This window comes from Pantoea sp. PNA 14-12 (genome assembly GCF_004364735.1).
GTDB lineage: Bacteria > Pseudomonadota > Gammaproteobacteria > Enterobacterales > Enterobacteriaceae > Pantoea > Pantoea stewartii.
Genome location: NZ_SOAJ01000009.1, coordinates 1 through 51,041, shown reverse-complemented (window position 1 = coordinate 51,041; position 51,041 = coordinate 1). Strand labels below are relative to the sequence as shown.

Here is a 51,041-nt window from a genome sequence, read left to right as displayed (position 1 = left end):
AGGCCGTTGATGTTAGAGCTGAAGCGGTTAGCGATAGCTTCGCCGGCTGCATCGTCTTTTGCGCTGTTGATACGCAGGCCAGAAGACAGGCGCTCAATTGCAGTACCCAGAGAAGACTGTGACTTGCTCAGGTTGTTCTGGGTAACCAGCGACAGGGTGTTAGTGTTAATCACTGCCATGATGTTTTTCCTTTAAAAAATTGAGCCATATTAGGCGTCTGAATTCGGCTAGCTTACCGACAACCTGATTATCGTCAGCCCTCGTTCAACCTTTAGAAAAAAAATTCAGTAATTTTTCGCCAGCCAAATCCGGGAAGACAATTAAAGAAAGGGGTTTTATTCAGCCATCAATTTTTTCAGAAACAGGCTAATCTTTTGCCACTCGCTGCCGATACCCATTTCACTTAACGTAAACTCGTAAAGGATTAAAGCATGGCAAGTGTAAGTTCACTCGGTGCTGGTACGAACCTCGACCTGAATACTCTCTACAGCAGCCTGGAATCCGCTGAGCAGACTAAACTGACGCCTATTACTAAGCAGCAGGCGTCCTATAACGCTCAGCTTACCGCCTGGGGCGTGGTGAAAACCGGCCTGTCAAAATTGCAGACCGCGGCGGCGGCATTGCAAAATGCCTCGACAATTGCGGCTACGAAAGTCACCAGCACGAATACCGCTTTCACTGCCACGCTGGCGAGCAAAGCCTCCGCCGGTAACTATTCTATTGAGGTTACTCAACTCGCCTCTTCGCAATCGCTGCTGTCAAAATCAGCCAGCAGTAAAGATACCGATTTAGGTGATCAGAGCCTGGCATCTCGCACGATTACGATTTCCCAGTCTGGGCAGAAATCGCCGCTCACGGTAACACTGAGCAAAGATCAAACCAGCCTGTCTGATATTCGCGATGCGATTAATAAACAGCAAGGCAGCGTAAACGCCAGTATTATTAAAGCAGACGATAATACCTATTATCTGTCTCTGACTGCACGCGACAGTGGCACAGCGAATGCGATGACGGTCAGTACGGACGACGGCACGCTGTCCCAGTATATTAATTACAGTTCGGGTGGCAGCAGCAACGCGATGACCGAACAGGTTGCCGCTAAAGATGCGCAGTTAAAAATTAACGGCGTGTCCATCACCCGCAGCAGCAATACCGTCACGGACGCGCCTGAAGGTGTCACGCTCAACCTGACGAAAACCACCGCTGCAAATACACCGGAAACGCTGACCGTCGCCACAGACAATCAGCCAATGACGGCGGCAATCCAGGCTTACGTGGATGCCTACAACTCCCTGCAAACCACTATCGGTAACCAGACGAAATACACGGCGGTGAAAGCGGGTGAGTCGCAAAGTTCCGGTAACGGCGATCTGTTGGGTGATAATACCTTACGTAACATCCAGACCAGCCTGCGCAGTCAACTGTCCAGCGCACAAGCCAGCGGAAACCTGACCAGTCTGTCACAACTGGGGATCACGCAGGACGTTAACGGCAAGCTGACTGTGGACAGCACCAAACTGGACAAAGCCCTGACCAATCAACCGACAGATGTCCTGAACTTTCTGACGGGTGACGGTAAAACAACCGGGTTTGCCACACAGGCAAATAACAAACTGACGCAGATACTGGCCAGTGACGGACAGGTACAAAATGCCACTAACGGCATTAATACCTCACTGAAAAAACTGTCCGATCAGTACGACGAAGTAAACAGCCAGATTGCGGCGACCATGGCGCGTTACAAAACACAGTTTACCAGTCTGTCTACCCTGGTCAGCTCCATGACCCAGACCGGTAACTATTTGACCCAGCAGTTCGCCAAACTATAACAGGAGTGGTAAGCATGTACGCTAAGTCCGGTATTCAGGCCTATGCGCAGGTAGGTGTGGAAAGCGCCGTATTAAGCGCCAGCCCACATCAGCTGGTCGTGCTGCTTTTTGATGGCGCCCTGAGCGCCATGAAAAAAGCTGCCATTTTAATTGAGCAAGGCGATATTCCCGGTAAAGGTAACGCCTTATCTAAGGCCATTAATATCATTACTAACGGGCTGCGCGCAGGCCTGAACCATGAGGTTGGCGGTGAAATTTCAGCTAATCTCGACGATCTGTATGAATATATGACCCGTCGTCTGTTACAGGCTAACCTGAACAACGACCTTGAGGCCATTACGGAAGTCGAAGGCTTGCTCAATAATATTGCGGATGCGTGGAAACAGATTGGCCCTAATTACCAGCCACAGCAGGATACCTTTTAATGAGTCATCCACTCGAGCTGCTAAAAGGATATCAACACTTACTCACGCTCAGTAATGCCATGCTGGAAAATGCCCGGCAGGGACAATGGGATGAGTTGCTTAGTTGCGAATCAACTTACGTTAGTAGCGTCGAGCGTGTTGCGCGTGATAACGATGCCAGTGCGCTGTCCGCATTACAGCGGGCACAAATTCGCCCGGTACTTGAGCAAATTCTGAAGAATGAAACCACGCTGAAGACGTTGCTGGGTGAACGTATGAGCGAACTGCGCTCGCTGGTCACGACCTCAACGCAGCAACACAACATTGTCTCTTCTTACGGCAAGATGGCGGGTAATATTCTTTACCCAAAAGACCAGTAAAGGCCGACTTATGCGGGTAAACACTCTTTTTTTAGTTTACCCGCGTAATTTCTTCACTCTTATCCCATACTTCCAGTTCCCTCTCCTCTGACTGGACGTTTGTCATGCACAACCCAACCCTTTTGCAGTTTTTCCACTGGTATTATCCCGATGGCAGCACGCTGTGGCCGGAAGTCGCAGAAAAAGCGGCCCTGCTTAATGACATCGGCATCAACATGGTCTGGCTGCCCCCTTGCTATAAAGGCGAGTCCGGTGGTTATTCGGTGGGTTATGACAGCTACGATCTCTTCGATTTAGGCGAGTTTGAGCAAAAAGGCAGCGTCGCCACCAAATATGGTGATAAGCAGCAGTTGCTGGCTGCCGTCAATGCGCTGCGCAGCCACAACATTGGCGTGCTGCTGGATGTGGTTCTCAACCATAAAATGGGCGCGGACGAGAAAGAACAGGTGAGCGTAAATCGCGTTAACCCGGATAATCGTGATGAAATTTATCCCGAGGTCGTGGAATGCGAAGCCTGGACAAAGTTTACGTTTCCGGCGCGGGCAGGCGAATACTCGACATTCATCTGGGATCATAAGTGTTTTAGCGGGGTCGACCATATTGAAAATCCCGATGAAAACGGCGTGTTCAAAATTATCAACGATTACACCGCTGAAGGCTGGAACGACCAGGTGGATAACGAGTTAGGTAACTTTGATTATCTGATGGGCGCCAATGTTGATTTCCGCAATAAGGCGGTGAGCGAAGAACTCAAATACTGGGCGCGCTGGGTCATGGAGCAGGTCCCCTGCACCGGCTTTCGTCTGGACGCGGTAAAACATATCCCGGCCTGGTTTTACAAAGACTGGATCGAACATATTCAGGACGTCGCTAACGAACCGCTGTTTATTGTGGCGGAATACTGGTCCTTTGAAACCGAAAAGTTGCAGGAATATATCAATCAGGTGGAAGGCAAAACGCTGCTGTTTGACGCCCCACTGCATATGAATTTTCATCAGGCGTCTAAAGCCGGCAGCGATTATGACCTGAGCAAAATTTTTGATAACTCGTTGGTATTAGCCGACCCGTGGCATGCCGTGACTATCGTGGCCAACCACGACACACAGCCGCTGCAGTCTCTGGAAGCGCCCGTTGAAGCCTGGTTTAAGCCGCTGGCTTATGCGCTGATTCTGTTGCGCGAGCAAGGCGTTCCGACCATTTTTTATCCGGACCTGTTCGGTGCCCACTATGAGGATGAAGGCGGAGACGGTGAAATGCATCAGGTCGATATGCCGGTCATTCCTGAACTCGAAGGGCTGATTCGTGCCCGTCAGCAATTTGGCTGGGGCGCGCAAACCGATTACTTCGACCATCCTAACTGCGTCGCGTTCAGCCGCAGCGGAACCGCTGAAAAGCCGGGCTGTATTGTGATTATGTCGAATGGCGAAGCGGGGGAAAAACAGATTTCAATGGGAGAAGGATATGCCGGGAAAGTATGGTATGACTATCTGGGACATCAATCCGATACCGTTACGACGGACGACGCCGGCAGCGCCGTGTTTCGCTGTAATGCAGGCAGCGTGAGTGTCTGGGTTGTTGAGGCGTAAAACCACAGGTCCGCTGCTTTTTCTGGCGCGGTAACAGCCTGCGCATCAGCGCAAAGCGGTCCTTAAGACCGCTTTGCGTCATTTATTTGTTCAGAACCGGACGCATAATCTCGGGTTCGATATTCTGAATCACATCCACACCGGGATGTTGGGCCGCTTCCTGTAAAGCTTTCTGGCATTCCACCGTGGGTCGATCGACCTTACGCAACGTAAGCCCGTCGTAATCCAGCTCACCGCCATCCAGATCCAGTGTCATAATGCGTAACTGACGCGTGACATTGACATAATCGCCATTCAGCTGCGTCAATTTGCCTGGCTTCGCAATGACCCGTTGCCACTGCCGGCAATCCAGCGTACTGCCGTCCGCGTTGATAATCAGACTCCCAATCGCCTTATCGCTAATCAGGTTACTCTGCGGCCCAACCGTCTGCCAGTTGCCTTGTAAAGTTGCCGGGGCCGGCGTTTGCACCGCACTTTGATAACTGTTTATTTGTGCGCAGCCACTCAGCGCCAGTGTGGCAATCAGCATCCAGTTTTTCATCTTTGATCCCTAAATCCGGTTAATGGCGGCTACGTTATAATTTTTACTGCCAGATGTGCAAGATATCTGAGGGATGAAATCAACGTAAAGCGCGCTTTTCCTGAATTCATCACGCACCGGGGGATGTTTATTCCCTTCCCTGCCCGCTTTTATCGCTGTGAATGAACCTGTCCTCTCCGGCCTGACAAGGGAGGCACAACAGGCTACACTGTCGCCCTGCATTACATCTCAGAGATTTGTCATGAAAACTCCAGAAGCTTATTATGCCCAGGCACGCCAAATGTTCTTCACTGCCCACGCCGATTTTCAGGCCGCACTCGATGAACTGACCGAACAGGATGCCCGTGCCGCCAATATGTCCCTGCGTGAATTGCGCGAGTGGCACGCCGAACGCATTTATGCCGCCTTTTTACGCCAGAAAAATCTTGATGGTATGATTTTTTCGATTCAACTGGCAGAGCCGGATAAAGCCGTCGCCGCCGAAGCCATCGAAGCCTATCTCCGATCGCATGCCGAATCTCTGGGAATGAGTTGGGAAGAATTTTGTATTAAGAACGAGCTCTAGCTATACCTCAGCTGTGCGGACAGGAAGAATAACGGCGATGGCGTTGCGCAGCGTCGTGACAACAAACGGTTAATGCCCCTGATACGGCCTCGCTGGCGGCAGAAAACCCCGCTGCCGCCAGCGTTAGCCATCACTCTTCTTGTTCGAGCTTTCCCCTCACCTCAACATACTTAGCCACGGCCAGTAATCGGTTGAGGTGCGTGAGCAACAGATCAATATCAGACTGCATGAACTCTGATGAGGAACGCGATGCCGTGACAATGGCATCCTGCACCGTCTCAGAAATCGTTAACGCATTATCTTGTTTCGCCTGGACTAATAAAGCGGCAACCAGCAATGACTGCGCTTCGACCTGAGCAGTCAGTTCCTTTGCATCGACATCCATTTTTGCCAGTTTAAGCAGAATATCAATAACCAATTGTCGCATTGCACTTCTCCCGGTGAGTGAGCGCATATATCGTTAAGAGCGCCCTCAGAGTAAACCAGATAAAAATGCTTTTCTACGCGGGACCTAAAAAACGGATTCATGCAAACATCAGCTTGATACTGTTTTTATTTACAGTAAAATGGCAACGCGATTTTGCCCTGAAGGGATGGTTATTATGTTTGTAGAGTTAATTTACGATAAGCGTAATGTCGCGGGCCTGCCAGGGGCGCGCGACATGATATTGGCAGAGCTTGAAAAGCGTGTGCATCGTGTTTTTCCTGACATCGAGGTCAAGGTGAAACCGATGGAACGTAACGCGATAGAAACCGACCTCAGCAAGAATGATAAAGCCACTGTCGCGCGTCTGGTGGAAGAAATGTTTGATGAAGCCGAGTTTTGGCTGGTGGCGGATTAATCCGTTAATCGCCACCTCTCAGTTAGCGGGAGATACCTTAACTCTCCTGCTCACTGTGGTTGATTTCAATTTCAATATCCTGAATGGCTTTCTCCAGATCTTCCAGCAACGTTCCCTGCTTATTCAGTAATGCGTCAATACGGGCCGCATTCCCTTCATCCTTGTATTCACCGGCATCAAAGGCTAACCAATGGGCGGAAAGCGTCTCAGTATTCGTTTGCGCATAGTGGCGCATTTCTTTCAACTGGGATGCCACGTCACGCAGATAATCGGTTTTGCTTTTGGTTTCGATTGAATCACTCATGCTGTGTTTCCTTTTGGTTGTTTTTCCAATGAAAATATCGTCTGGAGATTTAAAGGTAGGACAATATAGCGGTTTTGCATTAGGAATAATCGGAAGTCACTTTTACAGGACATGGCTTCTCGCCGTGGTCAGGCGGAAAACGGCAGTGTCATACCCCGTCCTTACGTGATGATAAATATACTGACGGGTCTCCGCTCACAGCTTTGTTGTGCTGGTCTAGACTTAGAGGACGACAAAGAGGAGCAAACGATGCACAACCAAAGTAATGATAAACGTAAACATGAAGGCGATGTCAGCAAAGGATTACCCGAAGCCGCACCTAATGCGGGAAATGCCTACGAGGAAGATGATCATCCCGCAAACGATGCACCGAAAGATCACGGTGAAGTGCCCAGAAAAAATGATGACAGTCAGGATGATAAAAAGGATCCTTTCAAAGCATCATGACATCTCACCGTCTGCCCACTTAACCGGGGCAGACGGTGATCTGCCCCATGCTTTGAAGCCGGTGCAGCCATTATTTTAAGGCCAGCAGGATGAGAAGCCATGCCTCCCTGCTCGTTAACCCAGCTGGCCTGGCATGTGGGCTGCTCGCCTGGCAACGGTCAGGGACGGGCGGGCAACAGGCTTTGGCCCTTTATTCACACGGATCGCAGGCGCAGAAAACCGCCGGATACGGGAGCGGGCCCCCTCTGCACGTGATCAGGCTTGCTGATTTAAATAATCGACCAGCATCTCAAGATTGATCCGGTGAGGGCCGTCTGGATAAAAAACATCCTGCGCCGGTCGATGGGCATCGAATAACGGTTGCAGATTCACATCCCGATCCAGCAACTGAATCGTCCCCTCAGTCAGTTTGTAAGAAATCACTGTGCAGGAACCTTCCGGGATTTTATCTATAAAATCTGACTTCCGGTTTTCCGAATAGACTTCATATTTAATCTGCTCACCACTTTTTGAGTTCGTGAGAAGTGTTTGAATTAAGTATCTCATGTTGTTATATCCGTGAGCAGAATGAATGCTGACATTAATATCAGGCGACAGATTTAAACAGTTAAATATTTTAATTAGATTAGAAGAGGAATATTTCCGTTTGATGTGTAACCGGGGATGCAAGCCGCGTGGTGCCTGTTACGCTGCTGTCGCAACCCGCGTCGCCGTTAAGGTAAACAGGTTTTGCTGGCTTACGAATACATACCAGATTACATCTTTTGCTTTCAGTATTTCATTTTTTACTTCCCACCTTCAGGGATATTTTTAGTTATTAAGCTAACTAATTTTGCTTTTAAAAGTCGTAGAAAAATTACAACATTAGAAATGATATTTTTTGACGCAGGAACCGTGCTGAAAATACTTTAGCGGATGGCGTCATGCAGCCGTAACCGGCACAGCGAAAATGTCATAGTGAACGCCTGCACGGAAGCGAAGGATAAAGATGCAGGATATATTTTCTTTCGGCAAGAAAAGGAGAATAAACACCGACAGGTAGATGTCTGAAGTAAAGGGATGATGAGGCAGGTTGTGGTGCGATAATCGCGTCTCAGACGCTGCCCTGACAGGCCCAACTCGGCTACCGCGCGCGGCTGGCATGGCCTGAACGCATCAGGAAAGGTTATCAGGTGTACGATTGCATCGTTGAACACGTATAAAGCAACAAGAAGGCGCTTTTGGTAAAGCCACATTCTGTGTCGCTCTTGTCCCAACTCAACGTCGCCAGGCATATACCTGATAATAAAGACCCGTTTTCCCGACTACACCTGCATGTTCATGATGTCGGTATAGGCCGAAACCAGCTTGTTCCTGACCTGAATCCCCATCTGCATGGAGATAGACGATTTTTGCAGATCGACCATCACATCGTTTAAAGCGACACCGGGTTTCCCCATTTCGAACGCCTGCGCCTGGCTACGGGCGGTGGTCTGGGTTTCGCTGATTTTGTCCAGAGCGGCCTTCATGGTCGCGCCAAAATCGATATGGCTGTTGACCTCATCGCTTTTGTTATTGGCCTGAAGCGAGGTCATCTGTAACTGCTGTAAAACACCGTCGATTGCCTGAATTGACATGGTTGCTACCTCATTAAAAAAGATGAAGATTTTTGACGTGGGGAGAAGTTAACACATTGTCAATAAGACAAAGCCGCTAAATGACGCTAAAAACCGTGGCTTATTCACCCATCGAATTTTGCGTTTCATCAAATAATGCCAGGCATTGAAGTAGAAATTTTATTTAAGCAGGTCAGGGAGTCTGTTTTGCCATCACAACTAACCCGGTCAATTACGTCAGGCAGGAATCGGTCATGAATGCGAGTGCAGCCGCCACACAAAATGAAGAAACGAAAGGCTTTGGTGACCTTCTCGCTCGCCTGCGTGCCAATCCACGTATTCCGTTAATCGTCGCAGCCGCAGCCGCTATCGCTGTGGTTTTTGCGTTGGTGCTCTGGGCCAAAACACCGAACTACAGCGTATTGTTCAGCAACCTGTCCAATGAGGACGGGGGTGCCATTGTCACGCAGTTGACGCAAATGAATGTCCCTTATCGTTTCGCGGATAACGGCGGTGCATTAATGGTGCCGGAAGATAAGGTGCATGAGCTGCGCCTGCGTCTGGCTGAACAGGGCCTGCCTAAAGGTGGCAACGTCGGTTTTGAACTGCTGGATAAAGAAAAGTTCGGTATCAGCCAGTTCAGCGAGCAGGTGAACTACCAGCGCGCACTGGAAGGCGAGCTGGCACGTACTATCGAATCTCTGGGGCCGGTGAAAACGGCGCGCGTCCATCTGGCGATGCCTAAACCAACCCTGTTCGTACGTGAGCAAAAAGCGCCATCCGCGTCTGTGACGTTAACTCTGCAGCCAGGCCGTGCGCTGGATGAAGGTCAGATTCAGGCCATCACGCACATGGTTTCCAGCAGCGTGGCCGGTTTACCGCCGGGGAACGTGACCGTGGTCGATCAGAGCGGTCATCTGTTAACCCGTTCTGACGCAGTAGGCCGTGATCTGAACGATGCACAGCTGAAATATGCCGCCGAAGTCGAAGCGCGTTACCAGCAACGTATCGAAGCGATCCTTAACCCGATTCTGGGCCAGGGCAATGTCCATGCACAGGTAACGGCACAGATTAACTTCGATACCAGTGAACAGACGGATGAGAAGTACCAGCCAAACGGCGATCCGAAAAACGCGTCTATTCGCTCTCAGCAGACCAGCACCAGCGAGCAGACGGGCAGCCCTTATCCGGGCGGCGTACCGGGCGCACTGTCTAACCAGCCTGCGCCAGCCAATACGGCCCCGATCAATACGGCCAATAACAATGCGGCCAATGGCCAGAATGCCAATGGTCAGAACAATGCGGCCAATGGTCAACGGACCAGCACAGCCTCTACCAGCAGTGTACCGACCAACTCGCGCCGTGATGATACGGTGAACTATGAGCTGGATCGTACCATTCGTCATACCAAGATGAATGTGGGTGACGTGCAGCGCCTGTCTGTTGCCGTGGTGGTGAACTATCGCGAAGACGATAAAGGCAAAGCGATTGCGCTGAATGAGCAGCAGCTGAAGCAGATTGAAGACCTGACGCGCGAAGCCATGGGCTATTCACAGACACGTGGCGACACTGTCAACGTGGTGAACTCGCAGTTTAATACCACCGAGCCTGTATCAACTGAACTGCCCTTCTGGCAACAGCAGTCGTTCTTTGATCAGCTGATTAATGCAGGTAAATGGCTGTTGGTTGCGCTGGTGGCGTTCATCCTGTATCGCAAAATGGTGCGTCCGCATGTTCTGCGTAAGAAAGCCGCAGAGCAGGCCGCTGCAGAAGCTCAGGCTGCCCGTGCTGCTCAGCAGAACGATCAGGAAGCATACAGCGTCCAGCTCAGCAAAGATGAACTTGAGCAGGAACGTAAATCTAATAACCGCATGAGCGCTGAAGTCATGAGCCAGCGTATCCGCGACATGTCTGAAAACGATCCGCGCGTTGTTGCGCTGGTGATTCGCGAATGGATGAGTAACGAACTATGAGTCTGACCGGTACTGAAAAAAGCGCCATTCTGATGATGACCATTGGTGAAGAACGCGCGGCGGAAGTCTTTAAGCACCTGAACCAGCGTGAGGTTCAGCATCTGAGTGCCGCGATGGCCAGCATGCGTCAGGTCTCGCATAAGCAACTGACCGAAGTGCTGCGTGAGTTTGAAGGCGATGCCGAGCAGTTCGCGGCACTGAGCCTCAACTCGAACGATTACCTGCGCTCCGTGCTGACCCGGGCGTTGGGTGAAGAGCGTGCGTCAAGCCTGCTGGAAGATATCCTTGAAACCCGCGATACCACCAGTGGTATGGAAACGCTCAACTTCATGGAACCGCAGGCCGCAGCCGATCTGATTCGCGACGAGCATCCACAGATCATCGCGACTATCCTGGTCCACCTGAAACGGGGTCAGGCTGCCGATATTCTGGCCTTGTTTGATGAGCGCCTGCGTCATGACGTCATGCTGCGTATTGCTACCTTCGGTGGTGTGCAGCCGGCAGCGCTGGCAGAACTGACCGAAGTCCTGAACAGCCTGCTCGACGGTACCAACCTCAAGCGTGCGAAGATGGGCGGCGTGAGAACGGCGGCCGAAATTATCAACCTGATGAAAACGCAGCAGGAAGAAGCGGTTATCGAAGCGGTACGCGACTTCGATGGCGAACTGGCACAGAAAATTATCGACGAGATGTTCCTGTTCGAAAACCTGGTGGAAGTGGACGACCGCAGTATCCAGCGTCTGTTGCAGGAAGTGGAATCCGAGCAGTTGCTGATCGCCCTGAAAGGTGCCGAGCAGCCGCTGCGCGAGAAGTTCCTCAAAAACATGTCAGCCCGTGCGGCCGATATCCTGCGCGACGATCTGGCCAACCGTGGTCCGGTACGTATGTCTGCAGTAGAGAACGAACAGAAAGCGATCCTGCTGGTGGTGCGTCGTCTGGCAGAATCCGGCGAGATGGTAATCGGTGGCGGCGAGGAAACCTATGTCTGATGCATTTTCCGCCCGCCCCTGGCAACTGTGGCAGCCTGTAGAACTGGGGCGTCCTGAAGAGCCCGCGACGATTCAGGCTGAACCCGAAATCGAATTCTTCGAATCAGAAGAAGACGAACAGCAACAGCAGTTTGAGCAGATGCAGCAGCAGTTGCGTAAAGAAGCCCACGGTCAAGGCTACAGCGAAGGCCATCAGCAGGGGTTTAATGAAGGTCAGAAAGCCGGCTATGACGCGGGCTTTCAGCAAGGCCTTGCTGATGCGCAGCAACAGCAGGCTCCCTTACAGGCGCGAATGCAGCAGCTGGTGACGGAATTTCAAAATACGCTGGAATCGCTGGACAGCGTCATTGCTGCCCGCCTGATGCAGCTGGCTCTGGAAGCCGCGCGTTCGGTGATTGGTCAGGCCACCACGGTGGATGGCAGTGCGTTGCTGCGCCAGATTCAGGGCTTACTGCAGCAGGAGCCCATGTTTAGCGGTAAGCCGCAGCTTCGGGTGCATCCTGATGACCTGCTGAGGATTGAACAAACACTGGGGCCAACGCTTGATCTGCACGGCTGGCGTTTACTGGCTGACAATACGCTGCACCCCGGCGGCTGCAAGCTCAGTGCCGAAGACGGCGATCTTGACGCGAGCGTGGCAACCCGCTGGCAGGAACTGTGCCGTCTTGCCGCACCTGGAGAGTTTTAATGACCACTCGTCTGAACCGCTGGCTGGGCTCGCTTGATGCCTTCGAAAGTCGTATTGCGCAGGTGCAACCTGTTCGTCGCTATGGACGGCTGACGCGTGCCACCGGCCTGGTTCTCGAAGCTACCGGCCTGCAGTTGCCGCTCGGTTCGACCTGTGTGATTGAACGTAATGACGGTAAAACGATTAGCGAAATTGAAAGCGAAGTCGTGGGCTTCAACGGTCAGAAACTGTTGATGATGCCGCTGGAAGAAGTGGACGGCATTCTGCCCGGCGCGCGCGTTTATGCCCGTACCACCGGCGATAACCCTCATTCAGGTAAACAGCTGCTGCTGGGGCCACAGCTGCTAGGCCGGGTGCTTGATGGCAGCGGTCGCCCACTGGATGGCTTGCCTTCCCCGGAAACGGGCTACCGTGCTCCATTGAACACACCGCCGTTTAACCCTTTACAGCGCACCCCTATTACCGATGTGCTGGACACCGGCGTTCGGGCGATTAACGCCCTGCTCACCGTTGGCCGGGGACAACGTATGGGCTTGTTCGCCGGATCAGGCGTGGGTAAAAGTGTGCTGCTCGGCATGATGGCGCGCTATACCCAGGCCGATGTGATCGTGGTGGGCTTAATCGGTGAACGTGGCCGTGAAGTTAAAGACTTTATTGAAAACATCTTAGGTGCTGAAGGCCGCGCCCGTTCGGTCGTCATCGCCGCGCCGGCAGATGTCTCACCGCTACTGCGCCTGCAGGGTGCCGCTTACGCCACGCGCATTGCGGAGGATTTCCGCGATCGCGGTAAACATGTTTTATTAATCATGGATTCGCTGACACGTTATGCCATGGCGCAACGTGAAATCGCGCTGGCGATTGGTGAGCCGCCGGCCACCAAAGGTTATCCACCTTCCGTATTTGCCAAACTGCCCGCCCTGGTTGAACGCGCGGGTAACGGCATCGATGGCGGCGGCTCGATCACGGCGTTTTATACCGTGCTGACCGAAGGCGACGATCAGCAGGACCCGATTGCTGACTCTGCGCGTGCCATCCTTGACGGCCACATTGTGCTGTCACGTCGTCTGGCCGAAGCCGGCCATTATCCGGCGATTGATATTGAAGCCTCAATCAGTCGTGCCATGACGTCACTGATTGATGAAAACCATTATGCACGCGTGCGCCAGTTCAAACAGTTGCTCTCGAGTTTCCAGCGCAACCGGGATCTGGTCAGCGTCGGTGCCTATGCCGCCGGTAGCGATCCGATGCTGGACAAAGCCATTCAGCTTTATCCGCAGATGGAAGCCTTCCTGCAACAAGGCATTTTTGAGCGCAGTGAGTACGACGATGCCTGCCTGCATTTACATGCATTGTTCGGTTAATTCGCGCGTTTGATATGAGGACATCGTAATGAAAACAGTCAATGCCATTGACACTTTGCGTGACCTGGCGGAACAGGATCTTGAACGCGCCGCCGTGCTGTTAGGCGATATGCGGCGTGGCCAGCAGGCTGCAAACGAGCAGCTCAGTATGTTGCTTGACTATCAGGATGAATACCGCAACAAGCTGAACAGCGACATGTCCAGCGGTATTGCCAGCAACCGCTGGACGAACTATCACCAGTTCATTCAGACGCTGGAAAAAGCCATTGAGCAACACCGCAGTCAGTTGCAGCAATGGAATCAACGACTTGAACAGGCACTGGTTAACTGGCGTGAAAAACAACAACGCCTCAATGCCTATCAGACGCTGATTACCCGGGCAGAAGAAAATGCATTACGACAAGAAAACCGTCTCGACCAGAAACGGATGGATGAATTTGCCCAACGGGCTGCACTGAGGAAAGGCGAATGATTACGCTGCCAAACATTGCGTTGACAACGAAAACAACCGGCACCGCTGAAACATCGGGGACTACCGATCTGCTGAGCGGTGGCGAGGCGCTACCGAAGGACTTTATCACTACGCTGGGAAATCAGTTGCTTTCCCTGGCGAAACTGCACAGTAAAACCACGGTTGCAGCAGAAAAAAATAGCGTCGCTGATGACGACAGCAAGGTTGCCACGTCGTTGAATGCATTGATCTCTTCGCTGGAAAACCCGACTGCACTTAGTGCGCTGTTTAAACCGGAAAATATTAAAGCCGGTACAAAATCAGCCGATGATAAGGGTGACGCGAAAGAGGCCGCGCTGAACAGCAGCGATATGCAAAATATTCAGGCGCTGTTTGCCATGTTACCGGCAACCGGCTTGCAACAGGCCGTGAAAGACAGCACGACGACGCGTGACGTGGATATGCAACGCGATGCCGGACCGCGTTCGGCCTTATCGGCACTGACGCAGGCGGTGACCACGGCACTGAGCGGTGATGACAAAGACGCGAAAAACAGCAAGGTGCAGGATGGCGGTCGCCTGGCCAGTAACGTTGACCAGGCCAGCCGTGGAGTAACGCCCGCAGCCACGACGCAAACCGCATCGACACCGGCACAGTTGACGACAGACGCCAGTTTTCAGCAGATACTGAGCAGCGTCAACAAGCAGGATGAGCGTCCGATAAACGCTGCAGCCAGCGATAATCAGACGATGATTGCCGCGCCGATAACCAGCGCCAGCAGCGTTATGCAACCCTTCACGGCCTCTGCGTCGATGAACACGCCGTCTACGCCGATGCTGAATGCCCACCTGGGTAGCAATGAATGGCAGCAGGCCCTGAGTCAACAAATTGTGATGTTCAGTCGTAACGGCCAGCAGAATGCGGAGTTACGCCTGCATCCAGAAGATCTCGGTGCGATCCAGATCAGCCTGAAACTGAATAACGATCAGGCACAGTTAAATATGGTTTCAGGTCACAGCCATGTCAGGGCTGCACTGGAAGCCGCGCTTCCTCAGCTGCGCACTGCGCTGGCTGAAAATGGTATTAACCTGGGTGAGAGTCAGGTCAGCAGTGACAGTTTCGCGCAAGGGCAAAGCTTCCAGCATCAGCAAGAGGCGCGTCGCGACGGACAGCACGGCAGCTTCTCTCTGACCCAGGACAGTGATAACGACATCACGCCGATTGCCGTACCGCAGGCTCTTCAGGCCCGGTTAAACGGTAAGGGCGCCGTCGACACCTTTGCCTGACAGCGACAAACGCTGAAGGTAAGCGTAAAACCCGTGTCTTTTCTTGCCATTGTTTGACTTAAGACACGCGATAATCTGTTCAGGTGAGCCGAGAGGCTCGCCCATAATTCACAGGAAGTAACTGCTAAAATGTCTGATAACGCGAAAGCTAAAGGTCGCAAACGTAAAATCCTGATTCCAGTGTTGCTGATCGTAACGCTGGCCGCTTGCAGCGTGGCAGGCTATGCAGTCTGGCGAATAATGAATAAACATGAGGGCGATAAGCCGGAGGCCGCGAAAGTTGAACCGCCTCCCGCCCCGGTCTTTTTTGCACTTGATACATTTACGGTTAACCTGGTCAATCCCGACAACGATCCAGACCGTGTACTGTACGTAGGGTTTACTCTGCGTCTGCCGGATGAAGAAACGCGTCGTCGGATGAGTGACTATCTGCCTGAGGTTCGCAGTCGTCTGTTACTGCTGCTTTCTCGCCAGAGCGCTGCTGCGCTGGCGACAGAGCAAGGAAAGCAAGCGCTTGTTGAGCAAATCAAACAGGCGCTGGCACCACCGCTGGTGAAAGGTCAACCTCCGCAGGTCGTAGACGACGTACTGTTTACCGCCTTCATTTTGAGGTGAATCAATGGGCGACAGCATTCTCTCCCAGGCTGAAATTGACGCGCTATTAAACGGCGACAGTGGCAGCGCGGAAGAAGAAAAGAAACAAAACGGGCCAGAGGGCGATATTCGCCCTTATGATCCCAATACCCAGCGCCGCGTGGTGCGCGAGCGTTTACAGGCGCTGGAAATTATTAACGAGCGTTTTGCCCGTCATTTCCGTATGGCGCTGTTTAACCTGCTGCGCCGTAGCCCGGATATCAGCGTGGGCGCGATCAAGATTCAGCCATACCATGAGTTTGCCCGCAACCTGCCGGTGCCAACGAACCTGAACCTGATCCACCTGAAACCGCTGCGCGGCACGGCTCTGGTCGTGTTTTCACCGAGCCTTGTGTTTATTGCCGTTGATAACCTTTTTGGCGGAGATGGGCGTTTTCCGACTAAAGTAGAAGGACGTGAGTTCACGCATACCGAGCAACGCGTCATTCGTCGTATGCTGAAACTGGCGCTTGATGGCTACAGCGATGCGTGGAAAGCGATTTATCCTCTGGATGTCGAGTACGTCCGTTCGGAAATGCAGGTGAAGTTCACCAACATCACCACATCGCCTAACGATATCGTCGTCAACACGCCGTTCCAGGTCGAGATTGGCAACCTTGTCGGTGAGTTCAACATCTGTATTCCGTTTTCGATGATTGAACCTTTGCGTGAAATGCTGGTGAATCCGCCGCTGGAAAACTCGCGGTCAGAAGATACACACTGGCGGGACAATCTGGTGAAGCAGGTTCAGCATTCTGAACTGGAACTGATTGCCCATTTTGCTGAAACGTCGTTGCGTCTGTCACGCGTGTTGCAGCTGAAACCCGGCGATGTCCTGCCGATTGAAAAACCCGAGCGCATTATTGCCCACGTGGACGGTGTGCCTGTTTTAACCAGCCAGTACGGTACACTTAACGGTCAGTATGCGCTGCGTGTAGAACATTTGATTAACCCGATTTTGAATTCGCTTAACGAGGAACAGCCCCATGACTGACAGCAAGAAACCGTCCGATGACACCATCTCTGCGGACGATCTGTGGGCTGAAGCAATGAATGAGCAGGTGGGCTCTGGTGCCAGCACCTCACAGAGTGATGACGTTTTCAAATCGTTTGAAAGCAGCAACACTTCAGGCTCATTGCAGGATATTGACCTGATTATGGATATCCCGGTAAAACTGACTGTGGAACTGGGCCGCACCAAGATGACCATCAAAGAACTGCTGCGTCTGACACAGGGTTCTGTGGTCTCACTGGATGGTCTCGCAGGCGAGCCGCTGGATATCCTGATTAACGGTTACCTGATTGCGCAGGGTGAAGTCGTGGTCGTTAACGACAAATATGGTGTGCGTATCACCGACATCATTACGCCTTCAGAACGTATGCGCCGTCTGAGCCGTTAATATGAATAACCAGAATCATACTGTCCAACCGGCTACACCGCAGACGCCCGCCATCTCAGTGGGCTCTGTACTGACTCAGGTAAGTGGTGTTCTGGTTGTTATTATCCTGTTGATTCTGGCATGCGCCTGGCTGGCCCGTCGTATGGGCTTTGCGCCGAAAAAAGTCGGCAGCCGTGAGCTGACGCTCACGGCCAGTGTCCAGGTCGGTCAGCGCGAGCGCGTCGTCATCGTTGATACGCCAGATGCCCGTCTGGTACTGGGCGTAACGGCACAGCAAATTACCCACCTGCATACGTTGCCACCGGGTTCACCCGATGTAGACACCGCGGAAAAGGCAGCACCGCAGGATTTTCGTCAGTTATTACAGAATCTGGTTAAACGTCCCGGAAAAAACCCATGATGCGTCGACTGCTCCCTCTTCTGCCGCTGCTGTTGCTGGCACCGGTTGCTCACGCCCAGTTACCAGGCCTGGTAAGCCAGCCATTAGCCAATGGTGGCCAGAGCTGGTCACTTCCGGTACAAACGCTGGTATTTATTACCTCATTGACGTTTCTGCCGGCCATTCTGTTAATGATGACCAGCTTCACCCGCATCATTATTGTTTTTGGTCTGCTGCGTAATGCGCTGGGCACGCCCTCTGCGCCGCCCAATCAGGTATTACTTGGCCTGACGCTCTTTTTAACTTTTTTTATTATGGCACCTACCTTTGATAAAATTTATCAGGATGCCTATCTGCCTTTCAGTCAGGATAAAATCAGTATGGATGTGGCCATTGATAAAGGCGCACAACCCCTGCGTGAATTTATGCTGCGTCAAACGCGTGAAGCTGACTTAGCGCTATTTGCCCGTCTGGCAAATACACCTCCCATTGTCGGGCCGGAAGCCGTGCCGATGCGTATTTTATTACCTGCTTATGTGACCAGTGAATTAAAGACCGCCTTCCAGATTGGATTTACCGTCTTTATTCCTTTTTTAATTATTGACCTTGTCGTGGCCAGCGTATTAATGGCGCTGGGTATGATGATGGTGCCGCCGGCAACCATCGCCCTGCCCTTTAAATTAATGTTATTTGTTCTGGTGGATGGCTGGCAGTTGCTGGTTGGATCGCTGGCACAAAGTTTCTATTCCTGATCTTGTGAGTGGCACAGGAGATATTCATGACACCTGAATCGGTAATGGTAATGGGCCAGGAGGCGATGCGCGTCGCGTTGCTGCTGGCCGCTCCGATGCTGCTGGCCGCCCTGGTCAGCGGTTTACTGGTGAGCTTGCTACAGGCAGCGACCCAGATTAATGAACAAACGCTGTCTTTCATTCCTAAGATTATTGCGGTGGCGGCCACGGGCGTCGTTGCCGGTCCCTGGATGTTAAACGTCTTGCTGGATTATATCCGCACCGTTTTTTCTAACCTGCCCTATATCATCGGCTGATGATTACGCTCGACAGCAGCCAGCTTGTTCACTGGATAAGCCAGTTTTTCTGGCCGATGGTGCGCATTCTGGCGCTGATTGCGACAGCGCCGGTATTGAGTGAGCGCGCCATCAGCAAACGGGTGAAAATCGGCCTGGCGGCCATGATCACCTGGTTGCTGGTCCCGCTGTTACCGCCGGTGAACGTCACCCTGTTTTCGCCGGCCGGTTTCATGCTGCTGATTCAGCAAATGCTGATTGGTATCGCCATTGGTTTTACGATGCAGTTTGCCTTTGCAGCTGTCCGGGCGGCCGGTGAACTGATTGGTTTGCAGATGGGTCTGTCATTTGCGACGTTTTTTGATCCCGCCAGTCGGCTTAATATGCCGGTCCTTGCGCGTTTTCTCGACATGCTGGCTATGTTACTGTTTTTATCCTTCAACGGTCATTTGTGGCTTATCTCACTGTTGGCGGACAGTTTTCATACACTTCCTGTAGGTGGAACACCACTTGAAGCTAATGCTTTTATGGCGCTGGCAAAATCAGGCGGCATGATTTTCCTTAATGGCATGATGTTAGCGTTACCCTTGATCGTTCTGCTACTCACGCTAAACATGGTCCTGGGTTTGTTAAACCGTCTTTCACCACAGTTATCAATCTTCGCGATCGGCTTCCCGATTACCTTATCAGTCGGCATTTTGACGATCAGCCTGCTGATGCCCCTTCTCGCCCCGTTCTGTGAGCACCTGTTCGGCGAAATATTTGATCTTCTGGCCCAGTTCCTCACCGAACTGTCCCCCTCCTGAACATTAAGTATCTAACTATTTTTCCTTTTTCATACTTAAGAAATTCACAACTATCCGGGCATTTTTCAAACCATATTTTCCAGAAATCAACTAAGGATATTCTGATAAATGTGCGATAAGTCTTAAAATAATTCTTATTAAACCGCGCATCGCGTATTTTAGTCGGGCGGTACACAGAGTCATCGACAGGGTTGTTTTGGTGATAAAATCGGCAATGCATTGAAATTAAACAAGAAAAAATATTGTGTGATTTTTCTTGTCAGAAAATGTTTTTTCCGGCATTGTCAACTCACTCTTCAGCCTTACACTTTCGTGAAACAAATGTTTTTAAGACTTGTCCTATCAGAAAACTCTGGGTTTTCAGCGATAGTGACATTGCTCCCAAAAACGGTGTTTCGCTCCGGTACGACTTTACATCAATACCCGATGTGGATTCGACGCCAGGTGTGGGGCCAGAGTAAGAAAAAATTTTGCAGAACGGGTCAAGGAAGAAGACTTTTACGGGCGTTTGCCCGTTGCCACGCTGCATCAGCAGAATAAAAAAAAGCGCTTTGGAAATCTTCTCGTACCGCAACGCGTAATTCATCGTTGATTTAAACGGATAACAAATTGGTGAGGGTCGCTAACATGCCAACGATTATTATGGATTCCTGCAACTACACACGCCTGGGATTATCGGACTATATGTCTTCTAAAGGAGTGAAGAAGAAAAATATTACTTCTGTCTCCGATATTGAGCAATTACAGCAAAGATGTGAGCAGTTGAAACCAGGTGTTGTGTTTATTAATGAAGACTGTTTCATTCACGAAACCGACTCAAGCGAGCGCATTCGCAGCATTATTAATCAGCATCCCGAAACACTGTTTTTTATTTTTATGGCCATCAGCAATATTCATTTTGAAGAATATCTGTATGTCCGAAAAAATTTAATTATTACGTCGAAAGCCATTAAACCTTCAACGCTGGATTCTCTCCTTAGCACGTATTTGCAAAAGAAACTTAACATGTCTCCGCGTATTTCCTCAGGGCTGGACGTTCACCCTCTGACGTTGAGCCAGACTGAGTCAAATATGCTGAAAATGTGGATGTCGGGTCATGATACCATTCAGATATCCGACAAAATGCAAATTAAAGCGAAGACGGTCTCTTCCCATAAAGGAAACATTAAGCGGAAAATTAAAACGCACAACAAGCAGGTTATTTACCATGTCGTGCGCTTAACCGATAACGTGACCTCTGGTATTTACGTCAACGTAAGATAGTTTGCCGCCTCACAGAACTGGCCCAAAAGGCCGGTTTTTTTTAGTGATTAGCGATCAAGATCTCAATTTTCAGCATAAACCTTTTCCTGCTCCTGCCGATGTTTTTTTCATCAGGCCCCCTTAAGAGAGCAAGGAAATGAACACAACGCTGATTAATGAAGGACATCACAACGTCAGTTTTTGGCAAAATCTCAGACTGGTCCCGCTGTTTAGTTTGATTTTCGGCGGGATATTATTTTTGTTCGCACTCTGTATAGGCATTTCCAGCTACTTCCTCATCCTGAGTAATCAGTCGTTGAAAGATGCGACTGAGGAAATTCAGGTTCGCAACGGTCTGATCGACAGCTCCTCAAACCTCCGCTCTGCCCGACTGAATATCATCCAGGCCGGTGCGGCCGCGCGTATTGGTGAGATGGATGATTTCAATGCCAACCTTGCCGCAACGGATGAGCGTATTAAGCAGGCTGAAAATGGCCTCAACGTCTACCTGAACCGCAAGAATAAAACCCCCGAAGACGTCAGGCTGGACGAAGAGCTCACTACTCGCTTCAAAGAGTATGTTCAAAAAGGCCTGAAGCCGATGATTGATGCCGGTAAACAGGGCAGTTTCGAAAGCATCATTGCCCAGGAAACCGACACCACGCGTAAACTGGATAACGCTTATAACGCTGTGCTGGTCAAGGCGATCAAACTTCGGGATATCCGTTCTGATTTCATTAACGCCAAGGCTGCCGAACAGTCACGTATTGGTTTTATTTCCATGGGTGGTGCGTTTGTGGCTGCGCTGGTGCTGGTGCTGCTGACCTTTGTTTTTCTCCGTCGGGTCGTGATCACGCCTTTACGCAAATCGGTTGCCCATATCGAGCGTATCGCTCAGGGTGACTTAACCGCCCCTTCAGTACCGCACGGTCGTAACGAAATCGGCTTACTGCTGGATAATCTGCAGCGCATGCAGGAATCGTTAGTCAAAACGGTCGGTACGGTGCGTGAAGGCGCTATCGCCATTTATCAAGGCTCCAGTGAAATTTCAGCCGGTAACACCGACCTCTCCTCGCGGACGGAGCAGCAAGCCGCCGCCCTTGAGCAGACCGCAGCCAGCATGGAGCAGTTAACGGCGACGGTGAAACAGAACGCCGATAACGCGCACCATGCCAGCCAACTGGCAGCCGATGCATCAGATAAAGCACGCAACGGTGGCGACATGGTCAGTGGTGTAGTAAAAACCATGAACGATATTTCTGGCAGCTCGAAGAAAATTGCTGAGATCACCAATGTGATTAACAGCATCGCTTTCCAGACCAATATTCTGGCGCTGAACGCCGCCGTCGAAGCGGCGCGCGCAGGGGAGCAAGGACGTGGCTTTGCGGTTGTTGCGAGTGAAGTCCGTAGTCTGGCACAACGCAGCGCCCAGGCCGCGAAGGAAATTGAATCCCTGATTGCCGAGTCTGTAAAGTTAGTCAGCAGTGGCTCGCATCAGGTTGGCGAGGCCGGCAGTACGATGGGTGAAATTGTCGAAGCGGTGCGTCGCGTGACCGATATCATGTCTGAGATTGCTGCCGCCTCGGATGAACAAAGCCGCGGTATTCAGCAGGTGAGCCAGGCGGTAACGGAAATGGATAACGTGACCCAGCAGAACGCCTCGCTGGTTGAAGAAGCCTCAGCGGCGGCGGCATCACTGGAAGATCAGGCGGGTAAACTGACGAAAGCGGTTTCCGCATTTCGCTTAGTCGACACACCGGTCGCGAAAACTCCCGATGTTAAAGACGTGGCACCGAAAGCGAGCTCACCCGTGCTACGTCCGGTAGCCACTACCTCCGGTCATGAAAACTGGGAAACGTTCTGACCAAAGCGCACGCCCCTGTCCTGTGACATTTGTGACAGGACAGATAAAAGTAAACGCCCGCGACATCCTCAGACATCGCGGGCGTTTTCATCAGACTGACCGATAATCAGGCGGGAACCCAGGGTTCTACAAAAACGCCGTCCCGGTGATTATTCTCGTTAAAAAACCAGATCCCCTGCGGGTAATCGTCCAGCGCCACCAAAAACATCGTCCCTTCGTTAAAAGGTTCTACCGCCAGGATCGTACCGATTCGCCGGGGTCCACCGTCGGTTTTAACGCTTACGCGATCGTCTACCTTCATCTGTTACTCTCCAGAAACGTTCCTGATAACAGTGTAATGGAAGCGTAGGACGAATGCAGGCATTAACGGCGGGCAATCACCCACACGGCATGGACTATGCCGGGAATGTAGCCGCACAAGGTCAGTAAAATGTTCAGCCAGAACGCGCCGCCAAAACCGACCTGCAGGAAAACGCCCAGTGGTGGAAGTAAAATAGCGATAAGAATTCGAAGTAAGTCCATAACCATTCCTTTAGGTACTGAGAAAAACCGTTTTGCTTACCAATATAGCCGTTTTCTGAAGGGTTACAGGAAAAGTCAGGTAAATCTGAGTCAGGGTTTTTTTCGTTTTCCTGACACTTCACAGCCGGACGTTTAACACGAGAATCGTTACACTTCATTGCGTTGCTTTCCTACCCCAGGAAAACAACACACCCAAAGTAACAAGGATTATTTTGCCCGCGCAGCGCGGGCTTTTTTTTACCCTTCCCTGCTGTCAGCCCGCCGTTCTATACTCAGTATTCACGTTGCTCTTTGGAGGCAGACTATGACGCATTTTCTCGCTTCAGATGAAAACCAAAGTGATCGGGACAGTGAAATGGATGCGCTTCTTCATGCCATCCAGCGTGACACGGCAGGACAGGTACAGGACTATTTTTCGCCTCAGGTTGCGCAGGCTGAAAAAAATGCTGGCGGGCCGACAGCCCCGTGCCGTGAACCTGCGGAGCAGTGTGAGATGGACATTCACGATTGCCGCTACAGTGAGATCAATCGCTAGCGGGATCGCTCGCCGGGCGGAATAGCAGGCAAAAAAATACCCGGCACAGGCCAGGCAAGTATTCAAATCGTTACACCAGGAAAGACATACTGCTTTCTCAGAGTAGCTGTTCCGGTAATGAAAACAAGCTTCTGCGATGCACGTTTCGCTCATCTTATTCTGCTCCAGCCCTCCTCCTGCCTACGCAAGCCGCAGCGTGCGCGCCATGCGTCGTGCACATTCTGACCGCTCCCGCTTTTTGTCATATCGGGTTTTAAGAATCCTCCTGGTTCTGTCTGCATGAGTACGGAACCTCGGGCCTTTTCAGGACTCAACTACACTAAACAGATGCCGTGGCTAACGTGAGCCGTGTGGAGGAGACCTGGATGCCCAACCTGAATGAATCGCTGATGATCGTGACCGACCTCGATGGATCGCTGCTTGACCACCACGACTACAACTGGGATGCCGCCACAGCATGGCTGGAGACCTTCAGCCAGCATCAGGTTCCTGTGGTGATTTGCTCCAGCAAGACGGCGGCGGAAATTCTGCCGCTGCAACGAAAAATCGGGATTAGCGGTACGCCGTTTATCGCCGAAAACGGCGCGGTTCTCTACTTCCACGAGGACAAACCCGTTCGTATCCCTGACGATAAGCTGAACTACGTCGCCATCTGTCGGATTCTTAGCGCGATGAAACAGCAGTTCCGCTTTAGCGGCTTTCAGGATTTTAGCGACAGCGACGTGTCGGCAATGACAGGTTTACCGGAAGCCGAGGCCGCGCTCGCCCGCCAGCGCGATGCCTCCGAAGTTATCGTCTGGCGCGATACCGACGAGGCGTTAGACCGTTTTCGCCATGCGCTGGCTGACTACCATTTGACGCTTACCCAGGGCGGCCGCTTCTGGCACGTGATGCCGGCCCGAAGCGGAAAAGGCCATGCCCTGCATAAATTACTGTCGCATTACAGCCATCAGGATTTGATCACGATTGGACTGGGTGATGGCCCTAACGATGCACCTATGCTCGATGCGGTCGATTATGCCATCGTGATTAAAGGCTTCAGCAAAAACCCTGTCACGTTAACGCGTAATGATGGGCAGGTTTATCATACAACGCATCACGGCCCTGAAGGCTGGCGCGAAGGTCTGGACCATTTTTTAATGCAGCCATGAACGGCTGTGGTTCCTCGGGCAACCCCATAAGGATGATGCAATGAGTGATTTCTTTCAGAATGGCGTAATTACTAACTTTCATAATCTCACGCACCGCAGCGTCGAATCGCTGGAAAAAGAGATGGTGCGTTTTGCGCGTAAACGCAAAATGGGGTTAATTCTGCCCTCCCTGTTTTCTGAGCTGGAAGGACCGGCACTGAGCAAAATCGTCGATGAACTGGCGAAAGTGCCGTATCTGAATGAAATTGTCATCGGCCTTGACCGGGCCGATCGCGATCAGTTCCTCCATGCCCGCGAGTTCTTTTCTCGCCTGCCGCAGCGCCATCGGATCTTATGGAATGATGGTCCCCGCCTGAAGGCGATCGACGCGGAACTGGACAAAGAAGGTTTGTCGCCGACGAATCCGGGCAAAGGGCGTAACGTCTGGTTCTGCACCGGCTATACGCTGGCCTCCGACCGCACCAGCTGTGTCGCGCTACACGATTGCGATATTGTTACCTATGAGCGCGGTATGCTGGCACGTCTGCTTTATCCGCTGGCGAATCCCGCGTTTCAGTATGAGTTTTGTAAAGGATTTTATGCGCGTGTCGCCGACGGCAAACTCAATGGTCGCGTGGGCCGTTTATTAGTCGGGCCGCTGCTGCGTTCCCTGCAAAAAGTGTATGGTCACTCGGAGTACCTTGATTACCTCTCCAGTTTCCGTTACCCGCTTTCCGGCGAGTTCGCCATGCGTACTCATGTCCTTAACGGGATTAAAATTCCGGGTGACTGGGGCCTGGAGATTGGCGTGCTCTCCGAGATCTATCGCAATTACACCACACGCCAGTCGTGCCAGGTTGAGATTGCGGATAATTATGACCACAAGCATCAGCCGCTGGCAGAGGATGACGGAACAGGCGGCCTGAAGCGCATGAGCAACGATATTGTTCAGTCGCTTTTACGTAAACTTGCCACCATGGGCGTGCCGCTCACCAGCGACTCCTTCCGCGTGCTGAAAGCCACCTACTATCGCAACGCGTTAGATATGATGGAAATCTACAATCATGAGGCCGCCATGAACGGACTGAAATTCGATCAGCACGTGGAAGAGGCTGCGGTCGAGATGTTTACCCAGGCTATCCTGGATGCGGGTCAGTCCTTTATAGAACGCCCAAATGACAAGCCGTTTATCCCAAGCTGGAGTCGGGTTCAGTCTGCCTTCCCGGATATTCTGCAACGAATTTACAAGGCGGTAGAAGAGGATAATGACGGTAACGTCTAGCGTGCCATAGGTGGAAGACAGGCTATTACGTGACGTGATGCCTGGAAGGAAGACAGACGGGCCAGGTGTACAACACCGGCCCGGTCATTTGCAATCAGGACGTTAACTGCGGTTGTGACTCACGGGTGTGGCTGAGCTCGTCTGTCCGAAACGCCTCGCTTCTGACCGCATAACCATCATACCAGCGACACTCTACCATGCCACTGGCATGACCGGTCACCACCATCGTTTGCCCGCCGTCCTTATGCTGCACTTCATCACTGATTGCAAAAACCATGTTGCGCCCTCTTTATCCATTGACATTAATTCTTAATATTTATTTATAGCATGGTAAAAAAGTTGCTGCTGTTAAGGCGCGCAGAAAAAGGGCAAATTCAGAATAAAGTAGAAGGTTATCCTGGAAAGGAATAAAGCGGATAAGAGGCTATCCGCTTCAGAGGGAGGATGAATCAGATTTTGCAGCCTTCGCAATCCGCTTCGTCACTCAGGTCGTCAGGCACTTCGGCCGCCTTTTTTTCTGCCTTGGCTTCGGCCTGCTCTAACTGAGCATCTATATCGAATTCAAACATATCGTCGCTCATTGTTTTCTCCCCAGAACGCGTAAAAGAAGGCGCTGTTATACCGATTACCCACGCAGTTTGGCAATAAGGTTAACCACTAAAAGCACGATCGACCCAATGATAAAACCAATCACCAGGTTAGCGCCGTTACTCAGCAGCCCTGATACCAGACCGCTAAACGGAGCGATAGCATTTTCAATAAAGTGGTGCAAAGGCGTTATCCCGTGAACAATGATGCCCCCTCCCACCAGGAACATGGCCAGCGTGCCCACCACGGTTAATATTTTCATCAGCCAGGGTGCCGCGGCCAGCAGCACGGCACCAACTGACTGGGCCACCCGTGACGATTTTTGCTTTAACCAGAATCCCAGATCATCGATTTTCACGATGCCCGCCACAATACCGTAAACGCCAATCGTGACCAGAATGGCAATGCCCGCCAGGATCAGAACCTGATTCAGCAGCGGTGCTTCCGAAACGATGCCCAGCGTAATCGCGACGATTTCGGCGGACAAAATGAAATCGGTGCGCACAGCCCCTTTAACCTTTTTCTTTTCAAATTCACGCGGGTCCTGCTTTGCCAGGTTATCCAGACGCTGCTGACGGGCCTCTGGTGAATTTTGCTGCTTGTCGTATTGCAGGCTGTGCAGCACTTTCTCGACACCTTCATAACAAAGGTAAGCGCCGCCAATCATCAACAGCGGCGTGATTAACCACGGCGCAAATGCCGAGATAATCAGCGCCAGCGGCACCAAAATCAGCTTGTTCAGAAACGAGCCTTTGGCCACGCCCCACACGACCGGCAGTTCGCGATTGGCTTTTACGCCACTGACCTGTTGCGCATTCAGTGACAGATCGTCACCCAGAACGCCCGCCGTCTTCTTTGCCGCGACTTTGCCCATTACAGAGATATCATCCAGCAGCGTGGCGATATCATCCAGCAACGTTAATAAACTGGTTCCTGCCAAAATATGTCCCTTATTCGGTCATCGACAACGACTTACATCGCAAACAGTGGAGGCCTCATCCTCGACGAAGCCCAACGGCATACGACGCGTGCGTTGTGACTATTCCGGTTCGTTATGTTGACAACATGGGCATCGTTCGATTTCCGTTACCGTCATCTCTGCGATGCCCTCACAATCCCATTCGACGCGCACCGCTTGCCCAGCCAGTCCTTCGCTATGCAGGTATTTACTGACCGGGCTTTCCGTCATGCCGGTAATTTCTTCCGTGGCCACCAGCGTTTCGCCCACATAAATTCTGGCGGTGGCTTTGGTATTCACCATGCGCTCATCACGAATCTGGTAGAGACGTTTAACCGTCAGTTTTATGCTGCTCATCTCGGTCTCCCGGTCACGGAAAAGCGTCTATCTAACATGTTATGTTACTGATGAGCAAGGCCCAATCATTCCTGCTCACGATAATGATGAATGCCCTGATGATCGATTTCAGCACTGTCATTCATCACCAGTAACCACTCTTCCAGTCGTTCAAGCAACGCGTCGTCGTCGAGACGGAGTTTGCCACGCAGTGCACATTCCCAGATGATGAGAACCTTCCAGCCGCTCTCACGTAACTGCCGTACATAGCGATGGTCTCGTTCGACGTTGCTGTTAATCTTGCCTGTCCAGAACTCGGTGCGCGTGGCGGGTATCTTAAACAAATAGCAGTGATGACGATGCCAGAAGCAGCCGTGCACAAAGATAATGGCCTGATGAGCGGTCAGGACAAAATCAGGCCGCCCTGGCAGGTTTTTGTCCTGAACCCGGTAAGTGAATCCGCGATCTTTAAGCAACAGTGCGATGCGTTGCTCAATCGCAGTGTCCTGCTGGCGAATGGCGCGCATGTTTTTGCTGCGCGTTTCGCTGGAGTGAACGTCGGCCATAGCATCTCCTTAAAGGCTACTCATTCAACTTTAGTCGCCGTCCTGAAAAGCGAAAGCCACCTGGACAAAAGCGGCCATTTTTTTGCCGCTTCCGGACGGTAATCAGACGTCCGGTGCTACCTGTCCTGACTTTCCCACTCGCGTGTTTTGCAGCATACCGCCGCCGCGTCAGGCGGATTTCCTCATCGGGCAAGGAGTGATAGCATAGGCGCTTCACTGTTAAGGATATTTGCATGCACGCCGTCGCAACCGCTGAACCTCTTCTTTCTGCAGCTCTGCATTCCGATGAACTGAATCTGTTACACCAGGTCCTGTCGATCTATTCCGTCAGGGATATCGTTGCCCGACTGCATCAGGCCGGCTTTGCGCACTGGTCACCGACGCTCATCAACCGTATTCGTCAGGGTAAAAGCACGCTGCCCGCACTGAGCACTGCGGAGCGGGATCTGTTCGAACGCTTATTGCCGTCTCGTCCTGCGCATTATGATGCACCTGCGTTTCGTTTTGTTGACCTGTTTGCCGGCATCGGGGGGATTCGTCGCGGATTTGAGCGCATTGGTGGAAAATGTGTCTTTACCAGTGAGTGGAATAAAGAGGCGATTCGCACGTACCGGGCCAACCATTACAGCGATCCGCTTGAGCACCACTTCAATACCGATATCCGCCAGGTCACGCAGCCTGCCGGGCTATACGATGAAGCAGCGATCTACTCCTCCATTGATGCAGCCATCCCCGATCATCAGGTGCTGCTGGCAGGCTTTCCTTGTCAGCCCTTTTCGCTGGCTGGCGTCAGTAAGAAGAATGCATTGGGTCGGGCGCATGGGTTCGAATGCCAGGCGCAGGGTACGCTGTTTTTTGATGTAGCACGCATTCTTGCCGCCAAAAAACCGCCCTTCTTCGTGCTGGAGAACGTGAAGAACCTTAAAAGCCATGACAAAGGCCGGACCTTTACCATCATCATGGATACGCTGGATGAGCTGGGCTATGCCGTCGCGGATGCCGATGCCAGTGCACCGGATCCGAAAGTGATTGATGCCCGCCATTTCTTGCCTCAACACCGCGAGCGTATTGTGCTGGTGGGCATTCGACGGGACATTGCCGGCTGCGAGAATTTTACCCTGCGCGACATCAAACGCTTTTTCCCTGCCCAGGTGCCCAGCCTGCAAAGTTTGCTGGAAGCCGCACCTGATGATAAGTACATCCTGTCGCCGGTGCTGTGGCGTTATCTGTATCAGTATGCCAAAAAGCATAAAGCGCTGGGGAATGGCTTTGGCTTTGGTCTGAACGATCCGCGCAATCTGCAGTGCTGCGTGCGCACCCTGTCTGCCCGCTACTATAAAGATGGCTCTGAGATTTTGATCGATCGCGGCTGGGACGCGGATAAAGGCGAGCGTGATTTCCTTGATGCCACCAATATGGCGCATCGTCCCCGTCGTCTTACGCCCCGTGAATGCGCACGCATCATGGGCTTCGATGATGCCGGCAGTGAGCCTTTTCGCATTCCGGTCTCCGACACGCAAGCGTATAAACAGTTTGGTAATTCCGTTGTCGTCCCCGTTTTTGCCGCCGTGGCGCAGCTTCTCCTGCCCTACATTCACGATTTACAGCATAAAACACGCTAAAAGTTGCGCTTAGGCGCAACCTTTCTCCTCTTTTCCCGCTGCCAGGCGATATTGTCACAACCTCGTCATACAAGCCCAGAATACTGCTGCTTTTTCACTTGATGGGTAGAATGATGTCACCTCTCACGTTGTTATCCCTGCGCAGTCTGAAGCGTCGCTATCGCGTCAAACTGCCCCCGGTGCCCACCTGGCTTACCAGCCTGCGCGGCAATTTTATGCTGTTCGTTGTGCTGTTTTGTTTGCTGCAATCCATCGGGATTGTTCTGCTGACCGCGCAGGTCAGCCATACCAAAGTGAACCTGACGCAGGCGAGTGCCATGCGCGACCGGCTGGCGCTGCTCGATCACGCTCGCATAGAGCTGCTGACGGCCAGCGATAACAGCCACCGGGCAGGCATTTATCTGATGGAAGATCAGAAAAGTGGATCGGTGGACAGTTGGAAGAGCCTGGCGGAAACCGCAAAATCCTCACTCGTGCATGCAGAACAGCTGTTTGCTCAGTACCATGCCGTTCCCAAGGGGGAGCTTGAGCAGGGTTTCATGATGTTAACCCAGGGCCTTGAAGAGCAGCTTAAAGGCCTGGAAGCCAATAATATCGATGCGTTCTTTATGGTGCCGATGCAGGCTTATCAACAGCAGTTTAACAGCGCCTGGTTTAACGAAATCACCCAGGCCAACAAACAGCTTTCTGCCGTCAACAACCTGACACTGGAGACGCTGACCACCAGCCGTAACCTGTCGCTGCTGGTCACAGGGCTGCTGTTTACGCTGTTGCTGACGGGTGGGGTTTTGCTGCTGCGCGGCGTGATTATTCCTTTAAGACTGGCCAGCCGCCAGCTGCAGGCTATTGCCACTGGCGACTTAGTCAGTTGCCCGCAACCGCCTCGTCTGCAATCGTTAGAAACCGCCGGATTGTTTAACGCGGTGGCGGATATGCGGCAAGGGCTGCGCACCATTGTGGCAGAAATTAATACCATAGCCGCCAGCGTGGCGGAGGGTGCGCGGGAAATGCAGCATACCAATGACCAGGTAAGCGAGCACTATAAGGTGCAAAACAGCAGCTTTAGTCATATTTCGCAGCGCCTGCATCGTGTCTCGGAAGAGGTTGAAAACAGTACGCTGTTTTCGCAACAGGCCGCACAGCAGGCACATGTCGCGGATGAACTGATGCAGCAGTGCGCCAGTCAGGTCGATGAAATGGAGGTGCAGATGCGCCACATCGTCGATTCCTCAGGGGAAATCGCCGGCATTGTCGAGCTGCTGGACGGTCTTTCACTGCAAACGCGTCTGCTGGCGTTGAATGCGGCGATTGAATCAGCGCATGCAGGGGTTTATGGACGCAGCTTTAGCGTCGTGGCAAAAGAGATGGGTACCCTGTCGAATAAAAGCGGCGAGTCGGCTCAGCAGATTAACGGGCTGGTGAACAATACACAGCTGCATATTTCTGAGGGATTCAACAAGGTGAAGTCACTGGAAGCCTTGTTTTACCAAATCAGCCAGTCGGTCAGCGCCGTGGTCACCCAGTTAAAAGAACTGGAGGAAAACGCCACAGCACAAAGTCGCCGCGTGTCTGGCATTGCCGCCGAAGTGGTGGCGCTGGACAAGGAACTGCATACTAACGAGGGGCTTACGGCGCGGCAGGTGCGTACCGCCGATACCTTACAACATCAGGCCTCACGCCTGGCCGAAAGCGTGCAACAATTTCGCATTGCCGTCTGAATACGCGCTCTGAATAAAAAAGCCGCCTTTATCAAAGGCGGCTTTCATCGCGAGAACAACCGATAACCATTATTTCTTTTTCTTACTCTGCTTCTTAAGCAGCGTACGCAGTTGTTTGATTTCACTGGAACTTAAAGCATCCGACGCGCCTTCTTCCGTGTTCTGACTGTCGATGGCGGGCTGAGAAGGTGCTTCGAGGCTGGCCTGCAGACGTTGCACGATCTCCTGACTCATTGATACCTGGTTTTCAAGCGCCAGCTGTTTAATGTGTTCTTTCAATGCAGGATCAATTTTAATCGTCAAATTAACAGTTTCGGTCATTTCCTCACTCCTTTTTTGTTATTGCTTCCACGCTACCGGATGACTGTATCGATTCCTATACTGTCATAAAAATTTAATATTCCGCGTGTAAGGGACTAAAATCACGAAGTACTGCCTCATCCAGACTAACCAGATTACCCTGCAGCTCAGCACACAACTTGGCCATATAGCGCACCAGGAAGTCCGCGTTGTGTTCTGCGAGTCTCCGCCCTGCTTCGGTTTGCATCGTTTCAGGCAACCGTAACAGCTTGGTTTGAAAGTGATCCAGTGTCCATTTCACATCATTAAGTTCACGCGCTTTCCCCAGCGGGTCTTCACTGTTGAACAGAGGACGGTTCATCGTACCGGCCGTGTAAAACACCCGGGCCAGCCCGATTGCACCCAGCGATTCCAGCCGATCGGCATCCTGAACGATTTTCGCTTCAGGGGTTTCAGGCGTGATGGCCGCGCTAAAACTGTGTGCCTGAACCGCGTGCATCACTCCAGCGATTAATTCGGCAGGAAAATCCGTAAAGTCCTGCTGCAGGATACGCTGCGTTTCGCTGGCGGCGTAAGTGGAAGCCTTATGACGTTCAGGATGGTTTTTCGGTAAGTTCACCACGTCATGAAAGTAGCAGGCAGTCAGGACGATCAGTGGGTCGGCAGATGTACCTGCCATAATGCGCTGCGCGCTCATCCAGACCCGACGTAAATGCGCAATATCGTGTGCGCCATCATCATGAATCCAGTTTTTTTCAAACCAGGTTTCATAGCGAGCCTGCCAAAGTGCAAGTGACATAATCTTTTCCTGTAAGGGTTATTTTCGTCTCAATTGACGACCTGTTACGCGTATAGGCTTTGTCATCATAACGAATGGCTAATGACATTTTCTTTACATCGCTAAGGAAAAAGCCGGTCGGGACCTTTAAATTCCTCTTAAAAATGAGACGCTGATCATTTTTATGGCAATTTGCTACCAGGAAAACAGCCATTTGCTGCTTTTTCAGCCTTGACTGATTCAGTTTTAGGCAGGATGAATAGTTTAATATTAATAATGATTAATCAGCGCTATTTTATCTCAGAGTGAGGGAATTAATGTCATAATAAAAATGTAAAAAACAATAAAAGCGGCGAAAATCATAGATGGATAAATCTGAAAAGGTTCCTATTTTTGCCGATATAACGTACTGTATTCTCACTATCAGATGTCCGGTAATACGCGTTAACAGCAGTGCTGATGATTTTTTATCCACACCTGTCCGGTGGATTAAAAATCATCACAACTGAGCGAACCACACGGTGGCCAATTATCAGGAATAATGATTTATATTTTTTATGATATTGCCACCATTTAGGTGCCCTTTTTGTTTCAGCAGTAACCGGGATCGACTAATAAAAAGAGGTAATCCATGAAAGAGCGGCCGATTCTTTTTTCCGAACAGCGGGTCCGAGCCCTGCTGGTTGGCCAACAAACCCAAACCCGGCGCATAATGAAAACGCAGGCTTTTGGTCCAGGCCAGGATCATCATGAAGGGGTACATGCCTTTGATGTACAGGCTAATCACCTGCACGGTGACAAAATGATGGCCATGAACGACATTCGTTATCATTGTCCTTACGGCATGCCTGGCGACAAGCTCTGGGTCCGCGAAACCTGGCGTGGCCCCATCGTGCCTGAACATGCGCTGGCGGATTATGAACGCGATCCCACCCCGTTTCGCTCGCCGGACTTTTGCCAGTACCGGGCGGACAGCAATGAACTGGGCCAACATACGTCAGGCGGACCGGACGCCGAGCAGTTTGGCTGGCAAACAGCCATTCATATGCCGCGCTGGGCAAGCCGCATCGACCTGATTATTACGGATGTGCGCGCAGAGCAGATTCAGGATATTAGTGAAGACGACATTATGGCGGAAGGTGTGCAGACCGACTCGCACTTCCTGAACAACTTCTTTACCATGAACGTCAATTCTGAACTGCCTAAAGAAGCCTATCGCAAAGCCTGGCAAAAACAGTACGGGGCAACCAGCTGGCAGGTTAACCCGTGGGTTTGGGTTATTGAGTTCGAGCGTGCCACGCGCGAATCAACTTAGCCTGCTCTTTGTGGGCTGAATCACAGACAATTTCCTTGCTAACAGGTTGAATATTGCTCCTTCATCCCTGAAGCCTGACGATGCCAGCATGCCGTTTTGATGCTGGCATTTTACTGTCTGGTCGCTCAGGGTTCTGCAATTGCAGCATTCAGTGCGGAACCAACGATGTTTAAATGGCCATGGAAAACACACAGCAATACGGATCTGACTGACCTGCCCTGGCAGGCCGGGCTGACACAGCCGATTTTTACCCTCCTCAACCACGATGAACGTCAGTCGCTGCAGGCCATGGCTCAGCATTTTCTGCAGCAAAAAAAACTGGTTCCGCTTGAAGGCTGTCAGCTTGATGCGCTGCGTACCGTGCGCATTGCTTTGCTGTTCTGCCTGCCGGTGCTGAAGCTGGGGCTCGACTGGCTGGACGGCTTTCACGAAGTGCTCATTTATCCCGAGCCTTTCAATGTGGATGACCTGTGGCAGGATGAGCATGGCCTGGTCCATCACGCCCCCGCCGTCCATGCAGGGCAAAGCTGGACGCAAGGGCCGGTCGTGCTCAACTGGCTGGATATTCAGGACTCCTTCGATCTTTCCGGCTACAACCTGGTCATTCATGAAGTGGCGCACAAACTGGATGCGCGCGGTAGCGGTTATACCAGCGGCGTGCCAATGATGCCGCTACGTGAGGTTGCCCAATGGGAAAAAGATTTGCGTAGCGCGATGGCCGGGATTGAACATGAAGTGGAAAGTGTCGGTGAGCAGGCCGCCAGCATCGATCCTTATGCCGCCAGCGATCCGGCAGAGTGCTTCGCGGTATTATCCGAGTATTTTTTTACGGCCCCGGCCCTGCTGGCGGAGCGTTTCCCGGCCATGTACCGTCATCTTCAGCACTTTTATCAGCAGGACCCGTTAAGCAGAACAGGAGCCGCTCACGACTAAATCGCCTGCTTTGCAGACGCATTGCTTTAAAGCTAGCCAGTTGAATGCTAAACGCTTTTATACTGTTGACACCCTGAGCCGACCTCGTTACTATTCGCCTCGTTCACACGATTCCTCTGTAGTTCAGTCGGTAGAACGGCGGACTGTTAATCCGTATGTCACTGGTTCGAGTCCAGTCAGAGGAGCCAGAATTAAAAAAGCCTGCTTGCGAGCAGGCTTTTTGCTTTTCAGCCGATCGCCTTTCTCTGTCTTCTTTCCGCGCGTTGCTTTACGGCCAAATTTAGCAATCTGCCATAATAAAATGCTGCAGGTTAATAAAAACACAAAGCCAGAATGAACGCATTCTGGCTTTGTCGCTACCGGTCTTTAACAAGTGACGGACCGCAGCACGCTATTTCGCGCCCTCCGCCAGCTGGCGCAGCATCTCAATATGAACAGGTTTATCATTGAGCGCAGGAATATAGGTAAAGGACGTCCCGCCCGCATGCATAAAGATTTCCCTGTTCTGCTCATCCAGTTCTTCCAGCGTTTCCAGACAGTCTGCCGCAAAGCCCGGGCTGATTACCTGCAGGCTTTTTACGCCTTCCGCAGGCAGATTTTTAATGGTTTCATCGGTATAGGGCGTTAACCAGGGTTCCCTGCCAAAGCGTGACTGGAAGGTCATCACTACTTTTAGCGAAGGCATGTTCAGGGCGTCGGTGAGTAATTTTGTCGTTAACGCACAACGCTCCTGATATTTGTCGCCTTCGTTTGAAAACCTGACCGGTATACCGTGATAGGAGACCAGTAAGGCATCCGGCACGCCATTGGCCTCAAACGATTCAAGCACGGACGTTTTTAACGCATCGATATAAGCAGGATGATCGGCATAGTCGTTGATGAAGTTGATCGCCGGTGTGTAGCGGTTCTTCATCGTCTGCAGGTGACGACTCACGCTGTCGAAAACGGATGACACGGTGGACGAGGAAAACTGCGGATACAAAGGAATAACGATAATTTTATCGACACCTTTCGCCAGCAGCCTGTCGATAGCGCCCCCGATGCTCGGCTCGCCATAACTCATGCCCAGCTCAACAGGCATGCCCGTCAACGCTTCCAGTGCGCGCGCCTGACGGACGCTGTAGACCATCAGCGGTGAACCTTCGTCCATCCAGATAGAGGAGTACAATTTAGCCACGCGTTTGGCGCGTAGCGGGATAATTACGCCATGCAGGATCGGGCACCACAGGATCCGGGGTAAATCGACCACTCTGTAGTCGTGCAAAAATTTCGATAAAAATGTTTTAACCGCAGCAGTCGTGGGTTCTTTTGGTGTTCCAAGGTTAACAATTAAAACACCCTGTTTATTCGTCATTAGCTGGGACCTCTGAAAACCCAAGGAAAAAAAGTGCCTGAACACTGTAGCACACTCAAGGACATCATCTCCTCCGTCTGCGCCTTTTGCGTCAGTGACGGCGAAACGAAGGCAAGGCGGGGACTTCTGCGACGACGTCGAGTCAGCCTGCCAACGTCTTTGCTGACGTCTTACGCCGCCTTATGAGCCCGGACCATGGATGAAACAGTCGGGCGGGCTTTAACGTCTTTTACGCCGTAAAAAGCGTTATGCCCTGTGAGCCCGCCTTTATTTGCTTTTTGACACGGCTTTGCATGACGGTCAAAAAACATTGGGTCATATATTATCATCGCTGCGTCGACGAAAGACCAATAGCTCTGATAAGTCGCGTCCCTTCCGATCGGCTCGTACATTTTCTGTGGTGAATGATAAAAAGTAATCCGGCAATTCCCCATTATTCAGCGGGTTAAAATCACATCTTGTCGATATTTTGATTTATTAAATTGAACATTAAGCATGCTAATATTTAGCGCTCTATCTGTGCTGACTGACGCTGCCCATGGCGTGAATATCGCGCAGACCGCCAGGCAGTAACATCGCCATGCTTTAGTCAGAAAAAAACCAGATTACATCACGGTCATCAATCAGACTGAGGCAATCACTTTTGCCGCGAGGCTTTTCGGGACAGGAATCAGGATGCGTACAGGCGTTTCAACAGGCGAAGATTCGCTGCTGCAACACAGGTCATTTGTGGCGTTTTGGCTCGCCCGAACCTGTTCTTCATTTGGTTTTCAGATGTTTTCCGTGGCCGTCAGTTGGCAAATCTATGCAATAACCCACAGCGCGATGGCGTTAGGCATGATTGGCCTGATGCAGTTTCTGCCCTCAGTGCTTCTGGCGTTGCCTGCGGGACATCTGGCCGATCAGTTCGACCGCCGCCGTATCGTGGTTATCGGCCAACTGATTGAGTGGGCCGCGCTGCTCGGTCTGGTGGCGCTGACGCTATTGCACTGGGCAGACAAACTTGAAATCTGGGGGCTGGTCTTTCTGATTTCGCTGGCGAAAGCCCTGGAATGGCCAGCCATTACCTCTATGTTGCCGGCGCTGGTCCCGCCACCGATTCTGGCGCGCGCCATGGCGGCCAGCTCTGTTGGCGGTCAGGCGGCGGTGATCGTCGGGCCAACGCTGGGTGGCCTGCTGTACATAGCCGGTCCCGAGGTGGTTTACGGGGTTTCAGCCCTGTTTTATTTATTCTCGCTGATACTGGTGGGTTGCTTACGTTATGAACGCCCTCCTCAGGAACGTGTGCCGATGACGCTGTCGAACATGTTTATGGGCGTGCGCTTTATTCGCGAACGCAAGGATGTTCTGGGCGTAATATCGCTCGACCTGTTCGCCGTGTTACTGGGCGGTGCAACCGCCCTGCTCCCTGTCTTCGCCCAGGATATTCTGCACACCGGGCCATGGGGACTTGGCCTGTTACGCGGTGCGCCGTCAGTGGGTGCCCTGCTGGTCGGCGTCTGGCTCAGCCGCCACAAGCTGGAAAAACATGTCGGCATGATTATGTTTGGTTCCGTGGCCGGTTTTGGCCTGGCGACGCTGCTGTTTGCGCTCTCAACAAAACTGTGGCTTTCTCTGTTGGCGCTGGCCGCGCTGGGTGGTTTCGATATGGTGAGCATGGTGATCCGTGGCGCACTGGTTCAGCTGGATACACCGGATACGATGCGCGGCCGCGTCAATGCGGTTAACGCTATCTTTATCAATACCTCAAATCAGTTGGGTGAGTTTGAATCCGGGCTGCTTGCGGCATGGATGGGCGCGGTGCCCGCCGCCGTCATTGGCGGCGTCGGGACACTGGTGGTGGTTGGGCTCTGGATGATGCTCTTTCCGAATCTGCGGAAAAGGCAGAAGCTTGAGAATGAGACGGTGGCATAACGTTGAGCGGGAAGGTGGCATGGCCCCGGGGAACCTACGGCGAATTTCGCCAGGTCAGGCGCAGCGGGCCCGGAATGACAAGCCATACCTGCACAGTACGTTGATACTGCATAAGGCATAAACGCGTCATGATCTGTTATGCGTTGCCTGTCTGTAGCCAGTGATGCAGCGGGTGATAAGGCCCCTTCCGGGACAAGGCCACTTTATATTTACCCTATAAGGTGGCCGGTTTGACCTTCACGTCCTGTTTCGCATCAGTTGCACAATCACAAATCCCCCACCGATACCGGCCGTGATGATGCCAATGGGCAGCTCCTGCGGGGCCAGCAGCGTCCGGCTGGCAATATCGCCAGCACACAACAAAATGGCGCCCCACAGCGCACAGAGCGGAATCAAGAGACCGTGTTTTACGCCGGTGATGTGCCGACACAGGTGCGGCACCATTAGTCCGACAAAGCCAATGACGCCGGTCAGGGCCACCAGCAACGCGGTTGCCAGCGCACAGCACAGAAACACCTCGATGCGTAACCGGTTGACGTGAATACCAAGCGAGAGTGCGGTTTGCTCGCCCGCCAGCAATCCATCCAACTGCCGCCCGCGCAGCGCCACAAACCCTGTCAGTAGTGCCAGACTTACCAGTGCATAAGGCAGGTTAAGCCAGCTGGCTAATCCCAGCCCGCCCAGTGACCAGAACATCACCGAGCTGGCCGCGCGCTGGTCGCCTGAAAAAATCAAATAGCTGGTCACCGCACCAAACAGAAATGACACGGCCAGCCCGCAGAGAATCAAGTGCTCTGCTGAACGTTGCTTTTTGAAATGAAAAAGCAACATGACGGCGGCGGCCGAAAACAGCCCACCCGCGAAAGCGGCAACGGGCAAGGTTAACGCCGACAGCCGATCGCCAAAGCGGGTAATCACCAGTACAGCACCGGCTGAGGCCCCAGAGGACAGACCAAATAAAAACGGATCGGCTAAATCGTTACGGGTGGTGGTTTGCAACAATGCCCCGACGATGGCCAGGCCAGCCCCCGTCATCACGGCCAGCAGCGTGCGCGGTAACCGTAGGTCGATCACGATTCGGGTTACCATTTCAGAGACGGGCGCGTCTGCCATGTCGAGTGCGGACAGCACCTGCGTTAAAGACAATGACACGGTGCCTTCCGCCGTGCTGATCAGCATCAGGATCGCCAGCAGCAGGCAGGACGCACTCATTATTCCTGAATAACGATGCGGCAATCGATTCACGGCGCATCCGTCGAATAGAGCGCATGAGCCAGCTTCTCCACGGCCTGAATATTGGCCGGCCCCGGTGTGAGTTCAGCGTACTGTAACTTCAGGTAGCGGTGGTGCTTCACCGCAGGCGTCAGCTTCATAAGCGGATGATTTTCCAGGAAGTGGCGCAGTGCCTCTGCCCCACTGCCGGTCTGATAGTCCAGCAAGATAATAAAATCCGGCTGCGTGGCCGCCACGCTCTCCCAGGAGGTAGTGCCCCAGCTCATCTCCAGCGCTTCCATCGCGTTTTTACCTCCGGCGGCCTCAATGATGGCGGTCGGCATGGCATATTTTCCGCTGGTGAACGGTTTGTCTTCGCCTGAGTCATAAACGAAGACTTTTCGAGGCTGCGTATCAGCCGGACGCTGAGGTAAGGCCTGCAGTTGCTGTTTCCAGTCCTCTACCAGCGCCTCGGCTTCGGCCCGCTTGCCAAAAATTTTGCCCAGTTTAATCTCGTCGTTATAGAGCAGATCCATCGTCGCTTTCTGCTTGTCCTTCTGCGTAAAGACGCAGCTTTCACTCAGCACCAGGGTTTTAATGCCGTACTGACGCAGTGAAGCAGGTGTAACGTCACCGCCCACTTTCATCCCGTAATTCCAGCCAGCAAAAAAGAAATCAGGGCTCGCGGCCAGCAACGTTTCCAGTGAGGGATATTTCGGTGCCAGCTCAGGGATGGATCCCATGGCCTGCTTAAAGGCCGGCGTCATCTTGTACCAGCCACTGATGCCGGTGAGACCGACAATACGGTTCTGCAGATGCAACGCAAAAGCCATTTCTGCCATATTGAGGTCGTTAATCACGGCTCGCGCAGGCGGCGAGGTGAACGTCACGGGCTGGCCGCAACTGTCGACGGTGACAGGAAAATCACTTGCGCTGGCCCACATGGCTGGCGTCACGGCCAGAAACGCGGCAAAACCGATTTTACTCAATGCATCATGCACAGTCGGGCACCTCAAAAATACGTAAGCGCTTACCGCTGGCAGGATGTTTTACGGTAAAGCTGTTTAAGCCGAACACAGGCTGGAGATAGCGCGACGTCAGCGCGCGCGACGGGTGATCACACACAATTTGCTCGCCCTGCGACAGGATAAGCACACGATCGGCAAACGTATCAATCAGGGACAGGTCATGCAGTACCGCTATTGCCGTAATCCCTTTGTTTTTAATGAGTGCCAGTAGCTGCTGGCGGGCCAGCGGATCAAGATGGTTCGTCGGTTCATCCAGTAAGATCAATAACGGCTTTTGCGCCAGCACGCGCGCCAGTGCAGCACGTTGTCGTTCTCCCCCGGACAGCGCAGCCAGCGGGCGTGTTTTTAGTGCTGAAAGACCGGTTTCATCAATGGACTCGTGGATGATCCGTTGATTTACTCCTGCCGGGCAGGCGCCTAGATGCGGAATACGGCCCAACGCAACGTACTCTTCAACCGACAGCCTGAGATCGGGCATATCATTCTGCGCCATCACGGCTATGCAGGTGGCAAGCTGTTGCCGTGAAAACGTTGCCAGACATGCGCCGTTAAGCTGAATCGCCTGTGGCGGTGACGATAACTCACGGCACATTGCCCGCAGTAATGACGTCTTGCCACTGCCGTTTGGCCCGATGATGACCAGCCGCTCTCCCTCTCTGACGCTGAAGTGAATGTGATGCAAGAGCGGTTCGCCGTCCGTTCGGTTCAACTGCGCAATGTTGACCTGCAAAACAGGATCGGATTGAGGTAACGCTCTGGACGACGGCATGTTTTTCACCCCACAAATAGATATGTTATAACATAACAATTGAGGCACAGAAAGACAAGCGGCGGGCACGAATGAAACAGGGTGCCGCGATGTCGGCACCCTGAAGAGAGAAAACGAAAACGGCTTATTTAAAACGGTTGTGAAACAGGCTGGCCGTCATCGCTAGCATGCCAGCACCCAACGAGGTATGTAGCATGAGTGTGTTGAGCATCGTCACCTCCTCTTCGTTTTGGTTGCACTTATCGGTTTTACACCGCCTCAGCCAGCTTTTCCTCACTGGCCTCTTTCTCAATCAGCCGCATTAACAGTGACAATCGACGTTCAGTGCGCTCTGGTGTATCGGGCGGCAGGTTGTAACGCAGGGAGTAAAGCTTGCCTTTTTCGTTGTAGAAATCCACCACCAGCACTGGCATGATACCGCCAGGCACTTTGTTGTAATTCACCGACAACCGGGTGCGGCCTAACTGTAACTTTGCCGCCATTACGGTTTCGCCAACCAGTTTGGGATAAAGAGCACGATCTTCGGGCACGCTGATGACTTTCATTACCGCCTCCTGATTCTCTGGCACCTTGATGACAAAGCGCGGAGAACGCCGTCAGCGCCCTCCGCTTTTTCGTTAACCTGCCATTAGGCCTGATGTTCAATGGCTTCCGCCGTACGGTGTTCGATCGGAATGCGACGAGGCTTCTCGCTTTCCGGTATTTCATGGTGCAGGCCGACACGCAGCAAACCGTCCTGCAGGCGTGCGGTGGTCACTTTCATATGTTCCGGCACGCTGTAGCTCAGACGGAAGTCTGAACGACTGATACCACGGTGCAGCCAACCGCTGTTCTGCCCTTCTTTTTCCGTATCGTTATCGCTGACCTCCTCTTTCTGTCCGGTCACGGTCAGACGACCGCCTGCCACTTCGATTTCAAGCTCGCTTTCTTTCCAGCCCGGCACGCTGACGGTCAGTTCGTAGTGTTCGTTATCAACCTGCTTCAGGTCGTAAGAGGGAGAAACCGACACGGGCGCATCACCGGTCAACTGGCTGAACAGCCTGTCGATACGGTTAAACCGGTCTGAAAAGGCAGAATCTGCGATAGAAGGAAATACGGGAAAATTACGTAATGCCATAGTGATAACCTCCTGAATTAATGGTTCATTCAAAAGCTCATCGGCGTGGGGACCTCCCCCGCTGCTCACAGACATTTATAGGATCATTTAGTGGGATTTCAAGCGAGGAAAATGAAATTTTTTTGGGCGTGAGTGGCTACATGGTTTTGCCTTTTTCGTTGATATTTTCTGAGCGCCGATCTGAAGTGGTGTTTGAACCGGACACATCTATCAATAGCATTACCACAACATGCAACTCAACGGTAATAAACGGCATAATGATGGGCGGTGCAGACGAGGCGGCAGAAGCGATAATACGAATCTTGCGTAATATTGAAGTACCCAGCCGAAACCAGGCACCAGATCGCTTTCCAGAGCTTGAACAGGCGACGTACGCACCTGACAGGTAATTCATTAACCCAATGATTTTGAAACCGATATCCTGCGTAAGTGTAGCCATTTATTCAGCCAGCGACTTTGAGCAAAGCTCAATAGAAAACGGTCAATATAAGCAATGTCCCACAGACGTATGCTAGCCCCGCCACACCGGTTGTTTTGCCTCGGGCAAGCAGGTAACTGGCCGTGAGTACCGCGCCAATAATGACGATTGAGGGAATAAAAAAAATCAACGCATGTACTTGTGGATTGAGCAGAGTAAAGCACGCAGAAATATCAGCAAATTAAATGCAAAGGCGGCCAGCTCCAGCTCCAGCTCCAGCTCCAGCACTATTGCAATCGGAAAGGCATTTTGCCAGGGAAGAGACTCAGCAGGCTGTTTAAAATAAAGCTCAAGCTCTGTAGTGGAACAGGCAAGTATGGAGTTTTCCTGTAGTGCGATTACCTCATCTATTTCGAAACCATGTTGCAGTAATTCAGTGATATCACGCCCGACAAGCCATGGTAAAAATCTCATTAAAATACCGTCAATGATTGAATTGCCAAAAAAAACCAACTTTAAAATTAATGATAAAACCCACCATACCGCAAATAGTTATTATATATAGCAGGATAAAAAGATTAGCTAATAGAAAATAACTACAAATGGTATTTATTGAAAAACCATAAAAAATCCATATAAAGATACTTCACTATCAACATTAAAATTTTAACTTATTCCATTCACAATAATTACTCCATGACTTTGCATCTTCAAAGCCTGAACGATAGTTACAAGTAATCATACCTGTTCTGTTATGTGGGTCATATGCTGCATCAATGTGTCCCCACGCGCCATAGACTGGAAGATTACAACCAGATTGCACTTTAAACCACTCTCTTAATTTTCGTGTAACTTTACCCTCTGGTTTATTTTGCTCTCCCATCAATAGATTATCAGGTGCAAAGCACCAACTTACTACTGTGGCATTCTCATCACCTTTATGAGATAAAAATACGATCAGGTAAATATCACCTTGCCTATTGTTTTTCGTATTAAAAACGGCTCGATAATTTACGGTATCATCACCATTGTCAGGCCATCCCTCCCAAAATAAACCACCCATCGCAAACAAATTTTTCTTAGTCGAAGTAGAGGAAATAATCAATCCATTCTCAAAATTCAAACTTCCGTCTTCTTTATTAATTTTCATTTCATATCCCCATACTAAATGGATTTCCAACAGGCTCTAAAACAGCCTTATAATTAGAAAGGAAAAATTGTGTTCCACCACCATTTCCGAATTTTTCTGGATCTTGTGATAATGCCTTGCCAGTTCCAACAATTATTTCGCGTTTTACCCTATAAGCCTGTATCTGACCACGATAGCCAAATTTTGGATGTGGTAACACCTGTAAACTTTTCCAAAGTGACTCTCTGCTCCCGCCTGCGGCATCCAGAGTTGTTTTGTCGAAATAAAAGCCAGATTGTCCGGGCACACCACCATAGACAATATCACCTTCCTTCAACATAGTATTTGTCCAAGTATCACGCCCTTTATATACGCCTCTCCCCTGCCACTGTCTTGCAAACGCGCCTTGGTTGTGATCACTATGTTTAGTTGGTTTATTAGGCTTACATGTACGCCTCAACGCCCACGGATCCACCCATCCCAGCGCATTCGGCGCATACTGGTAAAGTATGAATATCCTACTGCCAGCGGCCCTCGTTCAGTTCGGTTACGCGGTTATGCATGACGTGAGAAGTGGCATACCGGTTCTGAATATTATAAGGTAAATGGATAATTACAATTATTTTAGTTTCATGCACTTTTTGAGACTTACAGGTTTCAGCTATCAATTAGTAACTTTCCGGACGTCAGATTACTTAGGTATTTATGAAGAAGCTGGCTTTTATATTCAACCAACCCGTGTTCGGTAATTTACTGAGCTTTGTACAGGGTTCTGGTTTTAACTATAAAAAATTACTACGGATTTTTTCAGAACTCCATATCGATGTGCATAGCCATGAGAGCCGGAATATTCCAGATCCCATAAATGAGCAACATACTTTTTCAACAACCGGTAATACTCATACGATAAGTTATTAATCTCTTTGTATAGTAGATACTGCCTAAAAAATTTCAATTATGGATTTCGAACTAGCGATACCTTTTAAAAACACCAGCAGTCAGGTTTATATGAAAGCAAACTCTTGGCTTTCGTTAACCTTAAATAAATTTACTCGTTATTATGACTTTCATTACTCACCAGTATTCCATGTTATGTATATACCATGGTTGAATGACCTTGTCTCATAGGAAACTGAAATATCTCCCCAAAAGAACTCCCACCTTACTACTTCATTTGAAATGAAATCTGGCTCTCTTAATTCTAATGATGAACCAAGCCAATTTGACAAATTTTCTACTGATTCATTTAACATTTTAATATTGGTTCGTTTATCCCAATCACTTAAGGAATCGTAATATTTACTTTTCTTATCTATAAGTTGCACCATAAACGGAAAGTTAAAGCATATCGGCCTTATATGCATTTCAAATTCTTTATTGAAAAAAATTATTGACTCGATTAGATAATGATGAGGAATAATCTTTTTTATACTCCCTTTACTATTCATGCTTTTATAGAAATTACTTTCACAAAAAGTGTCTTCATCTGTAACGTCCAGACCTAACTCATCTAAAATTATTGTACCTGTAATTAGATCAACTTTTAATTTTTTCATATATGAATAATTTTCCCTGGGATTAATAAATGTCTCATTTCCTCTGGTATGAAGAACTTAAGCCCCCCACCATCGCCATACATTTTATTCGCTGCAGCTCTACCGTAAGCAACGTCAATGTCTTCGCTTACATAAAATGCTCTTAATTTCGTACGCACAGGCCAGCGTGGATCCAATTTAACTTGCAATGCTTGATGATAACCTAACGGATCTCCTCTGTACTGATTAACAGTAGGGAACGTCACTACATATGCAGGTTGTTGGTCGCCATTAGGGTAAAAAGCATAGAGAATTGTACTTTTTTAAGCTTCCTGTTCTTGTAAACGTCAATTCCTGGGTAATCGGGGTTTTTTGGACCTTGCCATTTTGTTGCTTCCTCAGAAGGATTTTTACACTTCATCAACCCCCACGGATCCACCCATCCCAGCGCATTCGGCGCATACTGATAAAGGTTGATCCCCCCCGCCAGCCCTATCGGGTCATGCTGGGTAAACCGGCCGCTGTCCGGGTCATAATAACGGAACAAATTACAGTGAAGCCCCGTTTCGCGGTCCAGGTACTGGCCCTGCATACGCAGGTTCTGCTCTACCACTGGAATTCGCTGATTCGATTCGCGCAGCAGTTTGCCCCACGGGCTGTTCACACCTTCCCAGGTCTTCTGGCCTTCAACGTCGGTCAGTCGCTCGGGCGTGCCGTTAGCCGCGCAGTGGAACCAGAATATCTCCGGACTTTCTTCGCCATCAATACGGGCCAGTGGCTCATAGCTCTGGCTGTCGCTGTAAACGTAGCGAAATATCTTCGTGGATTTCCATGCAGCAGACGGCAACCTTGCATATAAATCGTATTATGACAGCATTGTTATACGGCTTACCTGTAACGATTGCTGGCGGGTTTTACTGATACATCTGGGTAATTGTCGGGCCAGTGGCAAGTCACACATCCCTTTTGCTTTATATAAGTACGAAAATTTAAGTTAAAATTGAGTAATATTAAGAGAAGGGGAAATTAAATAGTCAATACTATAAATCATAATATCCACAATTAACTTTAAGAAAAAATTGATAATTTTATCTAAAATTCACACAACTACAGGATAATAAATATTTTAATTCTTTAGGAAAATACCAATCAAATGAGAAATATACCTGGCTGGTTGAATCTCAGAAAAAGTTGAAAAAATCAAAAGATTATGCCTTCCAGAGTCACATTGAGTTTCAAAAAAGCTGATAGATTCATCATTGTAATGATAAAGACCAGAACCCTTAGTCATTTCTTTTACTCCCCTTATTTTTTTGGAGTAAAACTGTTTAAACTCTAAATCTTCCGAATTAAAACTTTTCGAACCATATACTGAAAAAACGACTTCTCCAGAACAATACAGGCATATAATGACGTTTTTTTTATGAATAAAATCATTCTCAAAACCATCATGTAACAAAACTTGAGCTTTAATACCATTTTTCATAATTTTTTCCAAAACTCCATTTCTAATCAGATTTTCGACATTATCAGCTGTTTCATATTGTTTATTCATTCCTGCCTTTCCAAACCATGGGATTGCTGGACCGGCGTCAACTTCATAAGATTTCAATACCTCACAGGTAGATAGAGGTTTTTTCAATGTATAATCCGGAAGCGCCCTACCTTCAAAAGAAGCTCCTGCTGGAGAAAGGAACGTACCTGTATCTCTGATAACACCATTTTCAGTCCAACCACCATAACGATCTAATTTAGTTCCTGGCTGAAGGGTCTCTTTCACTGAGATAACAAAACCGCGGTTCGGTGGCCAAGCCCCACGGATCCACCCATCCCAGCGCATTCGGCGCATACTGATAAAGGTTGATCCCCCCCGCCAGCCCTATCGGTTCATGCTAGGTAAACCGGCCACTGTCCGGATCATAATAACGGAACAAATTATAGTGAAGCCCCGTTTCGCGGTCCAGGTTCTGGCCCTGCATACGCGCAGGTTCTGCTCTACCACCGGAATTCGTTGATTCGATTCGCGCAACAATTTTCCCCACGGGCTGTTCACACCTTCCCAGGTCTTCTGGCCTTCAACGTCGGTTAAAAGTTCTGGCGTGCTATCAGTGGCGCAATGGAACAGAATATCTCCGGAATTTTCACTTCATCTATATGTGAGTAATCAAAATTGAGACCGTCCTCTTCCCTCTCTGGATTGGGTGGCTATAATGACTTCATAGGCATCACGTTCACTTTTCTGAGCTTTTAATGCTTCGTAAAATGAAATTTTTGATTCTATCTCATACATAGCAATCGTCCCGTTATCGTACCTAATATAATACTCATCATTTCTTTTTATAATATCTACGCCATATCCTGAGAACATTAATTCATTCATAAAAATCCGTAAATTCATTTAAATCTGGGAAAACAGACAACTTGACTAGTCAGTTAGTGTGTGAAACCAAATGATCTCAACAATTAATTTAAATTATCAAACATTGAAAACGCTTCAGAAGCCTAACCCTATCATTTTTATTTAGTAAGCTTATGTCAGTGTTAATCTTCATGCAAATCGTGAAAATAATAATTGCATCCACATGCAAAATCATTCATTCTTTTAGCTTACGTCAAGGATGATTATCACACTTTCAAAACATACTTAACTTTGCATATTGCAAAAAATTATGATAATCTATAGCTTATAAATCAATAATTTAAAAATCTCTATAAAATGAGTCACATGTAAAAAAACACCTACCAGCTTTAATTTAATAAAAGAAAATCAATATATTGCTGATTATTGTATATAGAAAAATGGAAATACTTAAAATATAAAAATGAATGTATTGATTGGTAAACCACAAAAACATGCAGAAGAAATTTAATTATTTATAGTAATTCTTTAAGTTATTCCATTTTAAATATTCCCCCCATGACTTTACATCTTCGAAACCTGAAAATTAGTTACAAGTAACCATACCTGTTCTGTCATGTGGATCATATACTGCATCAATGTGTCCCCATGGGCCATAGACGGGAAGCTTACAATCAGATTGCACTTCAAACCACTTTCTTAATTTTCGCGTAACTTAACCTTCTGGTTTATTTTTCTCTACCATCAATAGCTTATCAGGTGCAAAGCACCAACTTACTACTGTGGCATTTACATCACCTTGATGTGACCTGCCCCCAGTATTAGATACAACCTTCAGTTAGTAATGTCGGTGGGTTTTTCTTCATGTTTCCCGTTTCGCCAGCCTGCTGCAAATTCAGATGGCGTCTGATAATTAAGCGATGAATGAGGTCTGGACTCGTTATAGTCCTGCCGCCAGTCATTAATGATTTTCCGGGCATGAAGAACATCGCTGAACCAGTGCTCATTCAGGCATTCATCCCGAAAGCGACCGTTAAAACTCTCAATAAATCCGTTTTGAGTTGGCTTGCCTGGCTGGATTAAACGCAGCTCAACACTATGTTCAAAGGCCCATTGATCCAGCGCGTGGCAGGTAAATTCCGGGCCATGATCGGTTCTTATCGTCGCAGGATATCCACGAAACAGCGCAATGCTGTCCAGAATAAGCACGACCTGAACGCCTGAAATCCCGAAAGCGGCGGTGATCGTCAGACACTCTTTCGTGAAATCATCCACACAGGTCAGGCACTTAATCCGGCGGCCGCTGGCAAGTGCATCCATGACAAAATCCATTGACCATGTCATGTTCGGCGCCTCCGGGCGGAGAAGCGGAAGCCGTTCAGTCGCCAGACCCTTACGTCGGCACCTGCGTTTTACACACAGACCGTTAAGGTGATAGATGCGGTAAACCCGCTTGTGGTTGATGTGAAGGCCCTCCCGGCGCAATAACTGCCAGATCCGTCGGTAACCAAATCGCCGGCGTTCAAGTGCCAGCTCTGTGATGCGTAGAGACAGTTGCGCGTCAGCAGCCGGACGCTGGGCCGAATAACGGCAGGTTGAAAGTGACAGACCGGCCAGACTGCAGGCACGGCGTTGCGACAGACCCATTGGCTCACACATGACCTCCACGGCTTCCCGCTTCTGGTCTGTCGTCAGTACTTTCGCCCCAGAGCCACCTGAAGTGCCTCCTTATCCAGCATGGCTTCGGCGAGTAGCTTCTTGAGGCGGGCGTTCTCCTCTTCAAGCGACTTGAGCCGCTTCACTTCGGGAACTTCCATGCCGCCGAACTTCTTACGCCAGGAGTAAAAGGTAGCGTCTGAAATAGCATGTTTACGGCAGAGTTCCCGGGCTGAAACCCCGGCTTCAGCCTCGCGGAGAATACTGATGATCTGTTCGTCGGAAAAACGCTTCTTCATGGGGATGTCCTCATGTGGCTTATGAAGACATTACTAACATCGCGGTGTATTAATCAACGGGGAGCAGGTCAGATGAGATAAAAATACGATGAGGTAAATATCACCTTGTCTATTATTTTTATATTAAAAACGGCTCGATAGTTTACGGTATCATCACCATTGTCAGGCCACGCCTCCCAGCGCAGCCCGTCAATAATAAACAACTTCTGCTTAGTTGAAGTTGAGGAGATAACTAATCCATTGTCAAAAATCACACTTCTATTTTCTTCGTTAAGATTAATTTAAACTCTCCATATTGGAAAAATTTATGCCAGTCGAAAAACCCTTACACTAAAAAATTGAAAATTACTTTCGCCGTCGCTAAAGTAATAATTACTTCATCAGCCCATAAGACTTATTTTCTAGCTCAGGATCAAAATATACTCGCACTTATTTCTGAGCTCAGGATTCACTTTTCAACACCTATTCAAATACCACTTATCAACCAATTTAAGCGTATTCGGATTATTGATAACCTTAAGCCAACTACAATTATCACTCATTAAAATTATCGACAATCATTATACTTCAAGGTATATAGACACTGCTTTCTCAGCATCTGACATCTTAAAAATCAAAGGGTTATCATAATCATTATAAATCTCAAGGTAGGCTTTTACTGAATTGTGAATTTCATTATACTTCAAAGTACCATCCTCTATCTTCTGGATTGTTAACTCATATTTCTCAATGATATTACTAAGCTTATTTTTTCCATTTATTAAGGCTTCGTTCTTAATTAATGCCAGTGTATCTTTCAAAATTTTCACTACTTGATTCGTATTCATATAGACGTCCTATGGAGTGCTAATTCTTCTAGTGTTTAAAATCCAATTCTGATCCCAGTCTCGAGGAAGTATTATTTGATCAGCTTTCCCATTAAGTATTGCCCCGGACTTTGTCACTTGAGGTGCAACCTCACCAATCTGTAGTAGCTCATAGCTCTGGCTGTCGCTGTAGACATAAGTCAGCGGAATATCGTCGTGGATTTCCTGCAGCAGACGGTAACCTTCCCACACAAACCGCGTTGTGACAGC

59 protein-coding genes, 1 tRNA gene and 4 pseudogenes are annotated in these 51,041 nt (G+C 50.3%); 31 read left to right on the top strand and 33 right to left on the bottom strand.

What is annotated here, in order from left to right; all coding sequences use genetic code 11:
- A pseudogene (locus C7434_RS21450) lies at positions 1 to 179 on the bottom strand (flagellin FliC); the annotation flags it as partial.
- Between the two features lie 252 nt (positions 180 to 431).
- On the opposite strand from C7434_RS21450, the gene fliD reads away from it, so the two are divergent.
- The 4 genes from fliD to amyA all read left to right on the top strand — a co-directional run bounded on the left by fliD (position 432) and on the right by amyA (position 4,199).
- Positions 432 to 1,829, top strand: a complete 1,398-nt coding sequence (fliD, locus tag C7434_RS21445; RefSeq protein ID WP_033742060.1) for a flagellar filament capping protein FliD — start codon at positions 432 to 434, stop codon at positions 1,827 to 1,829.
- Positions 1,830 to 1,843: 14 nt separating this feature from the next.
- Positions 1,844 to 2,254, top strand: coding sequence for a flagellar export chaperone FliS (gene fliS / locus C7434_RS21440; protein WP_033742062.1), 411 nt, complete (start codon positions 1,844 to 1,846; stop codon positions 2,252 to 2,254).
- Complete coding sequence (gene fliT, locus C7434_RS21435; RefSeq protein WP_033742064.1) at positions 2,254 to 2,613, top strand: flagellar protein FliT; 360 nt, start codon at positions 2,254 to 2,256, stop codon at positions 2,611 to 2,613. Before fliS ends, fliT begins: the two co-directional genes overlap by 1 nt.
- A 104-nt stretch (positions 2,614 to 2,717) precedes the next feature.
- Entirely contained in the window at positions 2,718 to 4,199 is a 1,482-nt protein-coding gene (amyA, locus tag C7434_RS21430; RefSeq protein WP_033742066.1) for an alpha-amylase, read from the top strand.
- Positions 4,200 to 4,281: 82 nt separating this feature from the next.
- On the opposite strand, the gene yedD is transcribed toward amyA, so the two are convergent.
- A complete protein-coding gene (gene yedD / locus C7434_RS21425; RefSeq protein ID WP_033742068.1) occupies positions 4,282 to 4,740 on the bottom strand; it encodes a lipoprotein YedD in 459 nt (152 codons plus the stop codon).
- 241 nt (positions 4,741 to 4,981) lie between these two features.
- Between yedD and C7434_RS21420 the strand changes: the two genes are divergently transcribed.
- Positions 4,982 to 5,305 (top strand): DUF6388 family protein, encoded by a 324-nt coding sequence (locus tag C7434_RS21420; RefSeq protein WP_006119488.1) that lies wholly within the window; start codon positions 4,982 to 4,984, stop codon positions 5,303 to 5,305.
- 130 nt (positions 5,306 to 5,435) lie between these two features.
- On the opposite strand, the gene iraP is transcribed toward C7434_RS21420, so the two are convergent.
- Positions 5,436 to 5,732: an anti-adapter protein IraP gene (iraP, locus tag C7434_RS21415; RefSeq protein WP_006119490.1), complete on the bottom strand. Its 297-nt coding sequence runs from the start codon at positions 5,730 to 5,732 to the stop codon at positions 5,436 to 5,438.
- A gap of 175 nt (positions 5,733 to 5,907) precedes the next feature.
- Between iraP and C7434_RS21410 the strand changes: the two genes are divergently transcribed.
- On the top strand, positions 5,908 to 6,147 hold the full coding sequence (locus C7434_RS21410; protein ID WP_033742070.1) for a DinI-like family protein: 240 nt from the start codon (positions 5,908 to 5,910) through the stop codon (positions 6,145 to 6,147).
- A gap of 37 nt (positions 6,148 to 6,184) precedes the next feature.
- Here C7434_RS21410 and C7434_RS21405 read toward each other — a convergent pair whose 3' ends face one another.
- Positions 6,185 to 6,451: a hypothetical protein gene (locus tag C7434_RS21405; protein WP_006119493.1), complete on the bottom strand. Its 267-nt coding sequence runs from the start codon at positions 6,449 to 6,451 to the stop codon at positions 6,185 to 6,187.
- Positions 6,452 to 6,700: 249 nt separating this feature from the next.
- Between C7434_RS21405 and C7434_RS21400 the strand changes: the two genes are divergently transcribed.
- Positions 6,701 to 6,898 (top strand): hypothetical protein, encoded by a 198-nt coding sequence (locus C7434_RS21400; protein WP_006119494.1) that lies wholly within the window; start codon positions 6,701 to 6,703, stop codon positions 6,896 to 6,898.
- 255 nt (positions 6,899 to 7,153) lie between these two features.
- On the opposite strand, the gene C7434_RS21395 is transcribed toward C7434_RS21400, so the two are convergent.
- A complete protein-coding gene (locus C7434_RS21395) occupies positions 7,154 to 7,444 on the bottom strand; it encodes a hypothetical protein (RefSeq protein ID WP_033742072.1) in 291 nt (96 codons plus the stop codon).
- A gap of 758 nt (positions 7,445 to 8,202) precedes the next feature.
- On the bottom strand, positions 8,203 to 8,514 hold the full coding sequence (fliE, locus tag C7434_RS21390; protein WP_006119561.1) for a flagellar hook-basal body complex protein FliE: 312 nt from the start codon (positions 8,512 to 8,514) through the stop codon (positions 8,203 to 8,205).
- A gap of 233 nt (positions 8,515 to 8,747) precedes the next feature.
- Here fliE and fliF point away from each other — a divergent pair, with 233 nt between their 5' ends.
- The 15 genes from fliF (at position 8,748) to C7434_RS21315 (ending at position 22,592) form a co-directional block, all read left to right on the top strand.
- The gene (gene fliF / locus C7434_RS21385; protein WP_033742074.1) at positions 8,748 to 10,466 is read left to right on the top strand and encodes a flagellar basal-body MS-ring/collar protein FliF; all 1,719 of its coding nucleotides are present in this window, start codon (positions 8,748 to 8,750) and stop codon (positions 10,464 to 10,466) included.
- A complete protein-coding gene (gene fliG, locus C7434_RS21380) occupies positions 10,463 to 11,455 on the top strand; it encodes a flagellar motor switch protein FliG (RefSeq protein WP_006119564.1) in 993 nt (330 codons plus the stop codon). The genes fliF and fliG overlap by 4 nt, the downstream gene beginning before the upstream one ends.
- Complete coding sequence (gene fliH / locus C7434_RS21375; RefSeq protein WP_033742075.1) at positions 11,448 to 12,143, top strand: flagellar assembly protein FliH; 696 nt, start codon at positions 11,448 to 11,450, stop codon at positions 12,141 to 12,143. The genes fliG and fliH overlap by 8 nt, the downstream gene beginning before the upstream one ends.
- A complete protein-coding gene (fliI, locus tag C7434_RS21370) occupies positions 12,143 to 13,504 on the top strand; it encodes a flagellar protein export ATPase FliI (RefSeq protein ID WP_033742076.1) in 1,362 nt (453 codons plus the stop codon). Before fliH ends, fliI begins: the two co-directional genes overlap by 1 nt.
- A 28-nt stretch (positions 13,505 to 13,532) precedes the next feature.
- Positions 13,533 to 13,976 carry a flagellar export protein FliJ gene (gene fliJ / locus C7434_RS21365; RefSeq protein ID WP_033742078.1) on the top strand — a complete coding sequence of 148 codons (444 nt, stop codon included), beginning with the start codon at positions 13,533 to 13,535 and terminating at the stop codon, positions 13,974 to 13,976.
- Entirely contained in the window at positions 13,973 to 15,241 is a 1,269-nt protein-coding gene (locus tag C7434_RS21360) for a flagellar hook-length control protein FliK (protein ID WP_033742080.1), read from the top strand. Before fliJ ends, C7434_RS21360 begins: the two co-directional genes overlap by 4 nt.
- Positions 15,242 to 15,370: 129 nt before the next feature.
- Positions 15,371 to 15,856, top strand: coding sequence for a flagellar basal body-associated protein FliL (gene fliL / locus C7434_RS21355; protein ID WP_033742081.1), 486 nt, complete (start codon positions 15,371 to 15,373; stop codon positions 15,854 to 15,856).
- 4 nt (positions 15,857 to 15,860) lie between these two features.
- Positions 15,861 to 16,868 (top strand): flagellar motor switch protein FliM, encoded by a 1,008-nt coding sequence (gene fliM, locus C7434_RS21350; protein ID WP_006119575.1) that lies wholly within the window; start codon positions 15,861 to 15,863, stop codon positions 16,866 to 16,868.
- Positions 16,861 to 17,274 (top strand): flagellar motor switch protein FliN, encoded by a 414-nt coding sequence (gene fliN / locus C7434_RS21345; RefSeq protein WP_006119577.1) that lies wholly within the window; start codon positions 16,861 to 16,863, stop codon positions 17,272 to 17,274. Before fliM ends, fliN begins: the two co-directional genes overlap by 8 nt.
- A gap of 1 nt (position 17,275) precedes the next feature.
- Entirely contained in the window at positions 17,276 to 17,674 is a 399-nt protein-coding gene (gene fliO / locus C7434_RS21340; RefSeq protein ID WP_058701678.1) for a flagellar biosynthetic protein FliO, read from the top strand.
- On the top strand, positions 17,674 to 18,405 hold the full coding sequence (gene fliP, locus C7434_RS21335) for a flagellar type III secretion system pore protein FliP (protein WP_033742230.1): 732 nt from the start codon (positions 17,674 to 17,676) through the stop codon (positions 18,403 to 18,405). The genes fliO and fliP overlap by 1 nt, the downstream gene beginning before the upstream one ends.
- A gap of 26 nt (positions 18,406 to 18,431) precedes the next feature.
- A complete protein-coding gene (gene fliQ / locus C7434_RS21330) occupies positions 18,432 to 18,701 on the top strand; it encodes a flagellar biosynthesis protein FliQ (RefSeq protein WP_033742083.1) in 270 nt (89 codons plus the stop codon).
- Complete coding sequence (gene fliR, locus C7434_RS21325; RefSeq protein WP_006119583.1) at positions 18,701 to 19,486, top strand: flagellar biosynthetic protein FliR; 786 nt, start codon at positions 18,701 to 18,703, stop codon at positions 19,484 to 19,486. The genes fliQ and fliR overlap by 1 nt, the downstream gene beginning before the upstream one ends.
- 627 nt (positions 19,487 to 20,113) lie before the next feature.
- Positions 20,114 to 20,749 carry a transcriptional regulator RcsA gene (gene rcsA / locus C7434_RS21320; protein WP_006119584.1) on the top strand — a complete coding sequence of 212 codons (636 nt, stop codon included), beginning with the start codon at positions 20,114 to 20,116 and terminating at the stop codon, positions 20,747 to 20,749.
- 136 nt (positions 20,750 to 20,885) lie between these two features.
- The gene (locus C7434_RS21315; protein WP_039338285.1) at positions 20,886 to 22,592 is read left to right on the top strand and encodes a methyl-accepting chemotaxis protein; all 1,707 of its coding nucleotides are present in this window, start codon (positions 20,886 to 20,888) and stop codon (positions 22,590 to 22,592) included.
- 106 nt (positions 22,593 to 22,698) lie between these two features.
- Here the strand turns inward: C7434_RS21315 and dsrB are convergent, their stop codons facing one another.
- Both dsrB and C7434_RS21305 read right to left on the bottom strand, forming a co-directional pair.
- Positions 22,699 to 22,893, bottom strand: a complete 195-nt coding sequence (gene dsrB / locus C7434_RS21310) for a protein DsrB (protein WP_006119586.1) — start codon at positions 22,891 to 22,893, stop codon at positions 22,699 to 22,701.
- 62 nt (positions 22,894 to 22,955) lie between these two features.
- Positions 22,956 to 23,114 (bottom strand): YqaE/Pmp3 family membrane protein, encoded by a 159-nt coding sequence (locus C7434_RS21305; RefSeq protein WP_006119587.1) that lies wholly within the window; start codon positions 23,112 to 23,114, stop codon positions 22,956 to 22,958.
- A 304-nt stretch (positions 23,115 to 23,418) separates the two neighbouring features.
- On the opposite strand from C7434_RS21305, the gene C7434_RS21300 reads away from it, so the two are divergent.
- From C7434_RS21300 to C7434_RS21290, 3 genes are all read left to right on the top strand, one after another.
- Positions 23,419 to 23,649, top strand: a complete 231-nt coding sequence (locus tag C7434_RS21300) for a DUF2525 domain-containing protein (RefSeq protein WP_033742085.1) — start codon at positions 23,419 to 23,421, stop codon at positions 23,647 to 23,649.
- Between the two features lie 365 nt (positions 23,650 to 24,014).
- Complete coding sequence (locus C7434_RS21295; protein ID WP_033742087.1) at positions 24,015 to 24,800, top strand: mannosyl-3-phosphoglycerate phosphatase-related protein; 786 nt, start codon at positions 24,015 to 24,017, stop codon at positions 24,798 to 24,800.
- 40 nt (positions 24,801 to 24,840) lie between these two features.
- Positions 24,841 to 26,061: a glycosyl transferase gene (locus C7434_RS21290; RefSeq protein WP_033742089.1), complete on the top strand. Its 1,221-nt coding sequence runs from the start codon at positions 24,841 to 24,843 to the stop codon at positions 26,059 to 26,061.
- A gap of 94 nt (positions 26,062 to 26,155) precedes the next feature.
- Here the strand turns inward: C7434_RS21290 and C7434_RS21285 are convergent, their stop codons facing one another.
- The 5 genes from C7434_RS21285 to vsr form a co-directional block, all read right to left on the bottom strand.
- Positions 26,156 to 26,338: a DUF2158 domain-containing protein gene (locus C7434_RS21285; protein WP_033742091.1), complete on the bottom strand. Its 183-nt coding sequence runs from the start codon at positions 26,336 to 26,338 to the stop codon at positions 26,156 to 26,158.
- A gap of 172 nt (positions 26,339 to 26,510) precedes the next feature.
- On the bottom strand, positions 26,511 to 26,642 hold the full coding sequence (locus C7434_RS22345) for a hypothetical protein (RefSeq protein ID WP_006119592.1): 132 nt from the start codon (positions 26,640 to 26,642) through the stop codon (positions 26,511 to 26,513).
- 44 nt (positions 26,643 to 26,686) lie between these two features.
- Positions 26,687 to 27,589, bottom strand: coding sequence for a DUF808 domain-containing protein (locus C7434_RS21280; RefSeq protein ID WP_033742093.1), 903 nt, complete (start codon positions 27,587 to 27,589; stop codon positions 26,687 to 26,689).
- Between the two features lie 99 nt (positions 27,590 to 27,688).
- Positions 27,689 to 27,964 carry a hypothetical protein gene (locus C7434_RS21275; RefSeq protein ID WP_006119595.1) on the bottom strand — a complete coding sequence of 92 codons (276 nt, stop codon included), beginning with the start codon at positions 27,962 to 27,964 and terminating at the stop codon, positions 27,689 to 27,691.
- Between the two features lie 65 nt (positions 27,965 to 28,029).
- Positions 28,030 to 28,509 carry a DNA mismatch endonuclease Vsr gene (vsr, locus tag C7434_RS21270; RefSeq protein ID WP_006119596.1) on the bottom strand — a complete coding sequence of 160 codons (480 nt, stop codon included), beginning with the start codon at positions 28,507 to 28,509 and terminating at the stop codon, positions 28,030 to 28,032.
- 233 nt (positions 28,510 to 28,742) lie between these two features.
- Between vsr and dcm the strand changes: the two genes are divergently transcribed.
- Positions 28,743 to 30,131 (top strand): DNA (cytosine-5-)-methyltransferase, encoded by a 1,389-nt coding sequence (gene dcm / locus C7434_RS21265; protein ID WP_033742095.1) that lies wholly within the window; start codon positions 28,743 to 28,745, stop codon positions 30,129 to 30,131.
- A gap of 101 nt (positions 30,132 to 30,232) precedes the next feature.
- Positions 30,233 to 31,849 (top strand): methyl-accepting chemotaxis protein, encoded by a 1,617-nt coding sequence (locus C7434_RS21260; RefSeq protein ID WP_033742097.1) that lies wholly within the window; start codon positions 30,233 to 30,235, stop codon positions 31,847 to 31,849.
- Between the two features lie 69 nt (positions 31,850 to 31,918).
- On the opposite strand, the gene C7434_RS21255 is transcribed toward C7434_RS21260, so the two are convergent.
- Both C7434_RS21255 and C7434_RS21250 read right to left on the bottom strand, forming a co-directional pair.
- A complete protein-coding gene (locus C7434_RS21255) occupies positions 31,919 to 32,170 on the bottom strand; it encodes an Arc family DNA-binding protein (RefSeq protein WP_006119599.1) in 252 nt (83 codons plus the stop codon).
- Between the two features lie 73 nt (positions 32,171 to 32,243).
- On the bottom strand, positions 32,244 to 32,948 hold the full coding sequence (locus C7434_RS21250) for a phosphohydrolase (RefSeq protein WP_033742101.1): 705 nt from the start codon (positions 32,946 to 32,948) through the stop codon (positions 32,244 to 32,246).
- Positions 32,949 to 33,558: 610 nt separating this feature from the next.
- Between C7434_RS21250 and C7434_RS21245 the strand changes: the two genes are divergently transcribed.
- The 3 genes from C7434_RS21245 to C7434_RS21235 all read left to right on the top strand — a co-directional run bounded on the left by C7434_RS21245 (position 33,559) and on the right by C7434_RS21235 (position 35,363).
- Positions 33,559 to 34,242, top strand: coding sequence for a hypothetical protein (locus C7434_RS21245; protein ID WP_033742103.1), 684 nt, complete (start codon positions 33,559 to 33,561; stop codon positions 34,240 to 34,242).
- A gap of 165 nt (positions 34,243 to 34,407) precedes the next feature.
- Positions 34,408 to 35,175 carry a DgsA anti-repressor MtfA gene (gene mtfA / locus C7434_RS21240; protein ID WP_185199326.1) on the top strand — a complete coding sequence of 256 codons (768 nt, stop codon included), beginning with the start codon at positions 34,408 to 34,410 and terminating at the stop codon, positions 35,173 to 35,175.
- A gap of 112 nt (positions 35,176 to 35,287) precedes the next feature.
- A tRNA-Asn gene (locus tag C7434_RS21235) sits at positions 35,288 to 35,363 on the top strand.
- 203 nt (positions 35,364 to 35,566) lie between these two features.
- Here the strand turns inward: C7434_RS21235 and hemH are convergent.
- Entirely contained in the window at positions 35,567 to 36,529 is a 963-nt protein-coding gene (gene hemH, locus C7434_RS21230; protein ID WP_006119604.1) for a ferrochelatase, read from the bottom strand.
- 675 nt (positions 36,530 to 37,204) lie between these two features.
- Here hemH and C7434_RS21225 point away from each other — a divergent pair.
- Complete coding sequence (locus C7434_RS21225) at positions 37,205 to 38,443, top strand: MFS transporter (RefSeq protein ID WP_033742113.1); 1,239 nt, start codon at positions 37,205 to 37,207, stop codon at positions 38,441 to 38,443.
- 237 nt (positions 38,444 to 38,680) lie between these two features.
- Here the strand turns inward: C7434_RS21225 and C7434_RS21220 are convergent, their stop codons facing one another.
- The 17 genes and pseudogenes from C7434_RS21220 to C7434_RS22060 all read right to left on the bottom strand — a co-directional run.
- Positions 38,681 to 39,655 (bottom strand): iron ABC transporter permease, encoded by a 975-nt coding sequence (locus tag C7434_RS21220; protein ID WP_133745891.1) that lies wholly within the window; start codon positions 39,653 to 39,655, stop codon positions 38,681 to 38,683.
- Positions 39,656 to 39,684: 29 nt separating this feature from the next.
- Positions 39,685 to 40,599 (bottom strand): ABC transporter substrate-binding protein, encoded by a 915-nt coding sequence (locus C7434_RS21215; RefSeq protein ID WP_133745890.1) that lies wholly within the window; start codon positions 40,597 to 40,599, stop codon positions 39,685 to 39,687.
- Between the two features lie 49 nt (positions 40,600 to 40,648).
- Positions 40,649 to 41,452 carry an ABC transporter ATP-binding protein gene (locus tag C7434_RS21210; RefSeq protein WP_033742118.1) on the bottom strand — a complete coding sequence of 268 codons (804 nt, stop codon included), beginning with the start codon at positions 41,450 to 41,452 and terminating at the stop codon, positions 40,649 to 40,651.
- A 248-nt stretch (positions 41,453 to 41,700) separates the two neighbouring features.
- Positions 41,701 to 41,997 (bottom strand): hypothetical protein, encoded by a 297-nt coding sequence (locus C7434_RS21205; protein WP_033742120.1) that lies wholly within the window; start codon positions 41,995 to 41,997, stop codon positions 41,701 to 41,703.
- Positions 41,998 to 42,080: 83 nt separating this feature from the next.
- On the bottom strand, positions 42,081 to 42,569 hold the full coding sequence (locus C7434_RS21200) for an Hsp20 family protein (RefSeq protein ID WP_033742122.1): 489 nt from the start codon (positions 42,567 to 42,569) through the stop codon (positions 42,081 to 42,083).
- Positions 42,570 to 42,705: 136 nt separating this feature from the next.
- Positions 42,706 to 43,008 (bottom strand): hypothetical protein, encoded by a 303-nt coding sequence (locus C7434_RS21195; RefSeq protein WP_033742124.1) that lies wholly within the window; start codon positions 43,006 to 43,008, stop codon positions 42,706 to 42,708.
- 165 nt (positions 43,009 to 43,173) lie between these two features.
- Positions 43,174 to 43,461, bottom strand: a complete 288-nt coding sequence (locus tag C7434_RS21190; RefSeq protein ID WP_226374531.1) for a hypothetical protein — start codon at positions 43,459 to 43,461, stop codon at positions 43,174 to 43,176.
- Between the two features lie 184 nt (positions 43,462 to 43,645).
- Positions 43,646 to 44,137 carry a hypothetical protein gene (locus C7434_RS21185; RefSeq protein ID WP_050504995.1) on the bottom strand — a complete coding sequence of 164 codons (492 nt, stop codon included), beginning with the start codon at positions 44,135 to 44,137 and terminating at the stop codon, positions 43,646 to 43,648.
- Between the two features lies 1 nt (position 44,138).
- Complete coding sequence (locus C7434_RS22280; protein WP_226374532.1) at positions 44,139 to 44,456, bottom strand: hypothetical protein; 318 nt, start codon at positions 44,454 to 44,456, stop codon at positions 44,139 to 44,141.
- A 730-nt stretch (positions 44,457 to 45,186) separates the two neighbouring features.
- Positions 45,187 to 45,672, bottom strand: coding sequence for a hypothetical protein (locus tag C7434_RS21175; RefSeq protein WP_033742126.1), 486 nt, complete (start codon positions 45,670 to 45,672; stop codon positions 45,187 to 45,189).
- 244 nt (positions 45,673 to 45,916) lie between these two features.
- A pseudogene (locus C7434_RS21170) lies at positions 45,917 to 46,573 on the bottom strand (RHS repeat-associated core domain-containing protein); the annotation flags it as partial.
- 204 nt (positions 46,574 to 46,777) lie between these two features.
- A complete protein-coding gene (locus C7434_RS21165) occupies positions 46,778 to 47,431 on the bottom strand; it encodes a TNT domain-containing protein (protein WP_166649072.1) in 654 nt (217 codons plus the stop codon).
- 25 nt (positions 47,432 to 47,456) lie between these two features.
- Positions 47,457 to 47,811, bottom strand: a pseudogene (locus C7434_RS22275) (RHS repeat-associated core domain-containing protein); the annotation flags it as partial.
- 4 nt (positions 47,812 to 47,815) lie between these two features.
- Positions 47,816 to 48,031: a hypothetical protein gene (locus C7434_RS21155; protein WP_110269044.1), complete on the bottom strand. Its 216-nt coding sequence runs from the start codon at positions 48,029 to 48,031 to the stop codon at positions 47,816 to 47,818.
- An 813-nt stretch (positions 48,032 to 48,844) separates the two neighbouring features.
- Positions 48,845 to 49,965 (bottom strand): IS3 family transposase gene (locus C7434_RS21150; RefSeq protein ID WP_133745888.1). Its coding sequence is split into 2 segments (ribosomal slippage): positions 48,845 to 49,707 and positions 49,707 to 49,965, totalling 1,122 coding nucleotides; the frame shifts between segments, so codons are not numbered across the junction.
- A gap of 560 nt (positions 49,966 to 50,525) precedes the next feature.
- The gene (locus tag C7434_RS21145; protein WP_033738152.1) at positions 50,526 to 50,792 is read right to left on the bottom strand and encodes a hypothetical protein; all 267 of its coding nucleotides are present in this window, start codon (positions 50,790 to 50,792) and stop codon (positions 50,526 to 50,528) included.
- Positions 50,793 to 50,801: 9 nt separating this feature from the next.
- Positions 50,802 to 51,041: pseudogene (locus C7434_RS22060) on the bottom strand (hypothetical protein); the annotation flags it as partial.

Coding starts and splice junctions, on each gene's coding strand:
- fliD (WP_033742060.1), top strand. CDS start 432: ATGGCAAGTGTAAGTTCACTCGGTGCTGGTACGAACCTCGACCTGAAT.
- fliS (WP_033742062.1), top strand. CDS start 1,844: ATGTACGCTAAGTCCGGTATTCAGGCCTATGCGCAGGTAGGTGTGGAA.
- fliT (WP_033742064.1), top strand. CDS start 2,254: ATGAGTCATCCACTCGAGCTGCTAAAAGGATATCAACACTTACTCACG.
- amyA (WP_033742066.1), top strand. CDS start 2,718: ATGCACAACCCAACCCTTTTGCAGTTTTTCCACTGGTATTATCCCGAT.
- yedD (WP_033742068.1), bottom strand. CDS start 4,740: ATGAAAAACTGGATGCTGATTGCCACACTGGCGCTGAGTGGCTGCGCA.
- C7434_RS21420 (WP_006119488.1), top strand. CDS start 4,982: ATGAAAACTCCAGAAGCTTATTATGCCCAGGCACGCCAAATGTTCTTC.
- iraP (WP_006119490.1), bottom strand. CDS start 5,732: ATGCGACAATTGGTTATTGATATTCTGCTTAAACTGGCAAAAATGGAT.
- C7434_RS21410 (WP_033742070.1), top strand. CDS start 5,908: ATGTTTGTAGAGTTAATTTACGATAAGCGTAATGTCGCGGGCCTGCCA.
- C7434_RS21405 (WP_006119493.1), bottom strand. CDS start 6,451: ATGAGTGATTCAATCGAAACCAAAAGCAAAACCGATTATCTGCGTGAC.
- C7434_RS21400 (WP_006119494.1), top strand. CDS start 6,701: ATGCACAACCAAAGTAATGATAAACGTAAACATGAAGGCGATGTCAGC.
- C7434_RS21395 (WP_033742072.1), bottom strand. CDS start 7,444: ATGAGATACTTAATTCAAACACTTCTCACGAACTCAAAAAGTGGTGAG.
- fliE (WP_006119561.1), bottom strand. CDS start 8,514: ATGTCAATTCAGGCAATCGACGGTGTTTTACAGCAGTTACAGATGACC.
- fliF (WP_033742074.1), top strand. CDS start 8,748: ATGAATGCGAGTGCAGCCGCCACACAAAATGAAGAAACGAAAGGCTTT.
- fliG (WP_006119564.1), top strand. CDS start 10,463: ATGAGTCTGACCGGTACTGAAAAAAGCGCCATTCTGATGATGACCATT.
- fliH (WP_033742075.1), top strand. CDS start 11,448: ATGTCTGATGCATTTTCCGCCCGCCCCTGGCAACTGTGGCAGCCTGTA.
- fliI (WP_033742076.1), top strand. CDS start 12,143: ATGACCACTCGTCTGAACCGCTGGCTGGGCTCGCTTGATGCCTTCGAA.
- fliJ (WP_033742078.1), top strand. CDS start 13,533: ATGAAAACAGTCAATGCCATTGACACTTTGCGTGACCTGGCGGAACAG.
- C7434_RS21360 (WP_033742080.1), top strand. CDS start 13,973: ATGATTACGCTGCCAAACATTGCGTTGACAACGAAAACAACCGGCACC.
- fliL (WP_033742081.1), top strand. CDS start 15,371: ATGTCTGATAACGCGAAAGCTAAAGGTCGCAAACGTAAAATCCTGATT.
- fliM (WP_006119575.1), top strand. CDS start 15,861: ATGGGCGACAGCATTCTCTCCCAGGCTGAAATTGACGCGCTATTAAAC.
- fliN (WP_006119577.1), top strand. CDS start 16,861: ATGACTGACAGCAAGAAACCGTCCGATGACACCATCTCTGCGGACGAT.
- fliO (WP_058701678.1), top strand. CDS start 17,276: ATGAATAACCAGAATCATACTGTCCAACCGGCTACACCGCAGACGCCC.
- fliP (WP_033742230.1), top strand. CDS start 17,674: ATGCGTCGACTGCTCCCTCTTCTGCCGCTGCTGTTGCTGGCACCGGTT.
- fliQ (WP_033742083.1), top strand. CDS start 18,432: ATGACACCTGAATCGGTAATGGTAATGGGCCAGGAGGCGATGCGCGTC.
- fliR (WP_006119583.1), top strand. CDS start 18,701: ATGATTACGCTCGACAGCAGCCAGCTTGTTCACTGGATAAGCCAGTTT.
- rcsA (WP_006119584.1), top strand. CDS start 20,114: ATGCCAACGATTATTATGGATTCCTGCAACTACACACGCCTGGGATTA.
- C7434_RS21315 (WP_039338285.1), top strand. CDS start 20,886: ATGAACACAACGCTGATTAATGAAGGACATCACAACGTCAGTTTTTGG.
- dsrB (WP_006119586.1), bottom strand. CDS start 22,893: ATGAAGGTAGACGATCGCGTAAGCGTTAAAACCGACGGTGGACCCCGG.
- C7434_RS21305 (WP_006119587.1), bottom strand. CDS start 23,114: ATGGACTTACTTCGAATTCTTATCGCTATTTTACTTCCACCACTGGGC.
- C7434_RS21300 (WP_033742085.1), top strand. CDS start 23,419: ATGACGCATTTTCTCGCTTCAGATGAAAACCAAAGTGATCGGGACAGT.
- C7434_RS21295 (WP_033742087.1), top strand. CDS start 24,015: ATGCCCAACCTGAATGAATCGCTGATGATCGTGACCGACCTCGATGGA.
- C7434_RS21290 (WP_033742089.1), top strand. CDS start 24,841: ATGAGTGATTTCTTTCAGAATGGCGTAATTACTAACTTTCATAATCTC.
- C7434_RS21285 (WP_033742091.1), bottom strand. CDS start 26,338: ATGGTTTTTGCAATCAGTGATGAAGTGCAGCATAAGGACGGCGGGCAA.
- C7434_RS22345 (WP_006119592.1), bottom strand. CDS start 26,642: ATGAGCGACGATATGTTTGAATTCGATATAGATGCTCAGTTAGAGCAG.
- C7434_RS21275 (WP_006119595.1), bottom strand. CDS start 27,964: ATGAGCAGCATAAAACTGACGGTTAAACGTCTCTACCAGATTCGTGAT.
- vsr (WP_006119596.1), bottom strand. CDS start 28,509: ATGGCCGACGTTCACTCCAGCGAAACGCGCAGCAAAAACATGCGCGCC.
- dcm (WP_033742095.1), top strand. CDS start 28,743: ATGCACGCCGTCGCAACCGCTGAACCTCTTCTTTCTGCAGCTCTGCAT.
- C7434_RS21260 (WP_033742097.1), top strand. CDS start 30,233: ATGGGTAGAATGATGTCACCTCTCACGTTGTTATCCCTGCGCAGTCTG.
- C7434_RS21255 (WP_006119599.1), bottom strand. CDS start 32,170: ATGACCGAAACTGTTAATTTGACGATTAAAATTGATCCTGCATTGAAA.
- C7434_RS21250 (WP_033742101.1), bottom strand. CDS start 32,948: ATGTCACTTGCACTTTGGCAGGCTCGCTATGAAACCTGGTTTGAAAAA.
- C7434_RS21245 (WP_033742103.1), top strand. CDS start 33,559: ATGAAAGAGCGGCCGATTCTTTTTTCCGAACAGCGGGTCCGAGCCCTG.
- mtfA (WP_185199326.1), top strand. CDS start 34,408: ATGTTTAAATGGCCATGGAAAACACACAGCAATACGGATCTGACTGAC.
- hemH (WP_006119604.1), bottom strand. CDS start 36,529: ATGACGAATAAACAGGGTGTTTTAATTGTTAACCTTGGAACACCAAAA.
- C7434_RS21225 (WP_033742113.1), top strand. CDS start 37,205: ATGCGTACAGGCGTTTCAACAGGCGAAGATTCGCTGCTGCAACACAGG.
- C7434_RS21220 (WP_133745891.1), bottom strand. CDS start 39,655: ATGAGTGCGTCCTGCCTGCTGCTGGCGATCCTGATGCTGATCAGCACG.
- C7434_RS21215 (WP_133745890.1), bottom strand. CDS start 40,599: ATGTGGGCCAGCGCAAGTGATTTTCCTGTCACCGTCGACAGTTGCGGC.
- C7434_RS21210 (WP_033742118.1), bottom strand. CDS start 41,452: ATGCCGTCGTCCAGAGCGTTACCTCAATCCGATCCTGTTTTGCAGGTC.
- C7434_RS21205 (WP_033742120.1), bottom strand. CDS start 41,997: ATGAAAGTCATCAGCGTGCCCGAAGATCGTGCTCTTTATCCCAAACTG.
- C7434_RS21200 (WP_033742122.1), bottom strand. CDS start 42,569: ATGGCATTACGTAATTTTCCCGTATTTCCTTCTATCGCAGATTCTGCC.
- C7434_RS21195 (WP_033742124.1), bottom strand. CDS start 43,008: ATGGCTACACTTACGCAGGATATCGGTTTCAAAATCATTGGGTTAATG.
- C7434_RS21190 (WP_226374531.1), bottom strand. CDS start 43,461: ATGAGATTTTTACCATGGCTTGTCGGGCGTGATATCACTGAATTACTG.
- C7434_RS21185 (WP_050504995.1), bottom strand. CDS start 44,137: ATGAAAATTAATAAAGAAGACGGAAGTTTGAATTTTGAGAATGGATTG.
- C7434_RS22280 (WP_226374532.1), bottom strand. CDS start 44,456: ATGTTGAAGGAAGGTGATATTGTCTATGGTGGTGTGCCCGGACAATCT.
- C7434_RS21175 (WP_033742126.1), bottom strand. CDS start 45,672: ATGAAAAAATTAAAAGTTGATCTAATTACAGGTACAATAATTTTAGAT.
- C7434_RS21155 (WP_110269044.1), bottom strand. CDS start 48,031: ATGAATGAATTAATGTTCTCAGGATATGGCGTAGATATTATAAAAAGA.
- C7434_RS21145 (WP_033738152.1), bottom strand. CDS start 50,792: ATGAATACGAATCAAGTAGTGAAAATTTTGAAAGATACACTGGCATTA.